The organism is Roseobacter sp. HKCCA0882, assembly GCF_037805225.1.
In the GTDB taxonomy this organism is placed as follows: domain Bacteria; phylum Pseudomonadota; class Alphaproteobacteria; order Rhodobacterales; family Rhodobacteraceae; genus M30B80.
Genome location: NZ_JBBLYI010000002.1, coordinates 322,501 through 377,674, shown reverse-complemented (window position 1 = coordinate 377,674; position 55,174 = coordinate 322,501). Strand labels below are relative to the sequence as shown.

General features: G+C 56.2%; 59 protein-coding genes and 1 tRNA gene (2 of these 60 running past the window's edge). 31 read left to right on the top strand and 29 right to left on the bottom strand.

What is annotated here, in order from left to right:
- A protein-coding gene (ribA, locus tag AAC622_RS10115) for a GTP cyclohydrolase II (RefSeq protein ID WP_340262184.1) crosses the window boundary here: on the bottom strand, positions 1-542 show its start. It extends 556 nt beyond the left edge of the window; only the first 542 of its 1,098 coding nucleotides appear in the window; the start codon lies at positions 540-542; its stop codon lies off the left edge, out of view.
- A 173-nt stretch (positions 543-715) separates the two neighbouring features.
- On the opposite strand from ribA, the gene AAC622_RS10110 reads away from it, so the two are divergent.
- From AAC622_RS10110 to AAC622_RS10090, 5 genes are all read left to right on the top strand, one after another.
- Positions 716-1,402 carry a response regulator transcription factor gene (locus tag AAC622_RS10110; protein ID WP_340262182.1) on the top strand — a complete coding sequence of 229 codons (687 nt, stop codon included), beginning with the start codon at positions 716-718 and terminating at the stop codon, positions 1,400-1,402.
- A 196-nt stretch (positions 1,403-1,598) separates the two neighbouring features.
- Positions 1,599-2,387: an exodeoxyribonuclease III gene (locus AAC622_RS10105; protein WP_340262180.1), complete on the top strand. Its 789-nt coding sequence runs from the start codon at positions 1,599-1,601 to the stop codon at positions 2,385-2,387.
- Between the two features lie 71 nt (positions 2,388-2,458).
- Positions 2,459-3,361 carry a co-chaperone YbbN gene (locus AAC622_RS10100; protein WP_340262178.1) on the top strand — a complete coding sequence of 301 codons (903 nt, stop codon included), beginning with the start codon at positions 2,459-2,461 and terminating at the stop codon, positions 3,359-3,361.
- Between the two features lie 27 nt (positions 3,362-3,388).
- A complete protein-coding gene (locus tag AAC622_RS10095; protein WP_317656766.1) occupies positions 3,389-4,033 on the top strand; it encodes an LON peptidase substrate-binding domain-containing protein in 645 nt (214 codons plus the stop codon).
- Positions 4,030-4,218, top strand: coding sequence for a Trm112 family protein (locus AAC622_RS10090; RefSeq protein WP_317656765.1), 189 nt, complete (start codon positions 4,030-4,032; stop codon positions 4,216-4,218). The genes AAC622_RS10095 and AAC622_RS10090 overlap by 4 nt, the downstream gene beginning before the upstream one ends.
- Here AAC622_RS10090 and AAC622_RS10085 read toward each other — a convergent pair.
- Positions 4,215-5,441, bottom strand: coding sequence for a UbiH/UbiF/VisC/COQ6 family ubiquinone biosynthesis hydroxylase (locus tag AAC622_RS10085; protein ID WP_340262175.1), 1,227 nt, complete (start codon positions 5,439-5,441; stop codon positions 4,215-4,217). The two genes, AAC622_RS10090 and AAC622_RS10085, sit on opposite strands and share 4 nt — an antisense overlap.
- Positions 5,442-5,532: 91 nt before the next feature.
- Between AAC622_RS10085 and AAC622_RS10080 the strand changes: the two genes are divergently transcribed.
- From AAC622_RS10080 to AAC622_RS10065, 4 genes are all read left to right on the top strand, one after another.
- Positions 5,533-6,885, top strand: coding sequence for an amidase (locus tag AAC622_RS10080; RefSeq protein ID WP_340262173.1), 1,353 nt, complete (start codon positions 5,533-5,535; stop codon positions 6,883-6,885).
- Positions 6,886-6,967: 82 nt separating this feature from the next.
- Positions 6,968-8,149, top strand: a complete 1,182-nt coding sequence (locus AAC622_RS10075) for an aminotransferase class I/II-fold pyridoxal phosphate-dependent enzyme (protein ID WP_340262170.1) — start codon at positions 6,968-6,970, stop codon at positions 8,147-8,149.
- 8 nt (positions 8,150-8,157) lie between these two features.
- On the top strand, positions 8,158-11,043 hold the full coding sequence (locus AAC622_RS10070; RefSeq protein ID WP_340262167.1) for a DNA translocase FtsK: 2,886 nt from the start codon (positions 8,158-8,160) through the stop codon (positions 11,041-11,043).
- Positions 11,044-11,098: 55 nt separating this feature from the next.
- Positions 11,099-11,698 (top strand): LolA family protein, encoded by a 600-nt coding sequence (locus AAC622_RS10065; protein ID WP_340262165.1) that lies wholly within the window; start codon positions 11,099-11,101, stop codon positions 11,696-11,698.
- Here the strand turns inward: AAC622_RS10065 and AAC622_RS10060 are convergent.
- Entirely contained in the window at positions 11,695-12,279 is a 585-nt protein-coding gene (locus AAC622_RS10060) for a transglycosylase SLT domain-containing protein (protein WP_340262163.1), read from the bottom strand. The genes AAC622_RS10065 and AAC622_RS10060 overlap by 4 nt on opposite strands.
- A gap of 191 nt (positions 12,280-12,470) precedes the next feature.
- On the opposite strand from AAC622_RS10060, the gene hspQ reads away from it, so the two are divergent.
- Positions 12,471-12,797 (top strand): heat shock protein HspQ, encoded by a 327-nt coding sequence (gene hspQ, locus AAC622_RS10055; RefSeq protein WP_317656758.1) that lies wholly within the window; start codon positions 12,471-12,473, stop codon positions 12,795-12,797.
- A 2-nt stretch (positions 12,798-12,799) separates the two neighbouring features.
- Here hspQ and AAC622_RS10050 read toward each other — a convergent pair whose 3' ends face one another.
- From AAC622_RS10050 to AAC622_RS10040, 3 genes are all read right to left on the bottom strand, one after another.
- Entirely contained in the window at positions 12,800-14,380 is a 1,581-nt protein-coding gene (locus AAC622_RS10050; RefSeq protein ID WP_340263033.1) for a gamma-glutamyltransferase family protein, read from the bottom strand.
- A gap of 210 nt (positions 14,381-14,590) precedes the next feature.
- Positions 14,591-15,061, bottom strand: a complete 471-nt coding sequence (locus tag AAC622_RS10045) for an ATP-binding protein (RefSeq protein WP_340262161.1) — start codon at positions 15,059-15,061, stop codon at positions 14,591-14,593.
- Positions 15,062-15,083: 22 nt separating this feature from the next.
- Positions 15,084-15,428: an STAS domain-containing protein gene (locus tag AAC622_RS10040; protein ID WP_340262159.1), complete on the bottom strand. Its 345-nt coding sequence runs from the start codon at positions 15,426-15,428 to the stop codon at positions 15,084-15,086.
- A gap of 129 nt (positions 15,429-15,557) precedes the next feature.
- Here AAC622_RS10040 and AAC622_RS10035 point away from each other — a divergent pair, with 129 nt between their 5' ends.
- Positions 15,558-16,007, top strand: a complete 450-nt coding sequence (locus AAC622_RS10035) for a GAF domain-containing protein (protein ID WP_340262157.1) — start codon at positions 15,558-15,560, stop codon at positions 16,005-16,007.
- Position 16,008: 1 nt separating this feature from the next.
- On the opposite strand, the gene AAC622_RS10030 is transcribed toward AAC622_RS10035, so the two are convergent.
- The 8 genes from AAC622_RS10030 to AAC622_RS09995 form a co-directional block, all read right to left on the bottom strand.
- A complete protein-coding gene (locus AAC622_RS10030) occupies positions 16,009-17,148 on the bottom strand; it encodes a DNA recombination protein RmuC (RefSeq protein ID WP_340262155.1) in 1,140 nt (379 codons plus the stop codon).
- Positions 17,149-17,151: 3 nt separating this feature from the next.
- Positions 17,152-19,023 carry a DNA mismatch repair endonuclease MutL gene (mutL, locus tag AAC622_RS10025; protein WP_340262153.1) on the bottom strand — a complete coding sequence of 624 codons (1,872 nt, stop codon included), beginning with the start codon at positions 19,021-19,023 and terminating at the stop codon, positions 17,152-17,154.
- Between the two features lie 46 nt (positions 19,024-19,069).
- Positions 19,070-20,389: a M16 family metallopeptidase gene (locus AAC622_RS10020; protein WP_340262152.1), complete on the bottom strand. Its 1,320-nt coding sequence runs from the start codon at positions 20,387-20,389 to the stop codon at positions 19,070-19,072.
- 2 nt (positions 20,390-20,391) lie between these two features.
- Entirely contained in the window at positions 20,392-21,735 is a 1,344-nt protein-coding gene (locus AAC622_RS10015; RefSeq protein ID WP_340262150.1) for a M16 family metallopeptidase, read from the bottom strand.
- A gap of 107 nt (positions 21,736-21,842) precedes the next feature.
- A complete protein-coding gene (locus tag AAC622_RS10010) occupies positions 21,843-22,358 on the bottom strand; it encodes a DUF3035 domain-containing protein (protein WP_340252911.1) in 516 nt (171 codons plus the stop codon).
- 45 nt (positions 22,359-22,403) lie between these two features.
- Entirely contained in the window at positions 22,404-22,877 is a 474-nt protein-coding gene (gene lspA, locus AAC622_RS10005) for a signal peptidase II (protein ID WP_340262148.1), read from the bottom strand.
- A 10-nt stretch (positions 22,878-22,887) separates the two neighbouring features.
- Complete coding sequence (gene purH, locus AAC622_RS10000; RefSeq protein ID WP_340262146.1) at positions 22,888-24,477, bottom strand: bifunctional phosphoribosylaminoimidazolecarboxamide formyltransferase/IMP cyclohydrolase; 1,590 nt, start codon at positions 24,475-24,477, stop codon at positions 22,888-22,890.
- Between the two features lie 352 nt (positions 24,478-24,829).
- Positions 24,830-26,113: an RsmB/NOP family class I SAM-dependent RNA methyltransferase gene (locus AAC622_RS09995; RefSeq protein WP_340262143.1), complete on the bottom strand. Its 1,284-nt coding sequence runs from the start codon at positions 26,111-26,113 to the stop codon at positions 24,830-24,832.
- A 91-nt stretch (positions 26,114-26,204) separates the two neighbouring features.
- Between AAC622_RS09995 and AAC622_RS09990 the strand changes: the two genes are divergently transcribed.
- Positions 26,205-26,390, top strand: coding sequence for a DUF1674 domain-containing protein (locus tag AAC622_RS09990; RefSeq protein WP_340262140.1), 186 nt, complete (start codon positions 26,205-26,207; stop codon positions 26,388-26,390).
- A gap of 15 nt (positions 26,391-26,405) precedes the next feature.
- On the opposite strand, the gene AAC622_RS09985 is transcribed toward AAC622_RS09990, so the two are convergent.
- Complete coding sequence (locus AAC622_RS09985; protein WP_317656744.1) at positions 26,406-26,768, bottom strand: dihydrodipicolinate reductase; 363 nt, start codon at positions 26,766-26,768, stop codon at positions 26,406-26,408.
- A gap of 56 nt (positions 26,769-26,824) precedes the next feature.
- Positions 26,825-27,634: a 4-hydroxy-tetrahydrodipicolinate reductase gene (gene dapB / locus AAC622_RS09980; RefSeq protein WP_340262137.1), complete on the bottom strand. Its 810-nt coding sequence runs from the start codon at positions 27,632-27,634 to the stop codon at positions 26,825-26,827.
- A 112-nt stretch (positions 27,635-27,746) separates the two neighbouring features.
- Here dapB and rbfA point away from each other — a divergent pair, with 112 nt between their 5' ends.
- From rbfA to AAC622_RS09940, 8 genes are all read left to right on the top strand, one after another.
- A complete protein-coding gene (gene rbfA / locus AAC622_RS09975; RefSeq protein ID WP_340262134.1) occupies positions 27,747-28,166 on the top strand; it encodes a 30S ribosome-binding factor RbfA in 420 nt (139 codons plus the stop codon).
- Positions 28,150-28,929 (top strand): phosphodiester glycosidase family protein, encoded by a 780-nt coding sequence (locus tag AAC622_RS09970; RefSeq protein ID WP_340262132.1) that lies wholly within the window; start codon positions 28,150-28,152, stop codon positions 28,927-28,929. The genes rbfA and AAC622_RS09970 overlap by 17 nt, the downstream gene beginning before the upstream one ends.
- 33 nt (positions 28,930-28,962) lie before the next feature.
- On the top strand, positions 28,963-29,868 hold the full coding sequence (gene truB / locus AAC622_RS09965) for a tRNA pseudouridine(55) synthase TruB (RefSeq protein ID WP_340262130.1): 906 nt from the start codon (positions 28,963-28,965) through the stop codon (positions 29,866-29,868).
- Entirely contained in the window at positions 29,865-30,371 is a 507-nt protein-coding gene (locus AAC622_RS09960; protein WP_340262128.1) for a DUF1643 domain-containing protein, read from the top strand. Before truB ends, AAC622_RS09960 begins: the two co-directional genes overlap by 4 nt.
- Before the next feature lie 14 nt (positions 30,372-30,385).
- On the top strand, positions 30,386-31,279 hold the full coding sequence (locus AAC622_RS09955; protein ID WP_340262126.1) for an alpha/beta fold hydrolase: 894 nt from the start codon (positions 30,386-30,388) through the stop codon (positions 31,277-31,279).
- Positions 31,280-31,770: 491 nt separating this feature from the next.
- Positions 31,771-32,040, top strand: a complete 270-nt coding sequence (gene rpsO, locus AAC622_RS09950) for a 30S ribosomal protein S15 (RefSeq protein WP_317656736.1) — start codon at positions 31,771-31,773, stop codon at positions 32,038-32,040.
- Between the two features lie 252 nt (positions 32,041-32,292).
- Complete coding sequence (gene pnp / locus AAC622_RS09945) at positions 32,293-34,428, top strand: polyribonucleotide nucleotidyltransferase (RefSeq protein WP_340262124.1); 2,136 nt, start codon at positions 32,293-32,295, stop codon at positions 34,426-34,428.
- 168 nt (positions 34,429-34,596) lie between these two features.
- The gene (locus AAC622_RS09940; protein WP_340262121.1) at positions 34,597-35,232 is read left to right on the top strand and encodes a L,D-transpeptidase; all 636 of its coding nucleotides are present in this window, start codon (positions 34,597-34,599) and stop codon (positions 35,230-35,232) included.
- A gap of 35 nt (positions 35,233-35,267) precedes the next feature.
- Here the strand turns inward: AAC622_RS09940 and AAC622_RS09935 are convergent, their stop codons facing one another.
- The 6 genes from AAC622_RS09935 to AAC622_RS09910 all read right to left on the bottom strand — a co-directional run bounded on the left by AAC622_RS09935 (position 35,268) and on the right by AAC622_RS09910 (position 39,013).
- Complete coding sequence (locus tag AAC622_RS09935) at positions 35,268-35,921, bottom strand: peroxiredoxin (RefSeq protein ID WP_340262118.1); 654 nt, start codon at positions 35,919-35,921, stop codon at positions 35,268-35,270.
- Between the two features lie 113 nt (positions 35,922-36,034).
- Positions 36,035-36,685 carry an RluA family pseudouridine synthase gene (locus AAC622_RS09930; RefSeq protein WP_340262115.1) on the bottom strand — a complete coding sequence of 217 codons (651 nt, stop codon included), beginning with the start codon at positions 36,683-36,685 and terminating at the stop codon, positions 36,035-36,037.
- A gap of 7 nt (positions 36,686-36,692) precedes the next feature.
- Positions 36,693-36,908 (bottom strand): hypothetical protein, encoded by a 216-nt coding sequence (locus tag AAC622_RS09925; RefSeq protein ID WP_340262113.1) that lies wholly within the window; start codon positions 36,906-36,908, stop codon positions 36,693-36,695.
- Positions 36,905-37,771 (bottom strand): MBL fold metallo-hydrolase, encoded by an 867-nt coding sequence (locus AAC622_RS09920; protein ID WP_340262110.1) that lies wholly within the window; start codon positions 37,769-37,771, stop codon positions 36,905-36,907. The genes AAC622_RS09925 and AAC622_RS09920 overlap by 4 nt, the downstream gene beginning before the upstream one ends.
- Before the next feature lie 70 nt (positions 37,772-37,841).
- A complete protein-coding gene (locus tag AAC622_RS09915; RefSeq protein ID WP_340262107.1) occupies positions 37,842-38,501 on the bottom strand; it encodes a ChrR family anti-sigma-E factor in 660 nt (219 codons plus the stop codon).
- Positions 38,498-39,013, bottom strand: coding sequence for a sigma-70 family RNA polymerase sigma factor (locus AAC622_RS09910; RefSeq protein ID WP_445322632.1), 516 nt, complete (start codon positions 39,011-39,013; stop codon positions 38,498-38,500). Before AAC622_RS09910 ends, AAC622_RS09915 begins: the two co-directional genes overlap by 4 nt.
- A 337-nt stretch (positions 39,014-39,350) precedes the next feature.
- Here AAC622_RS09910 and AAC622_RS09905 point away from each other — a divergent pair, with 337 nt between their 5' ends.
- Genes AAC622_RS09905 through AAC622_RS09890 form a run of 4 tightly spaced genes read left to right on the top strand, consistent with a single transcriptional unit; the run spans position 39,351 to position 43,417 of the window.
- Positions 39,351-40,643, top strand: coding sequence for an NAD(P)/FAD-dependent oxidoreductase (locus AAC622_RS09905; RefSeq protein ID WP_340262101.1), 1,293 nt, complete (start codon positions 39,351-39,353; stop codon positions 40,641-40,643).
- Positions 40,644-40,655: 12 nt separating this feature from the next.
- The gene (locus tag AAC622_RS09900) at positions 40,656-41,420 is read left to right on the top strand and encodes a DUF1365 domain-containing protein (protein ID WP_340262099.1); all 765 of its coding nucleotides are present in this window, start codon (positions 40,656-40,658) and stop codon (positions 41,418-41,420) included.
- Positions 41,420-42,658 (top strand): MFS transporter, encoded by a 1,239-nt coding sequence (locus AAC622_RS09895; protein WP_340262096.1) that lies wholly within the window; start codon positions 41,420-41,422, stop codon positions 42,656-42,658. Before AAC622_RS09900 ends, AAC622_RS09895 begins: the two co-directional genes overlap by 1 nt.
- Positions 42,659-42,688: 30 nt before the next feature.
- Positions 42,689-43,417: an SDR family NAD(P)-dependent oxidoreductase gene (locus AAC622_RS09890; protein ID WP_340262094.1), complete on the top strand. Its 729-nt coding sequence runs from the start codon at positions 42,689-42,691 to the stop codon at positions 43,415-43,417.
- Here the strand turns inward: AAC622_RS09890 and AAC622_RS09885 are convergent.
- Positions 43,414-44,556 carry a saccharopine dehydrogenase family protein gene (locus tag AAC622_RS09885; RefSeq protein ID WP_340262092.1) on the bottom strand — a complete coding sequence of 381 codons (1,143 nt, stop codon included), beginning with the start codon at positions 44,554-44,556 and terminating at the stop codon, positions 43,414-43,416. The genes AAC622_RS09890 and AAC622_RS09885 overlap by 4 nt on opposite strands.
- Positions 44,557-44,569: 13 nt before the next feature.
- Entirely contained in the window at positions 44,570-45,613 is a 1,044-nt protein-coding gene (locus AAC622_RS09880; protein WP_340262089.1) for a saccharopine dehydrogenase, read from the bottom strand.
- A 267-nt stretch (positions 45,614-45,880) separates the two neighbouring features.
- Between AAC622_RS09880 and AAC622_RS09875 the strand changes: the two genes are divergently transcribed.
- Positions 45,881-46,294 carry a DUF4329 domain-containing protein gene (locus AAC622_RS09875; RefSeq protein WP_340262087.1) on the top strand — a complete coding sequence of 138 codons (414 nt, stop codon included), beginning with the start codon at positions 45,881-45,883 and terminating at the stop codon, positions 46,292-46,294.
- 182 nt (positions 46,295-46,476) lie between these two features.
- On the opposite strand, the gene ykgO is transcribed toward AAC622_RS09875, so the two are convergent.
- On the bottom strand, positions 46,477-46,602 hold the full coding sequence (gene ykgO, locus AAC622_RS09870; protein ID WP_012177066.1) for a type B 50S ribosomal protein L36: 126 nt from the start codon (positions 46,600-46,602) through the stop codon (positions 46,477-46,479).
- Between the two features lie 63 nt (positions 46,603-46,665).
- A tRNA-Val gene (locus tag AAC622_RS09865) sits at positions 46,666-46,740 on the bottom strand.
- A gap of 174 nt (positions 46,741-46,914) precedes the next feature.
- Between AAC622_RS09865 and AAC622_RS09860 the strand changes: the two genes are divergently transcribed.
- Positions 46,915-47,799, top strand: a complete 885-nt coding sequence (locus tag AAC622_RS09860) for an N-formylglutamate amidohydrolase (protein WP_340262085.1) — start codon at positions 46,915-46,917, stop codon at positions 47,797-47,799.
- Here AAC622_RS09860 and AAC622_RS09855 read toward each other — a convergent pair whose 3' ends face one another.
- Both AAC622_RS09855 and pyrF read right to left on the bottom strand, forming a co-directional pair.
- A complete protein-coding gene (locus AAC622_RS09855; protein WP_340262083.1) occupies positions 47,800-49,053 on the bottom strand; it encodes a DNA polymerase IV in 1,254 nt (417 codons plus the stop codon).
- An 11-nt stretch (positions 49,054-49,064) separates the two neighbouring features.
- Complete coding sequence (pyrF, locus tag AAC622_RS09850) at positions 49,065-49,760, bottom strand: orotidine-5'-phosphate decarboxylase (protein WP_340262080.1); 696 nt, start codon at positions 49,758-49,760, stop codon at positions 49,065-49,067.
- On the opposite strand from pyrF, the gene AAC622_RS09845 reads away from it, so the two are divergent.
- The 3 genes from AAC622_RS09845 (at position 49,748) to clpB (ending at position 53,411) form a co-directional block, all read left to right on the top strand.
- The gene (locus AAC622_RS09845; protein WP_340262078.1) at positions 49,748-49,921 is read left to right on the top strand and encodes a hypothetical protein; all 174 of its coding nucleotides are present in this window, start codon (positions 49,748-49,750) and stop codon (positions 49,919-49,921) included. The two genes, pyrF and AAC622_RS09845, sit on opposite strands and share 13 nt — an antisense overlap.
- The gene (locus AAC622_RS09840; RefSeq protein WP_340262075.1) at positions 49,905-50,678 is read left to right on the top strand and encodes a hypothetical protein; all 774 of its coding nucleotides are present in this window, start codon (positions 49,905-49,907) and stop codon (positions 50,676-50,678) included. Before AAC622_RS09845 ends, AAC622_RS09840 begins: the two co-directional genes overlap by 17 nt.
- 117 nt (positions 50,679-50,795) lie before the next feature.
- Positions 50,796-53,411 (top strand): ATP-dependent chaperone ClpB, encoded by a 2,616-nt coding sequence (clpB, locus tag AAC622_RS09835; protein WP_340262072.1) that lies wholly within the window; start codon positions 50,796-50,798, stop codon positions 53,409-53,411.
- Between the two features lie 58 nt (positions 53,412-53,469).
- Here the strand turns inward: clpB and AAC622_RS09830 are convergent, their stop codons facing one another.
- Positions 53,470-53,952, bottom strand: coding sequence for a fasciclin domain-containing protein (locus AAC622_RS09830; RefSeq protein ID WP_340262069.1), 483 nt, complete (start codon positions 53,950-53,952; stop codon positions 53,470-53,472).
- 304 nt (positions 53,953-54,256) lie between these two features.
- Between AAC622_RS09830 and msrP the strand changes: the two genes are divergently transcribed.
- Positions 54,257-55,162 (top strand): protein-methionine-sulfoxide reductase catalytic subunit MsrP, encoded by a 906-nt coding sequence (gene msrP, locus AAC622_RS09825; RefSeq protein WP_340263030.1) that lies wholly within the window; start codon positions 54,257-54,259, stop codon positions 55,160-55,162.
- A 1-nt stretch (position 55,163) separates the two neighbouring features.
- Positions 55,164-55,174 carry the 5' end (the start) of a protein-methionine-sulfoxide reductase heme-binding subunit MsrQ gene (msrQ, locus tag AAC622_RS09820; protein WP_340262067.1) on the top strand. Its footprint extends 601 nt past the window's final position, so the window shows 11 of its 612 coding nt (coding positions 1-11); it begins with the start codon at positions 55,164-55,166; its stop codon lies beyond the right edge, outside the window.

Sequence of the window (55,174 nt, the reverse complement as noted above, 5' to 3'; positions counted from 1 at the left end):
AGACGCGCGGCGGCTACGGCGTGAAAGGGTTGGCTTTCTGCCAATTGTGACCGCGCCACCGAGAATGGCAGAACGGTCAGCCCATGTTCCCGTGCAATCGCCACGGCGTCATCCCGAAACACGCAAAGCATTGCGGGCAAAAGCTGTGCCGACTTGGCGAAATGAATTGCGGTGCGCGCGTCATCCGCCGAGCCGTGTTCCGGCCCTTGAAGGCTTTGGAATGGGCCTTTCATCGGGCGATCCAAATCATCCTTCGGGTCGGCCAGTGCCTTTAGGATCCGGCTGCCTGCATCTTTGGGCAATGCGATACGCGCGATATCGCCCTCATAAAGTGGTAGATTCAAGGTGCGCGCCCGCCAATCGGACAGCACGATAAAGGGCGCGCCAAGCGCGCGGAAATCTTCTACCCGATCCGTGCTTGCTGTCTCCGAGGCCAATGCGATCAACCCCTTTGCGCCATCGCTAAACACCACAGGCAAGCCTGCGCGCAAATCAGCGCGGGCGCGGGCGGCGATTTCATTGGCGGTTGGCGCAAGGCTCATCTTGTCCGTCCTGATCTTATGGTCTGGGCATTAGCTTTAGCCCCGATTGTCAGAATTTGAAACAATTGGCCACAGAACAACACAGAGCCGTGAGGATATTTTTCAAACCCTTTTCAAATAGGGTATATCACACCCATGTGAGACAGGCACAATTTTGCCTTTGGAGGGCTGACATGGCGAACCTGAAAAAAATCCTACTTGTCGATGATGACGAAGATATCCGCGAGGCGTTGTCAGAACAGCTCGTGATGACTGAGGATTTCGATGTGTTCGAGGCGGGCACGGGCGCGCAAGCGATGGAAAAGGCCAAGCAGGAAATTTACGATCTGGTGATCTTGGATGTGGGCCTGCCCGATACGGATGGCCGCGATTTGTGCCGCTTGATGCGCAAGCAAGGGATCAAATGCCCGATCATCATGCTTACAGGCCATGACAGCGATGCTGATACGATCTTGGGCCTCGATGCGGGCGCAAATGATTATGTCACCAAGCCGTTCAAGTTTTCGGTGTTGCAAGCCCGCATTCGCGCGCAACTGCGCCAACATGAACAATCTGAAGATGCGATTTTCCAACTTGGGCCATATACCTTTAAGCCTGCGATGAAATTGCTCGAGACGGAAGATAAAAAGAAAATCCGCCTCACGGAAAAAGAAACGAATATCCTGAAATTCCTCTATCGCGCACAAGAGAGGGTCGTGGCCCGTGATGTGCTGCTACACGAGGTTTGGGGGTATAATGCGGGGGTCACCACGCATACGTTGGAAACCCATATCTACCGCTTGCGTCAAAAGATCGAACCCGATCCCAGCAATGTGCAGCTTTTGGTCACCGAAGGCGGCGGTTACCGATTGGTTGCCTGACTTGGCATCAGATTTGCAGCTGTGATGTCGCACGGGGAATCTTGCGGGATTGCCCAAGCCCCCGCGCCCCCCCGTGGTTTCTCCCTGTTGGACTGGCCCCTGCATAAGCGGGGGCCTTTTTCAGTTTCCTTCGCATTGCACCATGCCCCTCAAGCCCTTAGGAGAGGGGACAGGTTTCATCAAAGGGCATGGCAAAATGGCGTTCACACTTGCAACATGGAATATCAACTCGGTGCGATTGCGCGAAGAGTTGGTGCTGAAACTGCTGCGTGAAGAAGCGCCAGATGTTTTGTGCTTGCAAGAATGCAAAAGCCCTGTTGAAAAAATCCCCACCGAAGGCTTTGCGGTGCTGGGCTATACCCACATGGTCGCGCGTGGTCAGAAAGGGTATAATGGCGTGGCGATCCTGTCCAAGCTGCCGCTTGAAGAGGCGGGCGCGCGAGACTGGGCTGGGCTTGGTCATGCTCGCCATGTGGCGGCGCGCCTCCCCAATGGGGTGGTCATCCATAATTTCTACATTCCCGCAGGGGGCGATATTGCCGATCGGGAGGTCAACGAAAAATTTGGCCAAAAGCTCGATTTTCTGACGGAGATGCGCGATGCGTTTCGTGCGGATGCCCCGCAAAAATCTATCCTTGTGGGCGATTTGAATATTGCGCCGCGTGAAGACGATGTTTGGAGCCACAAACAGCTGTTAAAGGTTGTCAGTCACACGCCGATTGAGGTGGATCATCTGGCCCAAGTGCAAGAGGCGGGGAATTGGGTGGATGTCACCCGCAAGGATATACCCGAAGGGTTGCTCTATAGTTGGTGGTCGTATCGCGCTCGTGATTGGGACGAGGCGGATAAAGGCCGCCGTTTGGATCACATCTGGGCCACCGCAGATATCGCCAATGCTGCGCATTCAAGCCGAATCCTGCGCGCCGCTCGCGGGTGGGAGCAGCCATCGGATCACGCCCCGGTTTTTGCGACAATTGATCTCTGACCCCTTGGAGAATGGGCCCGAAGCGCGCATATAGAGGGCGCGCGCAGATCTCATCAGTGACGGAGAAATAAATGTTGGAATTTGGTCAAGCACAGCCCGCAGGCGCGGATGTCATCAAGGATGTCACCGATCAGACCTTTATGGCCGATGTCGTTGAGGCCAGCCGCGAGGTTCCTGTCATCGTAGATTTCTGGGCGCCATGGTGCGGCCCTTGCAAGACGCTTGGGCCACAGCTTGAGGCGGCGGTGCAGGCCAAAAAGGGCGCGGTGCGCATGGCCAAGGTCAATGTTGATGAGAATCAGATGATCGCGGGCCAATTGCAGGTGCAGTCTATTCCTACCGTTTACGCGTTTTGGCAGGGCCAACCCGTGGACGGATTCCAAGGGGCGCTTTCGCAAGGGGATGTGCAGCGCTTCGTTGAAAAAATCGCCGCCCTTGCAGGCGATGGTGGCTTGGGCGAGGCGCTTGAGGCCGCGGAAGAAATGCTTGTTCAAGGGGCCGTTGCCGATGCGGCGCAGACCTTTGCGGCGATTTTGGGCGAAGAACCTGAAAATGCAGCCGCCATGGGTGGCTTGGCGCGCGCTCATATCGCGATGGGCGATTTGGACACGGCGGAGGCCTTGCTGAATAACGCCGCCCCCGCAATCGCCGCCGCGCCCGAGATTGAGGCCGCACGCGCGCAGATCGCCTTGGCGCGCCAAGCCGATGAGGCAGGGCCCTTGGCCGAGTTGCAATCCGCCGTGGCGGCCAACCCTGATGATCTGCAAGCGCGGTTCGATTACGCAAAGGCGCTCTATGCGGCAGGGCAGGCGGAGGCGGCGATTGAAGAATTGCTTGATCTCTTCCGCCGTGATCGCGAATGGAATGACGGGGCTGCCAAGGCGCAGCTCTTTACAATCTTCGATGCGCTTAAGCCCACGGATCCTTTGGTGCAAAAGGGCCGCAGAAGATTGTCATCGATGATATTTGCCTGATCGCATTCGGCCGCTATTTCATAATTCATGATTCATCACAGCGACCTGCCTGATACGATACCGCTCTTTCCACTTCCCGGCGCGTTGCTGTTGCCGCGGGCGCGATTGCCATTGCACATTTTTGAGCCACGCTATTTGGCCATGCTGCAAGATTGCATGCGCACGCCCGACCGATTGATTGGTATGATCCAACCGCTTGAGGTGCCTAAAGGCAGTGCTAAGCGGTTGCACAGCATTGGCTGCGCAGGTCGTCTGACACAATTCTCGGAAACCGAGGATGGGCGGTATATGATTACGCTGACGGGAATTTCGCGCTTTCGCCTGCAACGCGAACAGTCAGGCTTTACCCCTTATCTCAAAGGTGATGTCGATTGGGCAGGCTTTGAGAATGATTTGGGCAAGGTCGAGCAGGATCAGGGCTTTGATCGTCCTGTCTTTATGGATCTGTTGGAGCGCTATTTCGCGGCCATGTCGCTGTCGACCGATTGGGACAGTATGAAAGATGCCGAAGACGAATTGCTGATCAATTCGCTGTCAATGCTATGCCCCTTTGATCCAGAAGAAAAGCAAGCCTTGCTTGAGGCGCCCTCCCTGTCTACGCGGCGCGAGACGCTTGTAACCTTGATCGAATTTGCCTTGCGGGGTGGATCATCCGATGAGGCCATGCAATGAGCGCAGACAGCCCCGTGTTTGACAGACATATGCTTGAGGCATTGGTGTGCCCTTTGACCAAGGGGAGCCTGCGCTATGATGCAGAGCGTCAAGAATTGATCTCTGAAAAAGCAAAATTGGCCTTTCCGATTAAGGAAGGCATTCCAATCATGCTAGAGAATGAAGCCCGCGAGATTGAGGGTTAAAGCGCCTCGCCCTGCAAGAGGCGTGGCAAATCCCCCGTTAGACCTGCCGCCTGCCGCATGAACCCACGCCGTAATGCGGGCGTTGCACTGACAAGGCCCATGCCGATATCGCGGATCAGCCGAAGGGCAGGGTTGTCATTTGAGAACAGGCGATTGACTGTGTCCATCCCAAGCGCAAGCGCGGTGGTGTCGAAGCGCCGCCATTGCTGATATCGCTCCAACACCAGTTCCGAGGCGATATCTTCGCCATGCAGTCTTGCCTCATGGAGCACTTCGGTCAATGCACCAATGTCCCGAAAGCCAAGGTTCAGCCCTTGACCTGCGATAGGATGGACGCCATGCGCCGCATCGCCAACAAGGGCAAGGCGCGGGGCAATGAACTGCTCGGCCAAGGTGAGCTTCAGCGGATAGCTAAACCGCACGCCCGCCAATTCGATCTCACCCAGAAAGTCACCGAATGCGGGGCGCAATGCCTTGAGAAACTCAGCGTCATTTGCGCGCGCAATTTGGGCGGCGCGGGCGGTTTTTTCGCTCCAGACAATAGAGCAACGATTGTCAGGCAAAGGTAGGATCGCCAAAGGCCCCGATGGCATGAAGAACTGATGTGCAATGCCGTTATGGGGCAATTCATGTTTGACGGCACAAACAAGGGCGGTTTGCCTATAATCCCAACCTTGGCGGCGAATGCCTGCGCGTGCCGCCACACCTGACGCGCGACCATCCGCACCAATCAAAATTCGCCCCTGTAAACGCTGACCATCGGCCAATGTAACCTCGGCCAGAGCCCCATCGGTGCTTTGATCTACGACCATGCTGTCGCTGAGATGCGTGATCTTATCATTGGCCTCCATCGCCGCGATCAGCGCGCGGCGGAGGTAGCGGTCTTCAAGCATGTAGCCCATAGGGCCTTCTTCCATCTCTGCCGCTTGGAAATGTAAGAAGTGCGGCGCTGCCCCGCGCCCTGCATGACCGTCTGAGGCTTTGATTTCGGAAATGGCCTGCGCCTGTTTTGCGACAGCGTCCCACAACCCCAAAGCCGCCAACATTTTTTGCGAGGCACGGGCCAAAGCATAGGCGCGGCCATCGAACGTATCCGCTTCGCGCTTAGGGCGGGAATTTGCATCAATCACGATGCTTCGAAACCCTGACTGCGCGAGCGCAAGCGCAAGGGTCGGCCCGTTCAGCCCGCCACCTACAATCAAAATATCTGTGTCACATGTCATGCAGTTTATGATGGGCTAATTTATGGAATTGTCCACGCGGCATAGCGTCATTACTCTGCCCATGCGAGACAAAAGCGGCAAAGGGATGAAGATGCGCGAATGGTTGACACGCACGGCAAGTGAACAAGGGCGCGCGATTGGCGAAGGCTCGATTGATCCAGTGGGTCTGACCGAAACCTATTTGAGCGCGATAAAAACGCATCCCGCAGGCGCGCGTATTTATGCCCGCCTGACCGAGGCCCGCGCCCTAGCCGAGGCCGAAGCAGCCCGATCTCGGGCGCGCAACGGGGTGCGCCGGAGCATTCTGGACGGGGTGCCTGTCTCGTGGAAAGATCTATTTGATAGCGCCAATGTCGCGACTGAGGCCAGTTCGCGCTTGCTTGCGGAGCGCGTTCCAACACGAGATGCCGATGTTTTGGCCCGCGCCACGCACGCGGGGGGCGTATGTTTGGGCAAAACCCATATGTCAGAATTGGCGTTTTCTGGCCTTGGGTTGAACCCCATGTTTGGCGAAGGGCTTGATCCTTTGCCTGCAACGCCGCCCAACATCAATGACCCAGACGCCGTGCCGGGTGGCTCTAGTTCTGGTGCCGCCGCTTCGGTGGCCTTTCGGTTGGCTGCGGTTGCCATTGGGTCTGACACGGGCGGTTCTGTGCGGGTGCCTGCTGCGTTCAACGATTTGGTTGGCTTGAAAACGAGCCATGGACGCCTGTCCAATCGTGGGGTTGTTCCGCTTTGCGCGAAATTTGACACAGTTGGCCCGCTTGCGCGCTCGGTCGAAGATTGCGCCGAGGTGTTCGCCGTTCTGGCGGGCCTGCGCGCCGTTGACCTCAAGAACGCAAGCCTTGCAGGGCGGCGGCTTTTGGTGATGGAACCATATGCGGAGGATGTGCGCGATGCGCCCGCCGCAGGCTTTGCTCGTGCGCTTGAAGCCTTTGCTGCGGCAGGGGCGTATATTGTGCGGCATAAATCAGCGGCACTTGACGCGGCGATGGCGCTTTCGCCCATTCTTTTTGCCGCTGAGGCCTATGCGACTTGGCGCGAAATGATTGAGGCCAATCCTGAAAAGATGTTTGGCCCCATATTGCAGCGCTTCCGTGGCGGGGCGGATGTTTTGGCGAGTGATTATATCGCAGCTTGGCAAAAGCTTGAGGCTTTGCGCGAAGATTTCCATCGTGAGACGGCAGGGTATGACGCGGTGATTGTGCCCACTGTCGCGATTTTGCCGCCCAATATCGCGCGGTTGATGGTGGACGAGGAGTATTATGTCACCGAAAATCTACTGGCTTTGCGCAACACGCGAATTGGAAATTTGATGGGGTCTTGCGGCCTTACATTGCCCACTGGGGTGCCCTCTACGGGGGTAATGCTGCTTTGCCCCGCAGGTCAGGAGGAACGGCTTCTGCGTCTTGGGGCGGCGGCAGAGGCCGCATTGCAAGCCTGATCCTTTTTCTGGACGTTTGCGTCATAAGAGGTTAATTTGATTGTCAAAGGGGCGAAAACAGACCCCGATATTTGAGGCAGTCATGGTGTTTCCCGAGCGGTTTTCGAACCTGCCAGAATACGCCTTTCCGCGTTTGCGGAAATTGCTTGACGTCCATCAGGCGGGCGGCGATCCGATTAACATGTCTATCGGTGAGCCGCGTCATCCGTTCCCTGAGTTCATCGGACGCGCGATTTCTGAGGCGCTTGAGGGTTTTGGCCGTTACCCCCCCAATGAGGGGGGCGAAGATTTGCGCGCGGCGATTGTGGCTTGGATCGCGCGCCGCTACGGTGTTCACCTTGACGCAGACCAGCATATCCTGGCCCTGAACGGCACGCGTGAGGGGTTGTTCAATGCGGCTCTTGCGCTTGGGGTTGAGGAAAAGGCGGGGCAAAAACCCGCTGTTTTGATGCCAAACCCGTTTTATCAGGTTTATGCGGTGGCAAGCCTCGCGATTAATGCAGAGCCAATCTATGTGCCTGCAACCGCTGAAACGGGCGATTTGCCTGATTATGCCGCGCTGCCTGCGGCCCTTCTTGATCGCGTGACCATTGCCTATCTTTGTTCGCCTGCAAACCCGCAAGGTGCGGTTGCCACTGAGGCCTATTGGCGTGATCTGATCGCCTTGGCCGAGAAACATGATTTCCGAATTTTCGCGGATGAATGTTACAGCGAGATTTATCGCAACACCCCCCCTGTGGGCGCTTTGCAGGTGGCCCATGACATGGGCGCAGACCCTGATCGGGTTGTGGTGTTTCATTCGCTGTCGAAACGCTCAAACCTTCCAGGGTTACGGTCGGGCTTTGCCGCATCGGGTTCTGGCAATATCGCAGCGATGAAGCAGTTGAAGAATTACACAGGCGCCCCTTTGCCTTTGCCCCTGCAAGCGGCCGCTGCCCTTGCATGGCGCGATGAGGCCCATGTGGAAGAAAACCGCGCCATCTATCGCCGCAAATACCAAATGGCTGATGAGATTTTTGGCAATGTCGTAGGGTATCAGCCGCTTGAGGCGGGGTTTTTCCTTTGGCTGCCTGTTGAGAATGATGAGGCCGCAGCCTTGAAACTGTGGCGCGAGGCGGGGGTGCGCTGCTTGCCGGGATCGTATTTGTCGCGCGCTGTCGCGGGTCAGGCCATAGGCCAAGACCGCCTGCGCGTGGCTTTGGTGGCAGAAGAACAAGAATTACAGCGCGGGCTTTTGCGCCTGCATGGCTGTTTGTATCAGTGAGGTGAAGAATGGCGTATCAAACCAGACAACGTGACCCCCTTCTGGACGCCCCGATGCAAGAGGCATTGGAACGGCGTGGCAAGGAACTGCTTGGCCTTATGTTGGTGCTTGCAGGGATTGCGGTCGGGGCCATGTTGGTCAGCTATACGCCAAATGACCCAAATTGGATGGTCGCCACCGACACGCCGCCACAAAACCTGCTTGGCCGCTTTGGGGCATCCATGTCTGCAATTTTGATCATGATTGTTGGCTATGCATCCTATTTGATGGCAGCGGGTTTGGTTGTTTGGGGTCTGCGCTTGACCCTGCACAAAGGCGAAGAGCGCGCGCTGTCACGCTTGATTATGCTGCCATTTGCGATTGCTGCCTGTTCTGTGTTCATGGTCAGCTTCCCACCTAGTTCGGGATGGCAGCACAGCTTTAGTTTGGGCGGGCTGTTTGGCGACACTGTGATGGGGGTTTTGGTCAATATCCTGCCCTTTTCGATGACTATGTCTATCGCCGTTTTGGGTATCGCTATGGGTGCGGCAAGCCTTGGTTTGTCAGGCTATGCGCTTGGGGTGACGCGCTCTGAATTGCGCCTCTTTACCCGTGGTGGATTGATTGCGCTTTTCCACGCCAGCAATGGCGCTTCGGGAATGGCGGCAGGTATCGGTCGCGGCGTCAGCCAAATGAGTGGCCAGATCGGCGGGCGCATGCGCGCGCCAAGTCCGCGCAGCGCGGCGCAGTATTCCTCCAATGATCTGTTGGTGGATGACGATGATGCGCTGCAGGTGCCATTTTCGACTCCTCAAATCGTAGCGCCCGAAGCCCCTGCGCAACAAGGATTATTTGACCGCGTGCCCATTTTGCGCGCCATTCGCGGTGGCGAAGATCGCACCGCAGATGTGGCGCAGCAACCGCCCCTTGTGGCCGATGAGAATGCGCGCCTGCGCGAAAAAATCTCGAACGCGGTGCGCAATCGTGCGACCTCTGCGCGGCCTGAGGCGTTGCGGGTCACCGATGGCATTCCCAATCCTGCCAAGCGCGTGGCGCCACCATTGACCGCACAAAGCCCCTCGCAAATTGCAGGCGAGATTTATCGTGAGGTTCCTCCGCTTTCTACCTCTGCGCGTGTGGCGGATCCACAGATTGCGCAAGACTTTGACCCTTATGCCGATGAGGATGACAGCGACAATATTTTCGCCGATGGTTTTGACGATGATGAAAGCTTCAGCGTGTCGCCGCAAGATGAGGACTATACGCCTGTTGCTTCGCATCCTGCCCGCACTGGGGCAGGAGCGCGGCGCGTGGTGCAGCACAGCCCCAAAAAGGCCGCCGCGCCCTCTCGTCAGGCTATGGCTGATGCGCAGCCCTCCTTGCCCTTAGAGGCGCGCGAGATGGAATATGAATTCCCGCCACTCTCTTTGTTGTCTAGCCCGACCACCATTGAACGCTTTCACTTGTCCGATGAGGCCCTCGAAGAAAACGCACGGATGTTGGAAAACGTGTTGGATGATTACGGCGTCAAAGGTGAGATTGTCAGCGTCCGCCCCGGCCCAGTTGTCACGATGTATGAGTTGGAGCCCGCACCAGGCCTGAAGGCCAGCCGCGTGATCGGTCTGGCTGATGATATTGCCCGCTCAATGTCGGCGCTCTCTGCGCGCGTCTCAACCGTTCCAGGTCGCTCTGTGATCGGGATCGAATTGCCCAATTCGCACCGCGAAAAAGTGGTGTTGCGCGAAATCTTGTCGAGCCGTGATTTTGGCGATGGCAATCACAAGCTGCCTTTGGCTTTGGGTAAGGAAATCGGCGGCGAGCCTGTTGTGGCCAATCTGGCCAAGATGCCGCATTTGCTGATTGCAGGCACCACAGGCTCGGGGAAATCGGTGGCGATTAACACCATGATCCTCTCGCTGCTGTATAAATTGCGCCCTGAAGAATGTCGCATGATCATGATTGACCCCAAGATGTTGGAATTGTCGGTTTATGACGGCATCCCGCATCTTCTCAGCCCCGTTGTGACTGACCCCAAGAAGGCGGTTGTCGCTTTGAAATGGGTCGTGGGAGAGATGGAAGAGCGCTATCGCAAAATGTCGAAAATGGGGGTGCGCAATATCGAAGGCTATAATGGCCGCGTGCGCGATGCTCTGTCCAAAGGCGAAATGTTCAAGCGCACTGTCCAAACTGGCTTTGACGAGGATACCGGTGAGCCCATCTTCGAAACCGAAGAGTTCAAGCCCGAGGTTATGCCGTTCATTGTCGTAATCGTGGACGAAATGGCCGATTTGATGATGGTTGCAGGCAAAGAGATCGAAGCTTGCATTCAACGCCTTGCGCAAATGGCGCGGGCAAGCGGCATTCATTTGATCATGGCCACACAACGCCCTTCGGTGGATGTGATTACAGGCACGATCAAAGCCAATTTCCCTACGCGTATTTCCTTCCATGTGACCTCAAAAATCGACAGCCGCACCATTTTGGGCGAGATGGGCGCAGAGCAGCTTTTGGGTATGGGCGATATGCTTTACATGGCGGGGGGGTCCAAAATCACCCGCGTTCATGGCCCCTTTGTCAGTGACGAAGAGGTTGAGGAAATCGTGCGTCATCTGAAATCCTTTGGCCCTCCCGCCTATTCCGCCAGCGTTTTGGATGGCCCTGATGAGGACAAGGAAAGCGATATTGATCTAGTGCTTGGCCTTGGCGGCAATACGGATGGCGAAGATGCGCTGTATGATCAGGCTGTGGCCGTGGTGGTGCGCGATCGGAAATGCTCGACCTCCTACATCCAACGCAAGCTTGGAATTGGCTATAACAAGGCCGCACGCTTGGTCGAACAGATGGAGGAGGCTGGCCTTGTCTCAACCGCCAATCATGTCGGCAAGCGTGAGATTTTAGTGCCTGAACAGGGCTGAGCCCTCGCTGAAATGTGACGTGTCATTGGGGGTGCTTTCGCGCTATGGGTGGGGCATGAAAAAACCATTTGCAACCATGGCCGTTTTGGCCGCGTTCTTTGCCCTGCCCGCGGCGGCGGCCCCGATTTCCTTGGCAGATTTGTCGGCTTATTTTGCAGGCATTCGCACAGCGGAAGCACCATTCACGCAGTATAACGCCGATGGAACCGAGGTGACGGGACGTCTTTTCATGCACCGCCCGGGGCGGGCGCGATTTGAGTATGATAATAGCGATGTTCTGGTCGTTGTGGGCGGCGGGCAAGTTGCAATTTTTGAAGACCTGACCGATGCGCAGCCCTTGCAATATCCGTTAAGCGTCACCCCGCTTGATTTGATTTTGGGGCGCAATGTGTCTCTCGCGACTTCGGATTTGGTGGTTGATCATCGAGAAGCCGAAGATGGCACCACCCGTGTGGTGGCCCGTGATCAAGACCGCCCAGAGGCGGGGGAATTGACGCTGGTCTTTGCGGATGCGCCTGTGCGCCTTGTGCAATGGATGACCCGCAATGAATATGGCGAGACTGTTGTGGTCGCGCTGGGTGATTTCATCTTTGGGCAGGATTATTCGAATTTTCTGTTCAGCCCGACCTTTGAGGCGGAACAGCGCAGCCGTTAGCCTTGGGTCGCGGTGCAGCTTGCCAGTTGCCGATCATAGAGCGCGGCGCGCGCTTCGACACGATCTGCCACGTGCATAAGCCATGCTTTGTTGCGATAGGTGCCGCGTGAATAACCACGATGACCTTCATGATAGGCCAGATATTGGTTGCGCGCATCCGTCAGCGCGATGCCGTTTCTTTCGCGTGAGCGGTTCATATACCACCCCATGAAATCGGTCGCATCGGAGATATCGGTGCGTCTGGCAAACCGCCGACCTGTGTCATCGCGGTATTCATCCCATGTCCCATCAAGGGCTTGGCTGTAACCGAACGCTGAGCTTTGCCGCCCTGCGGGGATGACCCCAAGCGCATAGCGGCGCGGGGTTCGTGCGTTGCTGACGAAACTACTTTCATGGTAGATCGTGGCCATCTGAACCGCGATAGGGACGCCCCAATTGGCCTCGGTGGCCTGCATGGCGCTTAGATAATAGGGGCGTTCTTCGATGATTGCGCAGGCATTATCCACATTGCGTGGCGGGGTGGCTGATCCCACGCAGGCGCCGAGCGCCAACACCAGCGGAAGCAACGCAAAGCGGTTCATATGCCTGATCCTTTATTGGACTGCTCTCTTTTTATGACGAAATCATACGCCAGTTGCGCCGAAATGAAAATAAATTCCCGCATGATCCGCATCCTTTGTTTCAACAATCTGTTTCGCCTGATCTGCATTGCGGGTCATGGACAAATAAGGGCGACAGGATTACGGTGCGCTTTGGATCATAGGGGGTCTAGATGCTCAAACGGCATGCTAAATTCAATCTTGGGCAGGTCGTGCGCCACAAGAAGCACCCGTTTCGCGGGGTGATCTTTGATATCGACACCCAGTTTTCGAATACTGAGGAATGGTATAACTCCATCCCCGAAGATAAGCGGCCGATCAAGGAGCAGCCATTTTACCACCTTCTGGCGGAAAATGATCATAGCTACTATGTGGCCTATGTTTCCGAACAAAACCTTGAGATTGACGATACGGGCGAGCCCGTGGATCACCCCGATCTGCCCGAATTGTTCGGTGAGTTTCAGAACGGGGCCTATCCTTTGGATTACCAGCTGAATTGATCTCAATACCCCAAGGCAAGACCGTCTTTTCGGGGATCCGAACCTGCGATCAAAAGCCCTAAGCTTGCGTCAATTTTAATGGCTTGCGCGCCGCCAATGGCCCGATAGGGGTCGATCAGCTCATGGCCCAATTTGCGTAAATCATCGGCCACATGCGGGCTATATCCCCGCTCAAGCTGCAATTTGCCTTGATCCGCAAAGCTGCGCGCACCATCAATCGCAGTTTGAACATCCATCCCATAGTCGATGATATTGGTGATCAGACGCGCGTGGCCCGTGGCCTGATACGCGCCGCCCATGACCCCGAAGGGCATCAAACTTTGGTCAGGGTAGCGTAAGAAGGCGGGAATAATGGTATGCAAGGGACGCTTGCCGCCCACGGCCTCATTCGGGTGCCCCTCTTGTAGTGAGAAGCCCGCGCCGCGGTTTTGAAACAAAATACCAAACTTATCAGAAGCATAGCCCGAGCCAAAGGAATGGAAGATCGAATAGATCATTGAGACGGCCATGCGGTTTTTATCAACCACGCTGAGATATACCGTATCCTTATGCACTGCGCCCGAGGCCTGATGTGGGTCAGCCATCGCGCGCGTGGGATCAATCAAGTCTGCCAAGGCCTGCGCGGTTTGATCTGACAGCATATGATCCAAACGGGTCAGGTGATCAGGATCAGAGATAAAACGATTGCGTGCATCATAGGCCAGTTTGGTTGCTTCGGCCTCGATATGGGCGCGGGCCGCACCGAAAGGATCCATCGCGCCGAGGTCAAACTGGGAAAGGATATTGGCCAACAACAGCGCGGTTGCACCCTGACCATTGGGTGGCAATTCAATCAAGTCATGATCACGATAGCGGGTCGAGATTGGGGTGACGTAATCGCAGGCTGTGGCTGCGAAATCTTCTAGGCTGTGGCTGCCGCCAAGGGCACGCAGGGAGTTAACCAAATCCTCGGCCACTTCGCCTTCGTAGAACCCTGTACGACCTTCACGCGCGATGCGGCGCAGCACCTCAGCCTGCCCCTTGGCCGTGAACAGCGCGCCAATTTGGGGCGGTTGGTCGTTCCACATATACATGTCGCGGGCCCGACCGCGGAGCGTATCGCATGCCTCGTCCCAATCGAAAGCCACGCGCGGTGCAACGGGAATGCCATGTTCAGCGTAGAAGATCGAAGGGGCGAGGATGTCTTCAAGCGGCAATGTCCCGTGATCTTGGTGAAGGCGGCAAAACCCATCAACGGCCCCTGGCACGGTGACGGCATTGATATTGTCGAGCGGAATAGAGCGATGCCCTGCCGCACGCAGCGCTGCTGCGTCCAACGCCTTTGGCGCACGGCCCGATGCATTCAGGCCAATAATATCCTTCTGCCCCTCATAGGACACCATGGCGAATAAATCGCCGCCAAGCCCTGTTGATTGTGGCTCACAGAGCCCCAAGAGGATCGCTGTGGCAATGGCCGCATCCATCGCATTGCCGCCCTGTTCCAAGATTTGCACGCCCGTTTTGGCGGCGAGCGGGTGCGAGGTTGCAACCGCCCCTTGGGTGGTAATCAAGGCTGAGCGCCCTTGCTTCTGGAAATCACGCATCATTGTCCCTGCTCCTGCCGAAAGGATTTTAGCAAAACTAGCGGGAATGGGGGGCGCTGCAAGTGGTCAAGAACCCCGATGATGCGTAACAAGTGGGGGCGATAAAACGCACCATCGGGGGAAGCATAAGCGCTACCCTGCTTTAATGGCTGCGAATTTGGCCGCGGCTATGATCAGACCAAGGTGATTTTGTGGCAGTGTTGGCTAAATTTAGACAAGCCCACAGGCTAATTGCGGGCTTTGTTCCAATTCAGCCGCAATGGTTAGGGAAAGATGATTTTCTAAATCGCGCCGTTCATATTGGACGACTTGCGCAATCGCGCGGATCAGGCCCCAGCCAAATCCACCTTCGGCCAGGTCATCAAAGGCGAAGCTGTCAGGGTCGCGAAATCGACCAAGAGGGGGTGTCAGGTTCGGCATCGCGCGCCCTTTATCGGTGATATGAAACTGCACCTCTGCGCCCCGACAGGAAATCGCCGTTAAAATGCGTCCGTCATCGGCCCCTGCATAAGCGTGTTCGCAAATATTGTTCAGCGCTTCCGCCAAGCCCAACTCAACGTTTAAGCATTGGCCTTCATCAAGGTCGCATTCGCGCAGATAGGTGCAAATCTGCGCCAATGTTTGCCGCACCGACTGGGGATGGCTTGTCAAACTCCACATCATATCGTTGCGCCCCCGCATGCTTGAATATCTATCCCTGTTGTCATGCGCTTTGGTTCAGCGCTGCGGTCTTATTTGGGTGAATTGCAAAGACTTTATCCATCGCCGTCAGGCGCAGCACCTTATCGACCAATGGGGAGAGGCTTGTCAGTTCAAGTTGCCGATCCTGCCCAAGGGATTTGCGCATGGCAACAAGCGTGCCAAGACCGCTGGAATCTAGGAAGGTCACATCTTCCATATCTAAAATGACCCGCGCACCTTCGGTTTTTGCGGTGGCTTGTCGAAAGGCATCACGGAAGGCCAAGGCAGCGGCAGCATCCACCCGACTGGCGCAAACCTTTACGATCAACCCGTCAGGGATGGGTTCAATATCCAGACGCACATCCATTTCATCACCTATGGAGAGGGTAACACAACCAAAAGGCTAGTCCGAATTCCTTGCTGAAAGGTTACCAAGCGCAGCTTTCTTTGCCGCCCAGGATGGCCTATATCGAGGCGAAGCATTAAGAGGCCCCCGATGGATTATCCGACCCTAGCCGCAACGATTGACAGCCTGACCCATGGCGAAACTGATCAAATCGCCCTGATGGCCACCATCGCCTGTGAGGTGTATCACGCCGATGCGCGGTTTGATTGGGTTGGGTTCTACCGCGTCACCGCGCCCGAAACTCTTAAAATTGGCCCCTATCAGGGGGGGCATGGGTGCTTGGTGATCCCGTTCTCGCGCGGGGTCTGCGGGGCCTGCGCGCGCAGTCGCGCCCCGCAATTGGTTGCAGATGTGAACGCGTTTCCAGATCACATTGCGTGTTCAAGCAGCACCTTGTCCGAGCTGGTCTTGCCCGTTTTTGATGCCGAGGGCGCGTTAATCGCGGTTTTTGATATCGACAGCGATCAGGCGGATGCCTTTACCGAAACGGATGTGCAGGAATTAACCAAAATTCTCGCCCATGTTTTCGCGCGGAGTTGATCTATTTATCGGGAAGCGATGGCATTGGGTCAGGGGCGATTTCTTCGAAATCGAAATTATCAAGCTTGATCGCCCGTTTGCCCGCGCGTTCTGCGGCGATTGAAATATCATCAATATCTTTGCGCGCCTGCCCGAAATGGGTGTTCAACTTATTCACCCGCTCGAACACCAGTTCCACATCACGATGCAACAGGCCCAGTTGCTTGCGGATCGCGCCTGCTTGCTCGCGCATCCGTGCATCTTTGAGAACCGCCCGCATCGTGTTGAGCGTGGCCATGCAAGTGGTGGGGGATACAATCCAGACCCGCGCCGCGAACCCTTCGCGGACAATCTCAGGGAAATTGGCGTGCAATTCTGCATAAACCGCTTCGGATGGCAGGAACATCAGGGCGCCATCGGCAGTTTCACCCTCAAGAATGTAGCGCTCAGAAATTGCCTTGATATGGCTGCGCACAGATGTGCGAAAGGCGCGGGCGGCGTCTTGGGTTTCTTGGGCGGTCTTTGCTGCGCGCAATGCCTCATAGGCCTCTAGCGGGAATTTGCTGTCGATCACAATCGGGCCGGGGGGTTTAGGCAGATGGATCAAGCAATCGGCGCGCTTGCCGTTTGAGAGGGTCGCTTGGAACGCGTAGCTGTCACTGGGCAGTGCCTTTGAGACAATATCATTGAGCTGAATTTCGCCAAATGCGCCGCGCGTTTGCTTGTTCGAAAGAATGTCCTGAAGGCCCAAAACATCGCCTGACAGTTTCTCAATCTTGGCCTGCGCCCGATCGATTTGTTCGAGCTTCTGCTGCAATTCCCCAAGGCTGCGGGCCGTGCGCGTTGATGTGCCGTGCAGCGTCTCACTCATGCCCTTTTGCACTTCCTCAAGGCGGCGCTCCATGGCTTGCAACATCTGTGCTTGGGTCTTGGATTGCAGATCAACCACCTGCGCAAGTCCGCCCGACAGTTGCTGTTGCCCATCGGAAAGAGATTGCACCCGTGCTTCAAGACCGCCAAGGTTGCGGGCCAAGGGTTCCATCATTGCAGCCGATCGATTGGCCGCTTTCACCCCTACAAGGATCACCCAAAAAAGGGCAATGAGGATCACCCCTCCAACGAGTGCGCCAAGGATTATTGGATTGGACAGATCAAGTTGCATCACTCACCTGCGACCAAAAAGTTTTTCAATATCGCTCAAGGCAAGTTCCACATATGTGGGGCGGCCATGATTGCATTGACCGGAATGCGGGGTGGCCTCCATTTCGCGCAACAGCGCGTTCATTTCTTCCACGCGCATTGCACGCCCCGAACGGATGGATCCGTGACAGGCCACGCGTGACAAGATCGCCTCAATCCGAGCCTGCACCATTTGGCTTTCGCCCATATCGGCAATCTCGTCCAAAATATCGCGCAGCAGTGCCTCGCTGTTGACCGCACCCAGAATGGCAGGGGTTTCGCGCACGGCAAGTGCGCCTTCGCCAAAGGGCTCAATGATCAGACCAAATTGTGCAAGACTGTCAGCGTGATCCAAAAGAATCGCGGCATCAGGCCCAAGGGTCACGATATCAGGGATCAGCAACGCCTGCCGCGCCACACCGTTGGTGGCCATCTGTTTTTTCAGCCGCTCATAAACCAAGCGTTCATGGGCGGCGTGTTGATCCACGATCACAAGGCCCGTGGCGGTTTGGGCAATGATGTAATTCTCATGCAGTTGCGCCGCGGCCGCCCCCAAAGGATGGCTCCTTTCGGCAAAAAAGGGCGCGATTTCAGAAGCTGCCACGCGGTGGGATGGGGCGTCAAACTGAGGGGCTGTTTCAGAGAGGCCAACCTGTTCAGGCGCTTGAAACGCATAGGCGCTGCGATAGGTGCTGGGCCGCGTTTGTGGTGCCGAGTAGCCACCTTGATAGAGCTGCTGCGGCGCGCCACCCTCGGGACGCATGGCGCCCAAGGTATCTGCGGCCACTGTGCTTGATGCGCGATGGCCCGCCTCGGCCAAGGCATGGCGCAAACTCGAGACAATCAACCCCCGCACGACACCCGCTTCACGGAACCGCACCTCCGCCTTTGCAGGATGCACATTCACATCCACCCGTTCAGGCGGGCATTCGATGAAGAGAGCCGCAGCAGGGTGGCGATCGCGGCTGAGGAAATCGGCATAAGCCCCACGCAGCGCCCCGATCAAAAGCTTGTCGCGCACTGGGCGACCATTGACGAAAAGATATTGGGCCACGGCAGAGCCGCGAGAATAGGTTGACAGGGCTGCTAGACCGATGAGGCGGATTTCCTCGCGCGATGCGTCAATCTGAAGGGCGTTATCCACAAAATCGCGGCCCATTACTTGGCCCAATCGACTGGAAAGCGCATCAAAGAGATCCCCTGTTTCGGGATCAACGGAAAACAGAGTGCGGCGGCCATCGCTGCAATCAATCAATTGGAACCCAATGCTGGGCTCGGCCATGGCGAGGCGTTTGATCACATCGGTGATTGCTTGGGTTTCGGCACGTTCGGTTTTGAGGAATTTCAGTCGCGCGGGGGTTGCGAAAAACAGATCGCGCAACTCTACCACCGTGCCCAGTGACGTGGAGGCGGGTTTGATCCGCTCTTGTCGTCCACCCGAGACAGAGATCTCATGACCATCCTCACCAGCTGCGCGGCTGGTGATGGTCAGGCGGCCAACCGCGCCTAAACTGGGCAGCGCCTCGCCACGAAAGCCGAAACTTTGAATATTCAACAGGTCTGAGCCGTCAATCTTAGATGTCGCATGGCGCGAGAGGGCCATGGGCAAATCTTCAGGCCCCATGCCGCAGCCATCATCACTGACGCGGATCAAGGTTTTGCCGCCATGTGCGATTTCTACTGTGATCCGCCGTGCCCCTGCATCTATCGCGTTTTCTACCAATTCTTTGACCGCGGAGGCGGGCCGCTCCACGACTTCGCCTGCCGCGATTCGGTTGATTGCCGCTTCATCAAGCTGGCGGATCACCGGGCGCGCTACGGCTTCATTGGCATTTATGTTGTGGTCAGGCTTTCCCATGCCACTATCAGTAGCACGCGCCTGCACGATTCGGAAATGGAACGCGTCAGGGGGCGGTGTTCAGCCCTTCGGGTTGCCCCACAACCACGGTCAGCATTTTATCAACATCCAAAAGCCGTTTTGCGACACGGGCGATGTCCTCAGATGTGACCGCCTCAACGAAGGCATTGCGGTTCGCGATATAGTCAATCGGCATCCCGCTTTGCTGCATCCCTGCCATGATCCCTGCAATGGATCCATTTCCGTCAAAGCGAAGGGGATAGGCCCCCGTCATATAGCGTTTGGCGCGCAGTAATTCCTCGTCAGTTACGCCATTTTCCGCGACATCGCGCAGGATTTGATCGACCAGCTCTAATGCTTGACCAACGGTGGCGTTTGATGAGGAGAATTGTCCAAGCCACATGGGCTGCCAATCGGCTGTCGAGAGGCTTGTGCCAACCCCATAGGTCAACCCACGCTTCACGCGCAGTTCTTCCATCAGCCGCGCGCGGAACCCGCCCCCAATGATTTCATTCAACACGAAGGCAGGGAAAAAATCGGGGTCATCCATCGCAATCCCCTCCATCCCAAAAAGGATCACGGATTGTGGGCTTGGATAGTCAATCACGGCTTGGCGCGTGTTTGGTGAAAACCCTGCCATGCTCGGCAAGGCAGGCCCTGTTTGTGGCAACCCCTCAAGAAGGCGGTCAATGAGATCGCCCAATTCCTCGGCAGTGATGTCGCCCGATGCGCCAATAGACACCCGTGATGTGACCAAAGCATTGCGATGGGCCGTGATCAGATCATCGCGGGTCAAGGACGCAATGCTGTCTGGGGTGCCTTCTTCGGCGGATGCATAAGGGTGGTCGCCAAAGGCCAAGGCATTTAATGTCTGGCCTGCAATTGCATTTGGGTCTTGCGCTTGGCTTGCCAGTATTGACTGAATTTGACCCCGCACGCGTTCAATGGCATCGGCATCAAAGCGAGGATTGCTTAACGCCTCGTGCAAAAGTGCAGCCGCCGCATCGCGATTTTCCGTCAGCATGCGCGCGCTGATGGCCACAGTATCGCGATAGGATGAGAATGAAAATTCGGCGGCCAAGCCCTGCACAGCCTCGGCAAAACCCTGTGCCGTGAGATCGCCTGCGCCTTCCTCAAGCAGGCCTGTCATCATATAGGTCGCCCCGCGTTTGCCGGGTTCATCCAAATTCGTGCCGCCCTCAAAACGAATATCAAGCGCCACAAAGGGGATCGAATGATCTTCAACCAACCATGCGCTATGACCATTGGGGCTGAGGACAGGCTGAATTTGAATTTCCGCACGCAGCGGTGTGATGAGGGACATAACAGCAAAAAGTGCGGCAGAGATATGTTTGACGAAAGGCATGATCAATTCTCCGCCGCCTGTGCTTGGGTCAAATAGCCTGTCACGCGTGGCGCATCTGCAAACAGCGCCCGCGCCGCATCCATAACATCGTCCATCGTGGTGGCCGCAATCACATCTGGCCAGTTTTGGACATCTTCCACCTCAAGCCCTGAGGTCAGGGCCATCCCGTACAGCCGCGCAAGCCCCGAAGCATTGTCGCGCGCATAGATATCCGAGGCCTCATATAGAAATTTGATCCGTTCAAATTGGTTTGGATCAATCCCGCGCTCTAGAAACTCTGCAATGACGTTATCTAGATCGGCTTCCGCTTCTGCAAGGGTGACGCCTGCGCTTGGCATATTGATCAAGGTGAATTGCGTGTCGTCAAGGCTGAGGCCCGAGTAATAGGCAGTCGCAAAGACCGAGCGCTGTGTGTCGAATTGCAAGGCGCGCCCCAAGACGGAGGTAGAAGGGGCACCCCCCAAGATCTCAGCCAACAGGCTGAGGGCTGCGGCGTCTTCCTGCGCGCCATGGTCGCGCTCTGGCGCGCGATAGCTGCGCATCACATAAGGCTGCGCGACCCGTTCATCGGCAAATTCAAATCGTTGATCTTGTGGAAGGGCAGCATCTTCGACCCTTGCGCGGGCGGGCAATTCTGCAGAAGCGAGCGGGCCGTAATGGGTTTGCGCCAGTCTGCGCACCTCCTCAGGGGTCACATCACCCGCCACAACAAGGATCGCGTTATTTGGAGCGTAATAGGTTTCGTAAAAGGCCAACGCATCTTCGCGGCTGAGCGTCTCCATTTCCGTGCGCCACCCGATGACCGGAATGCCGTAAGGGTGGCTTGGATAGGCCAATTGGCGGAATTCTTCGTTAAACAGCGCGCCCGGATTGCTATCTGTGCGCTGTGCGCGTTCTTCTAATATCACGCTGCGCTCGGTCTCCACCTCATTAGGGTTGAGGCGCAGATTGGCCATGCGATCGGCCTCAAGCTCCATCATCAAGGGTAAGCGGTCAGCGGCCACGCGTTGGAAATAGGCCGTATAATCCCACGAGGTGAACGCGTTATCATCGCCGCCATTTTCTTCGACAATGCGCGAAAACTCTCCGCTTTCGCGGGTTTCTGTTTCTTTGAACATCAAATGTTCAAGGAAATGCGCAATGCCTGATTTGCCTTCAGGTTCATCTGCCGCGCCGGTGCGATACCAGACCATATGCACAACGGCGGGGCTGCGGTGATCTTCGATCACAACCGCATCCATGCCATTGTCCAAGGTAAAGCTCGTCACATCGCCAGAGGTTTGCGCGTAGCCTGTGCCGATTGGCAACAATGCAAGCCCCACTAAAGCCGCAATGATCCTGCGCATAATCCCTCCTAGGTTTGCCTATGTGCAAAAACAGATAGGCCGCCGCTGCACAGGGTTCAATCAGCCGCGCGCAAGGGCGCGGTCACAAAGTGATGATCAATGCGGGCTTACTGCGGCTGCGGCTCGGGGGGTGCGGCGGGGGTGCGAATGCCCGCACGGCGCAGACGCTCAAGTTCGGCATAACGATCCAAGGAGATCGGGCGATAGGCGCGGTAATAGACATTCACGCCAAAGACCCGCTCCAAGAGCCGCCCATCATTGTCACGGCGGAAGGCCAAATCTTCCGCAGCCAATTGGTCACGGATGCCCTCTTCAATACCAAAGCGTGTCGCGTGGGCCAAAAGGCTGTTGGTTACACCACCGCCGCGCGCTGCATTTCCGCCAAGCGCGGCAATCGCATCTGACTCAGGGGTTGGGTCGGTGCGGTTTGTGCCACCGGGTGTTGGTTCAGGCAGCGCCGCCAAATCCGTTGGGATTTCAATGGGGCGTGTTGGCAAAATGGCAAATTCATCTGGGCCAGATTGGTTGGCGCGTAAATTCATCAAAGATGGGTCGCCTTGTGAACAGGCGGCAAGGCCCATCAGGGCGCAAAAGGTCAGGAGAATATGCGGTTTGCGGCTCATAAAATCCTCCATGGCACAAAGCACCACGTCATGCCAAGGTTTCTCTCATACCTTGGGCTTTTCGTCATTCGAAAACAAGAGCAACCCGAACACACCCGCAAATATACCGATATCTGCGATATTAAACGTATAGGGGTTATTGATCCCGCAGCAGGACATATTCAGGAAATCCACAACCGCCCCGTGATAGAGGCGGTCAAACGTATTTCCCAAAGCCCCACCTGCCACTGAGCCCGCCGCAATCGCACTAAGTTTGCTCTGGCTGTTGCGGCCCAGCAGGATCATCCACGCGGAAACCGCAAGCGCCAAAGCAATCAAACCATAACGCAGAAGGTCGGGGCTGTTGGCGAAGAGGCCAAAATTTATCCCGCGGTTCCAACCCATGATGAAATTCAGATAGGGCGGCATGACCAAGACATGACCAACACGATCCAGATCAAGCACCAAAAGCATGATCCACTTGCTGGCCTGATCAAGGATGATCCAAAACAGTGCGGCTATAAGTGTTAAACGGGTCATCATGGCCCCCTTAGTGACGGAAATGACGCATTCCTGTAAAGACCATCGCAAGGCCTGCCTCATCGGCGGCAGCGATCACCTCGTCATCGCGCATGGAGCCGCCCGGTTGGATGACCGCCTTGGCTCCTGCCTCTGCAGCCGACAGCAGACCGTCAGGGAAGGGGAAGAAAGCGTCAGAGGCCAAAACTGAACCAATCGCAGGGCTTTGCGCAAGACCAAGGATGTCGGCCATATCCTGAGCCTTGCGCGCGGCAATGCGCGAACTGTCGACACGGCTCATCTGGCCTGCGCCGATGCCAACAGTGGCGCCGTCTTTGACATAGACAATCGCGTTCGATTTGACATGCTTGGCCACCTTCCATGCAAACAGCAAATCGGTGAGCTGCGCATCGGATGGTTTGAGTTTGGTCACGACTTTCAAATCGCTCAGATCAATTTGGCCATTGTCTTTGTCTTGCACCAGATATCCGCCTGAAACTTGGCGGATGGTCATCGCGGCTGCTTTTGGGTCTGCAAGCGCATCTGTGGTCAAGAGGCGCAGATTTTTCTTTGCGGCGAAAATGGCGCGCGCTTCCTCATCTGCACCGGGCGCAATGACAACCTCGGTGAAGATCTTTGTGATTTCCTCTGCGGTCGCACCATCAAGCGGTTGGTTGAAGGCGATAATCCCCCCAAAGGCCGATGTGCGGTCGCAGTCAAAGGCCCGCAAATAGGCCTCGGTCAGGCTTGCGCCGCGGGCAACGCCACAGGGATTGGCATGTTTGATAATCGCACAGGCAGGGCCGCCATCGGGCAAGAACTCGCTGACCAATTCAAAGGCTGCGTCTGTGTCGTTGATGTTATTGTAGGACAGCTCTTTGCCTTGGTGCTGTTTCGCGGTGGCAACGCCCGCGCGGCCTGTGCCATCGGTATAAAAGGCCGCCGCTTGATGTGGGTTTTCGCCGTAACGCAACGACTGCACCAAGCGCCCTGCCACAGCACGGCGGCGCGGTGCGGGATCCCCCAAAGCATCTGCCATCCAAGTTGAGACAGCCGCATCATAGGCGGCGGTGCGAGCATAGGCGGTCTGGGCCAAAGTTTGGCGGAAGCGCAGCGTGGTTTGGCCGCCTTGCGCATCCAACTCGGCCAGAAGGGCAGTATAATCTTCGGGATCGGTCACAACGCTGACAAAACCGTGGTTCTTTGCGGCAGCGCGGATCATCGCGGGCCCGCCGATGTCGATATTCTCAACGCAGTCTTCGTAGCTTGCCCCTTTGGCGACAGTCGCCTCGAACGGGTAGAGATTGACCACCAATAGATCGATCGGCGCGATGTTATGCTCGGCCATGGCGGCTTGGTGATCAGGATTGTCACGCAAAGCTAGCAAGCCGCCATGCACCATCGGGTGCAGGGTTTTGACGCGGCCATCCATCATTTCAGGAAATTTTGTAACCTCGGAAACATCACGCACCGCAAGACCTGCCTCGCGCAGGGCTTTGGCTGTGCCACCTGTCGACAAAAGATCAACCCCCCGTGCGGCCAAGGCCGTGGCAAACTCAATCAGACCTGTCTTGTCAGAAACAGAGATCAGGGCGCGGGAGAGGGGGGCGAGATCGGTCATGGGGTTTCCTTGGCATTTGCATCAATCACGGGGTCGCATGATGCCCCCGTGCTATTGGGCGCGCAGAAAACACCATCCGATGGCGCCCCCATAATCTGCCAGCGTGGAAAAGAGAACCACCTGTTTTGTCGCGCGCGGATTTCGATGGTCGGGGTCAAAGTAAACCGAAGGGCGCAAATCCGCGATGCTGAGCCTCAAATGAACACGGCCCGCAGCCTGATGAGGTTGCGACACGGATAGGGCAGGCACCGATTGCGATCCCCTGATCGGGAGCGGGAGTGATGTCATTATGCTTATAATTCAAGCAGCTGGCCAAGCGGTCTGTCTTGTGTAGCGGCTTGAACCTGCGCTGTCACCGCTTTTGCAAAAGCGCCATGTAAAATCCGTCAATTCCGCCACGATCTTGCCAGTAATGCGGTAAGATACGCAGACCGCCTTCGGCACTGATCCATGCGGGATCAACCCCAAGCGCCTTGGGAGCAAGTGGCAAGACGGCGAGATTAGCGTGTCGTTTCAGCGCGGCTTTGATTTGGTTTTCACCCTCATTGGGCAAGAGGGAGCAGGTGCAAAACACCATGCGCCCGCCTGTGTCCAAAAGCGATATAGCATGATCAAGCATTTGCATTTGCAGCTTTGTCAGCGCTTCCACTTCACGGGCGGATTTGACGAAGGGCAGATCAGGATGCCGTCTTATGGTGCCAGTGGCCGAGCAGGGCGCATCAAGCACGATGATAGGCCAAGGGCCACTGTTGAATTCTAACGCGTCAGCCGTGACCATATCCGCCGAAAGGCCCGTGCGGCGTAGATTGTCGCGCACGCGGCCCATACGGTGTTTCGACAAATCAAGAGCGGTGACCTTCGCCCCTGCTGCTGCAAGCTGCATGGTCTTGCCGCCAGGTGCTGCGCACAGATCAAGCACAGGTTGCCCTGACACATCGCCTAAGAGTTTCACAGGAAGGGCGGCGGCGGCATCTTGCACCCAAAACGCACCCGCCTCATAGCCGCCTAGCGTGGATATTTGGGTTTGGCGCGGCAATCGGATGCTGCCTGTGGGCAAGGGTTCACCTGCCTCGAAGGGGGCGCTTTGGTCGCGTAAGGTGATGTCAATTGGCGCACCTGCCTCATGCGCGGCTTCAATCGCGTGGGTTGCGGTTTCGCCCCATGCCCCCCCAACCGCTTTGCGCAACCAAACGGGCAAGGTTTGTGGGGTCAGTTGCGCCCATCTTGCGCGCCCTTCTTGATCGACCTTACGCAGGACAGCGTTGATCAAACCGGCCGCGCCGCCTGTTGCGCGGCCTTGTTTGGCGATGGCAACAGCCGCGTTGACCACGCCATAGGCTTCGGCTTCATCAAGCAACAATTCTGCAACCCCAAGGCGCAAAATATTTTGGGCCAATGGGTGTGGACGGCGCTCGAGATAGTCAGACAGCAAGGTGTCAATGCGGCCTGTGTGGCGCAGCACCGTTTGGGCCAAACGCTCGGCGCGGGCGCGATCCTCGGGGGCAAGACCGCGCGGTTGGTCGAGATGAGCGACCATCTGGCGGTCAAGATAAACCGCGCGCAAAATGGCCAATGCGGCCTTGCGGGGGCCTAAACCTTGGGTGTCTTGGCGACCCTCTTCGCGTGTCCGCGCCATTTTCTATCCTTGTCTCTGGGTTTCGCTGCCGTATATCACGGGGGAGACAGAGATCAATCATGCAGCCCTTTTGCTGCGCTATGAGGCCGCTATGAGTGAGGCTAAGACGGAAAAGCGTGACCTGCCCCCCGCTGCACAGCGGGCCTTGGCTGAGGCGGAAGCCCGCCGCGCTGAGGCGGAAGCGGTAGAATTGCCCAAGGAGCTTGGGGGGCGCGATGGCCCCGAACCCGTGCGCTATGGCGATTGGGAGAAAAAAGGCATCGCCATTGATTTTTGATGCGGGCCCTGCCGCCTAGCGCAGTGTCAGGTCAGCATAGATACCCGCACCCTCATCAGCCGTAAATCGAAGGGTGCCCTCCCGCTCCTCCACCAATTGGCAATTATATTCTAATGGCTCTGCGCCAAAGCTGAGATTGCGGCAGAAATAGCCATTCTGCCACGCCCAATCCCCCGTAACTGGGCGTCCAAAGGCGCGTCCCGTGATGTCGCCATCAGGCTCAACCGTCAATCGAATGCCAAAACGGGTAAGTTCGCGCCCTTCGATCAAAGAAACGAACCTTGCGCGATCCGTCACGGGCGTAAAGCCTTCCGCCGCTGCGGCATCCGCCACAATCAAGACACCAAGCATTGTGCCGAGCGCCAATCTGTTCAGCATAGTCTGCTCCGTAACCAACATCTATTGCTGTGTTACGAAAGATAGAGCGGCTTAGATCACAGTCCAAGTACATCCAGCATAGAAAATTCACCTGGGCCTTGGTCTTGTGCCCAAATAGCGGCCTTGAGGGCGCCGCGCGCAAAAATGGCGCGATCCGTTGCAATATGGCGCAGGACAAGACGTTCCCCTGCCGCCGCAAAGATCACATCATGCTCGCCGACGATATCGCCGCCTCGAATGGCGGAAAAACCTATTGCGCCCGCCTCACGCGCGCCCGTGATCCCGTCACGGCCTGCATCGCGGACATCTGCAAGGGAAACCCCGCGCCCCTCTGCGGCGGCTTCGCCGAGCATGATGGCCGTGCCAGAAGGGGCATCAACCTTGCGGTTGTGATGCGCCTCCACGATTTCAATGTCGAAATCCTCATCCAATGCAGCGGCCACCTGTTTGGTGATCTGCACGAGCAGGTTGACCCCAAGGCTCATATTGCCTGCGCGTACGATGGTGGCATGGCGGGCAGCGGCTTTGAGTTTTGCAAGCGCTGCATCATCCATGCCCGTTGTGCCAATGACATGGGCCACACGGGCTTGGGCCGCCAAAACCGAATGCGCCACCGTGGCTTCAGGCGATGTGAAGTCGATGATGGCTTTGGCTTTGGGCAAAATTTCAAGAAGGTCGTCCACGACTGGCACACCCATCACACCGCGCCCCATGGCCGCGCCCAAATCCTGACCGATCCATGTATGGCCTGGGCGTTCGGTGACGCCGACCAAATGGGTGGCGGGGTTGGCCTCTACGGTTTCGATCAACATCCGCCCCATGCGGCCTGATGCGCCTGTAATGATGATCCCGATTGACTCGCTCATGCCATCCTCCTGTGTTCCCTTCCCTCTACCCCAAGCGATGCAAATCGGAAAGCCCGCGCTTGCGAGGCGGGCCATGATCGCCTAGATGCGAGAGAGACTGAGGAGAGTGCGGATGGCAAAAAACAAGTTCCATGAGGGGCCAGGCCCGTCACAGCGCCAGTTGCGCGTGGGCGAATTGATCCGCCGCACCCTGTCCGATGTGCTGAACCGCGGCGAAGTGCATGATGCAGAGCTTAATCGCCTGTCAATCACAGTGGGCGAAGTGCGTGCGACCCCAGACCTCAAAGTGGCGCATGTTTATGTGATGCCGTTGGGCGGTGGTCACCGCGAGGAAGCCTTGACAGCGCTGCGGCGCAACACGGGCGAATTACGCCGCGCCATCAGTCGTGAGATGACGCTGAAATATGCGCCTGACTTGCGGTTTTTGATTGATGAAACCTTTGATCGCATGGACGAGACGCGCCGTATGTTTGCCGATGAAAAAGTGCGCCGCGATGTCGAGGCCCCAGATCGCGATGACGGGGAAGATTAAATCACTGCTTTTGGGCGCGTTATGTGCGCTGGGCGGAGGCGGGCCTGCAGTCCTATGGGCGGATCAGGCGCCTGTATCTTGCGCGGATTTTCGCTTTGAGGAAACGCCCTTCACCGCTTGTGAAATTGATTTGACCCGCGCTCAGATGCGGCTCTTTCTACGCGATGGTGCGGGCGAGATTTTTGGTTCCTTCCTCAATGTGGCAGACAGCTTACCTGAAAATCAGGTTTTGGCCTTTGCGATGAATGGCGGGATGTATCACACTGATCGCCGACCTGTCGGTCTTTATGTTGAGCAAGGCCAAGAGGAGATGCGGATCATCACATCTGATGGGCCAGGTAATTTTGGCCTTTTGCCAAATGGCGTGTTCTGCCTGAATGCGGGGAAGGCCGCGGTGATTGAGGCGCGCAACTTTGAAGCCGCGCCACCCGTTTGCGAATATGCGACACAATCTGGCCCGATGTTGGTGATTGATGGTGCGTTGCATCCTGCCTTTTTGCCCGACAGCACATCGCGATATATTCGTAACGGCGTTGGCGTTCGGATGGAGGGGACATCTGTTGTGGCGGTGATTTCTGATGCGCCTGTCACATTCCACCAATTTGCCCGCGTGTTTCGGGATCATTTCGCCATCAACAACGCGCTGTTTTTGGACGGAAACGTATCCCGCTTCTATGCGCCGCAATTGGGGCGCGCGGATTTCGGTTTGCCCCTTGGGCCGATCTTAGGGGCTGTGGTTGACGCGCAAACAGGCCTAGAGTAACGCGACCCCTCTTGGATTTTGGAAGGATCACGCATGGCACGGCGCAAACGGGGACGCGACATCTCAGGCTGGTTGATTGTCGATAAACCTGCGGGGGTGAGTTCCAACTTTGTGGTGAACAAAGTGAAATGGGCGTTGGATGCGAATAAAGCGGGCCATGCAGGCACGCTTGATCCTGAGGCGACAGGTCTTTTGGCGGTGGCGCTTGGCGAAGCAACCAAGACGGTGCCTTACATCACCGATGCCCTCAAAGCCTATGAGTTTGAAGTCACCTTTGGCACTGCGACCAATACTGATGATGCTGAGGGCGAGGTGATCGCGCGCTCTGACCTGAGGCCCAGTGATGACGATATTCGTGCGGGCCTAGCCGCGTTTCGGGGGCATATCACGCAAATTCCGCCGCAATATTCAGCTGTGAAAATAGATGGCCAGCGCGCCTATGCCTTGGCGCGGGCGGGCGAAGACTTGGAACTATCCGCGCGACCGCTTTACGTTGAGACGCTTGATCTGGTTTCGCGCAAAAACCCTGAGTCTGCGGTCTTAGAGATGGTCTGCGGCAAGGGTGGTTATGTGCGCGCGATTGCGCGCGATTTGGGTGCCGCATTGGGCTGTTACGGCCATGTTGCGTGGTTGCGCCGTCTGTGGTCGGGGCCTTTTGACTTGGACGATGCTGTGAGCTTGGAACAGGTTGAATTGGCCGCAAAAACCACGGCGCTTGATGCGGCTCTCTTGCCACTCGAACATGCGTTGGACGGTTTGCCACATTTGCGCGCAACCTCAGAAGGCGCGCAGCGCCTGCGGGTTGGAAACCCTGGGCAGGTGATGGATGCTGCACCCAATTATGGTGATCAAGCATGGGCCAGTTTTGAGGGGCGGCCTGTTGCCATTGGGCGGTATATGGGGGGCGAGCTGCATCCAAGCCGCGTGTTCAACCTTTGATCCGCCGCGCGTTCCAAAAGGGTGATGCCGCGTCAGAGGCGGTCTATTCCGATTGCGAGGCCTATCGCTATAGCCTCACGCGGATTTGGGAAGGCGCAGGCCAGCGCGTGGGGTTTGTGATGCTGAACCCCTCCACCGCGACCGAGACGCAAAACGACCCCACAGTCGAGCGCTGCGAACGGCGTGCCCGCGCGCTTGGGTTTGGCAGCTTCACAGTGGTGAATATTTTCGCATGGCGCGACACAGACCCCCGCGCGATGCGTGCCGCTGCTGATCCGATTGGGCCTGCCAATGATGATGCCATTTTAGGATGTGCAACTGCGGCGCATCAGATCATCTGTGCATGGGGGGCGCATGGGGCGTTTTTGGGGCGGGGGGCGCAGGTGGCGGCATTGCTGCGCCAAGTTGACAAACCGCTTTACCATTTGGGATTGTCGAAGGAAGGTCATCCCAAACACCCGCTCTATATTCCCTATTCGACCACGCCAATTTTGTGGAATTGATCTTGGAGGCAACGATGCACAGCGCGATTTCAGGTTTTGTGAAGGAACAAATCAAAACCAACGGGATCACGCTTTCAGTGCATCATGGCGGTCATGGTGCGCCCTTGATTTTGCTCCATGGCTATCCTCAAAACCATATGTGCTGGTCAAAAGTCGCGCCCGATTTGGCCCGCGATTTTCATGTGATCATCCCTGATTTGCGCGGCTATGGTGAGAGTGAAGTTGTCGCCGCCGATGAAGAACACCGCATGTACTCCAAGCGTGAGATGGCCTTGGATGTGGCGGGAGTGATGGATCATTTCGGCATCGAACAGGCCCATATTGCGGGGCATGATCGCGGCGCACGCGTGGCCTATCGCTTTGCTTTGGATCATCCTGATAGGCTTGAGCGTTTGGCGATTTTGGAAATCGTTCCGACCGTTGATTTTTGGGCGGCATGGGATGCGGAATTGGCGATGAAGGCCTATCACTGGACGTTCCTTGCGCAGCCCGCCCCTTTGCCCGAGCGGATGATCGCGACAGATGGGCCGGCCTATATGGATTGGACATTGGCCTCATGGACATATGCCAAAGATCTAAGCGCCTTTTCTGACGCGGCCTTGGCCGCCTATCGCGCCCAAGCGGCTGATCCTGCGCGCATTGCAGCAATGTGCAACGATTACCGCGCGGGCGCATTTTTTGATCGCGGATTGGATGCAGAAGATCGGGCGGCGGGTCGTATGATCACGGCGCCCCTCTGCTTTCTCTGGGCTGAGGCAGGCTTTCCCGCGCGCACGGGTGATCCTTTGGGGATCTGGCGGGCATGGACGGAAAACGTGACGGGGCAGGCCGTGGCCAATACAGGCCATTTCATGCCCGAAGAACAGCCCGAGGCGGTTTTGGCCGCCTTACGGGCGCATTTTCTTTAGGACGTGCCTCCAATTGCGCGCAGATGGATATTGTCGGGATTTAGGCCCGTCTTCTGACTCATCCAATTGAAGATCAAACATACCTGCAGCGGCATAGCCCGCTGCGATCAAACTGATCAAACCCGTAAGCGCAAGCATCACCCACTCCCGCACATTATGCGATACCCTCAAACGATCACCGGATTTGCGTGAAGTGACGCGAACCTTGCCCTAATGGCAAAATCTGATGCTATGGCAGCAGCAGATGCGTGATGCCAAGCGCCGATGAACGGCGCATGGCGAGGCTGAAAGATGCCATAAATCGCCGAGGTTTGGATAAAAATTTGCGCTCAAGGTTAACAGACCTGTGCGGCACAGATCAAAAAAGCCTTTTCATTTTCGCGATTCCCCCCTATGTGGCCGCAATCCACGGTGCTAGCGCCGTGGGGAAATGGCCTTGCTGGACGACATCCCGGCCTGTGCTGCAACCCTCTAACGTAAAGGAGAGCCCGATGTCGATTACTGCTGAAGAAAAGAACCGTTTGGTCAAAGAATTTGCCACCAAAGAGGGCGACACTGGTTCCCCCGAGGTGCAGATCGCGATCCTGACATCGCGCATTACTACGCTGACTGAGCATTTTAAAACTCACGCCAAAGACAACCATTCGCGCCGTGGCTTGCTTAAGCTTGTTGCTCAGCGCCGTAAGTTGCTGGATTATGTGCGTGGGAAAGACGAAGCGCGTTACCAGTCGCTCCTCGAGCGTTTGGGCATCCGCCGCTAATCTTTGCCTTTATCAGTTTGAAGCGCCCGCTGATCCCGTCAGCGGGCGTTTTTCATTTGGTCATTGGATATTTCAGGCGCGATTTCTGTCTATGCTTTTCATATCGCACAATCTGCGCTATGTGGCGCGCATCTGAGACGTGACGCAACGACCCCGGCGCATGGGATGATGAAGGGGGTCGGCGGCAATGGGGCCGCCAATGAAACGGAAGACCCGAGAAGGCTTGGGAGTGCTTCCACACAGGAAATGATGATGTTCAACGAAGTGAAAAAATCGATTCAATGGGGCGAGGAAACCCTCACCCTAGAAACGGGCAAGGTTGCCCGTCAGGCAGATGGTACAGTGATCGCAACGCTTGGGGAAACCAGCGTTATGGCAAATGTGACCTTCGCCAAAGAAGCTAAGCCAGGTCAGGATTTCTTTCCGCTGACTGTGCATTACCAAGAGAAATACTATGCCGCAGGCAAGGTGCCTGGTGGCTTTTTCAAGCGCGAAGCGCGTCCTACCGAAAAAGAGACGCTGACCGCGCGCTTGATCGACCGACCCATTCGCCCTTTGTTCGTTTCGGGCTTCAAGCACGAAGTTCTCGTGATGTGTACGGTTCTCAGCCATGATTTGGTGAATGATCCCGACATCGTTGCGATGATCGCCGCTTCTGCAGCGCTGACCATTTCGGGCGTGCCTTTCATGGGGCCGATTGCAGGCTGCCGCGTTGGCTTTGAGGATGGGGAATACATCCTGAACCCGACCGTTGACGATATGCAGGGTCTGCGCAACAACCCCGACCAGCGTTTGGATCTGGTTGTGGCGGGCACCAAAGACGCCGTGATGATGGTTGAATCCGAGGCCTATGAGCTGACCGAGGATGAAATGCTCGGCGCGGTCACATTTGCCCATGAGCAAATGCAGCCCGTGCTTGATCTGATCATTGATCTGGCAGAAGTTGCGGCGAATGAGCCGTTTGATTTCACCCCACCTGATTACAGCGCGCTGTATGAAAAGGTGAAATCCTTGGGTGAAGCGCAGATGCGTGACGCCTATGCGATCCTTGATAAGCAAGACCGTGTTGCCGCTGTATCCGCCGCAAAAGAAGCGATCAAAGCGCAGCTTTCCGAAGAAGAATTGGCAGATGAAAACCTTGGTGCGGCACTGAAGAAGCTGGAATCTTCGGTTCTGCGTGGTTCGGTTGTGAAAGACGGTAAGCGGATTGATGGCCGTGCCTTGGATGCGGTTCGTTCGATTGTCAGCGAAACGGGTCTTCTGCCCCGCACGCATGGCTCGGCGCTGTTCACCCGTGGTGAAACTCAGGCCTTGGTTGTGACCACGCTTGGCACAGGCGATGATGAGCAATTCATCGATGCGCTGCATGGCAATTTCAAAGAAAACTTCCTGCTGCATTACAACTTCCCCCCCTATTCTGTGGGCGAGGTTGGGCGTGTTGGCTCACCAGGTCGCCGTGAAATCGGCCATGGTAAGTTGGCTTGGCGTGCGTTGCAGGCGGTTCTGCCTGCGCCAACGGATTTCCCTTACACGATCCGCGTGGTTTCTGAGATCACAGAGTCGAACGGGTCTTCCTCAATGGCTTCGGTCTGTGGTGGTTCCTTGTCTATGATGGATGCAGGCGTGCCGTTGAAAGCCCCTGTTGCGGGTGTGGCCATGGGTCTGGTCTTGGAAGAAGATGGCTCCAACGCTGTTTTGACCGATATCCTTGGTGATGAAGATCACCTTGGCGACATGGATTTCAAAGTGGCAGGCACTGAAGCGGGGATCACCTCGCTGCAGATGGACATCAAGGTTGCAGGGATCACCCCTGAAATCATGAAAAAGGCGCTTGCGCAGGCAAAAGCAGGGCGGATGCATATCCTTGGCGAAATGGCCAAGGCATTGTCTTCGGCCAATGCGTTCTCGGCGCATGCCCCACGCATTGAGACCATGCAAATCCCAACCGACAAGATTCGCGAAGTGATCGGGTCTGGCGGTAAAGTGATCCGCGAGATCGTGGAAACCTCGGGCGCCAAGGTTGATATCAATGATGATGGCATCATCAAGATCGCAAGTGCGAACCAAGACGCCATCAAAGCGGCCTATGATATGATCTATTCCATCGTGGCTGAGCCTGAAGAAGGCAAGGTTTACAAAGGCAAAGTTGTCAAAATCGTTGATTTCGGTGCTTTCGTGAATTTCTTTGGCAAGCGCGATGGCCTCGTTCATGTCAGCCAGATCGAAAACCGCCGTCTGAACCATCCAAGTGATGTTCTTCAGGAGGGCCAAGAGGTCTGGGTGAAGCTTTTGGGCTTTGACGACCGCGGCAAAGTGCGTTTGGCCATGAAAATGGTTGACCAAGAGACTGGGGAAGAACGCAGCGAAGAAGAAGCATCAGTGGAGTAAGCCCCGTCTGAGACTAAGAAAACCCCCGCAGCCTTGGTTGCGGGGGTTTTTACCAAGGCGTCACTGACGCAAATGTTAACCGCCCCAATGCGTGATGTTCTTGTGTCATTAGGGGCAGTTGCGGCATATTTCGGCTAATAAATTGGCCCCATAACGATGGATTTTGCTATGGATCGCAGACAGTTTCTTGCAGGCAGCGCCGCTTTTCTTGCGACCCCAGCCGTGGCACAAGATGCCGTAGGCTTTGACGAGACGATTGAGCGCCCCGAACCACAAGGCCCAAACCCGTGGGGGTTACATCCCCGGCTGATGCCGACACGGATTGTGCATAAGGCTGGCATGGTGCCAGGTCATGTGCATGTCGACCCGATTGCAAAATATCTATACCACATTCTCGATGATGGCACGGCTATGCGCTACGGCGTGGCTGTTGGCCGTTCGGGTCTGCAAGCGCCTGGGCAATATACGATCCGCCGCAAGGTTGAATGGCCCAGTTGGCAACCGACAGCCGCGATGATTGCGCGCGAACCAGACCTTTACGCAGAATTTGCAAGCGGTGTCCCCGGTGGGCCAGAAAACCCATTGGGTGCGCGCGCGCTTTATCTTTATGACGGGGGTCGCGACACCTATTTGCGCATTCATGGCACGCCACAGCCTTGGTCAATCGGCACCAGCGCGTCATCGGGCTGCGTGCGTATGGTCAACGCGCATGTCATCGAGCTTTATGAAAAATTGCCGATTGGAACGGTCGTGCATTTGCACAGACCGAATTACGCCATCACAGGCAACGGCACTGCCGCGTAAAATAAAAAGCCCCCGAGTGTCGGGGGCTTTTTTGATTAGCTTGGCTGTTTCGTGGTGCGCAGGTAAGGCAATTTCACATCAATCTCACCAAACTTTTCACGCGCTTGATCGTCATTGAGCGATAGGGCCACGATCACATCTTGGCCATGTTGCCAATTTGCAGGTGTTGCAATTGGCTGTCCGAAGGTGGCTTGCAACGCATCCAGAGCGCGCAAAACTTCGGCAAAATTGCGCCCAACCGACATGGGGTAGGTCATGATCAATTGCACCTTCTTGTCAGGCGAAATGATGAAGACCGAGCGCACGCTTGCACTATCTGCGGCGGTGCGACCATCGGGCAGGTAGGCCTCGGCTGGCAGCATATCAAAGGCTTTGGACACGGTCAGATCAAGGTCTGCAATGATTGGAAATTCGGCCTTGGCGGAAGCAAAGCTTTCAATGTCTGATTTCCATTTGCCATGCTCTTCCACGCTGTCCACGGAAAGGCCAATAACTTTGGTGCCGCGCTTGGCCCATTCTGCACCAAGCTGCGAGACTGCGCCGAATTCCGTGGTGCAGACGGGTGTAAAATCTTTGGGGTGAGAGAATAAAATGGCCCATTGATCGCCAATCCAGTCATGGAATTTAAAGGTGCCATGATCGGTGATCAGTTCAAGATTGGGGACAATGTCATTGATACGTAAGCCCATGAGGGAGGTTCCTTTTTTGCCGTTACCCCCTCGATATAGGAAAGCTAACTCGCGCCTTACAGGTCCAATCTTTAGAATTATTCTAATTATGGCATGACAAAGCGCCGCAGTTCCTAGAACGGGTTTTTCGCACGAAAGGTCATGCCACGCCCGCCATCAGGGTGGCGCAGACGCAGGGTTTCTGCGTGTAACATGAGACGCGGAAAGTCGCGTGCAGGCCCTGTAGCATAGAACGGATCGCCCAAAATTGGATGTCCCAATTCCCGCATATGGACGCGCAATTGGTGCGAGCGGCCCGTTTGGGGGAACAGCCGCATCCGTGTGCTTGTCTCGTCATGCCGCAAGACCTTCCATTCCGTCACCGCCGCGCGGCCCGTCTCGTGGCAGACTTTTTGCAAGGGGCGGTTTGGCCAATCCACAATCAGGGGCAGATCAATCACGCCCTCTTTGCGGTCAACTTGGCCCCAGACCAAGGCGAGGTAGGATTTCTTCATCATCCGCTTTTCAAATTGCAGCCCCAAATGGCGCTGTGCGGCAGGGGTGCGCGCGAAGACAATCACGCCTGAGGTATCCATATCCAGCCGGTGCACCAACAGGGCCTCAGGAAAGGCGGCTTGCAGGCGGGTGATCAGGCAATCCTTCAGATGCTCCCCCTTGCCTGGAACAGATAAAAGACCTGCGGGCTTATTGACGACCAGCAGTTCATGATCCTCATGGATCAATTCAAGGGGCGTGTTTGGGGGGCTGTAGACGAATTCGGTCATCGGAGGCTTAGGGATGATCGCGCGTAATCAAACGCCATGCTGACCAAATCGCGCTGCCAATGAAAAACCCACCCGCAATGATGCCAATCTCTGCCATTGCGGGGCCAGATGGCAGGCCGCGATACGCGACAGCACCGCCAAGCGCGGCCACACCCACCAAGGAAAAGCAGAAGCGAAACCAAAGCTCGGCACGATCGGGCCCGAATTTTCGCTTTTTATTCATGGGTTTGGCCCTTCTATCACACATCCATCGTAACCGATGATGATTTCGCCTGAGAACGCATCTGCACAGGCCGCGCGCCAGTGATCGGCTGTGATCTCGGGGTCATCTGCGGGCACAAGGTGGTGCAGGGCCAGACGCGGCACGCCAGCAGCTTGTGCAATTTCAGCAGCATCACGCGCCTCTGTATGGGCGCGCACAATATGCGCTTTGAGTTTTGCCCCATCGCCCGTGGTGCGGGCGACCAGGCGATCCACCCCTGCCTCAAGCATGGCTTCGTGGATCAAGAGATCACATCCACGGGCGAAATCGGCCAAAGGTGGGAAATATGCGGTATCGGCTGAAAAACAGACTGACCAGTCAGGGCTGTCAAAGCGTAGCGCAAAGCAATCAATAATGGGGGGGTGATCAACCCGCAACGCGCGCACCACTAGGCCATTTGACAGATTTGCCACGATGCCCTCATCATATTCGGTGATCGTCACCAACCCGCGCAAATCGGGACGGCCTTCATCATCGATGCGTAGGTCAATATCGAAGGCGAGGGATGCAAGGAACCCTTCCCATACTGCGCCAATGCCTTTGGGGCCGTAAACATGGACAGGGGTGGCAAGGCCAGATGTCCAAGCGGTGTGGATCAATCCACCCAATTCCAAAATATGGTCTGAATGAAGATGGGTGATGAAAATCAGATCAAGCGATTTGAGCGAAAGCCCTGTCTGCACAAGCCCCTTGGATACACCAAGTCCGCAATCCACAACACAGCTGCGCCCTGCAATCTCAAGCAAGCTAGAGGTGGGCATTGGGCCATTGGGGCGAATTGCAGGCCCGCCTTTTACACCCATAAGCACGACTTTGTTGGACATGAGAGCGCCCTTTCGCCTGTTCACGCCCCTGCCTAGCCAAGCAGGGCGTGAATGGAAAGCGGCCAGTTGATCAGATGCGCAGGAATGTTTGCGCGATACGCGGCAAGAGGCCTTCAAATCTCAGGCGCGCATCAGTGGCAATCAGACAAACGCAATCTTCGCCCGCCTCAGCCACAGGGGTGTGGTTCATGGTTTCATCGCCAATTTCGATGTCACCACGCCCGAAACGGTCGGTTTCATCACGATAGGCCCCTTGAAGCACCAAGGTCATTTCGGTTCCGCGGTGTGTGTGGCGGGGCATCGCTTGGCCCGCTGGAATGAACAAAAGCCGCGCGGTGGCGTCCTTGCCTTCGCTGATAATCGCTTGCTTGCAGCCCATCCCAATCAGGCGCCATTTCACATCCGCCAAATCGCACCCAATCGTATCGCGCAGCGGGGCAGGGAAAATGTCATCTTCTGGCCAAGTTTGATTTTGCGAGCTGGCCGCTTCTGATGCGGCGCTTTCATTAATAAGGCTCAGGGTTTTGGAAAGGCTGTCCTGTGCAAGGGGGGCCTCGTCCATTTCGTCTAGGATGCAGCCGCCAATCGCATCAAAGGCATGCAGCCTTGCGCGGGCGTCATCACTGAGCGAGACATGAGTGGCGACAACAAGATCGAAAGCCGCAGGCAAACTGCCTGCTGCGTAGCCGATCAAAAAGTCGTCACTGATATGGTGTTTTACTTCGGTCATTTGGTCGCTTTGCTCATGTTATGACGCAATCTCTCTAGCGCCAACCTAATTCTCGATTTGATCGTGCCAAGGGGCAGGCCTGTTTCTGTTGCAATCTCGCCATGGCTGAGATCCCCAAAATAGGCCTTTTCGATCAAAACTCTTTGTTTCTGAGGTAGTCTTTTAAGGGCTTCGGCCAGTTTGCGGCTCTCTTGTTGGAGGGCAAGAACATCTTCTTGGTCGGGTTCTACCTCTGGCCCCCATGGTAAATCTTCTGGCTCTGGTCGTGCATATTTGCGCAACAGGTCAATCTTGCGGTTCCGTGCAATGGTGAAAATCCATGTCGCAACCGAGGCCCGTGCGGGATCAAACAGATGTGCTTTGCGCCACAAAGTGGCCATTACATCCTGCATACATTCTTCCGCCAGCGCCTCATCCGCGCCTGACTTGATCAAAAAGGCCTTAACGCGTGGGGCGAAATGCCGAAACAAAGCAGCGAAGGCCGCTTGATCACGATCTTGCGCAATCGCCATCACTTCGGCGATCCATTCGCAGGACTGCGCTTTGAGGGGGGGAGGGGTCAGCGGTTTTGACATCAGCGGTTCCGCATCAGCGGGGGCTGACTCATGCCGACCTTGCGCGCAATGTGCATCGCGAGGGTTACCTGCCGTCAAGTTATGAACATCAAGATCGAGCATAACACGGTTACGCGCAGGTTACAGGGTTGGATCAAAAAATTATCGTGAGGGCCGTCCGCCCTTCGAACTTTGACGCACGCTTAGAAAAAATTGAGGCAATTTTTAATCCAAGGCGCGACAGGGGGCGTAAACTTGGCTAGACAGAGAAAGAACACTAACAAGGAAAACATCCGTGCCATTTGAAACACCTCCCGCCCCCCCTCGCACTGTGGCCGTCATCGGGGGAGGGATCTCAGGGATGGGGGCCGCTTATTACCTTGCGCCAAATGCCAACGTAACCTTGTTTGAAGCGGAGCATCGCCTCGGTGGGCATGCCCGCACTGTGGTTGCAGGCCGCCACCGCGATCAGCCTGTTGATACGGGGTTTATCGTATTCAACTACGTCAACTATCCCAATTTGGTGCGTTTGTTCGAAGAGTTGCAGGTTCCTGTTGTCGAGAGTGACATGAGTTTTGCGGCCTCAATCGGGGGCGGGGCGATTGAATATGGCCTGCATTCGCTTAAGGCGCTCTTCGCGCAACGCAAAAACCTTATGCGGCCGCAATATCTGCGCATGTTGGCCGACATCATGCGCTTTAACGCGCAGGCGGTCAGTTTGGCCAATGACAGCTCACAAACGTTGGGTGAGTTCATGGATGAGTTGGGTATGGGCGCGTGGTTTCGTGATTACTATCTGACCCCAATTTCTGGCGCGATTTGGTCGACCCCGAAAGAGGAGATCATGGATTTCCCCGCCCAGGCCCTTGTGCGGTTTTTCCAGAACCACAACTTGCTGCAGGCGTCAGGCCAACACCAATGGTGGACTGTGCATGGCGGCTCTATCGAATATGTCACGCGGCTTGAGCGCGCGTTGAGCGCGCGCGGGGTGACCATCGTCACCAATGCAGGCGTGGACAAGGTCAAGCGCGTCGCGGGCAGTGTTGAGATCCGCCGCGATGGCCAATGGCAGCGCTTTGACGAGGCGGTCTTTGCAACGCATTCTGATGACAGTTTGGCGCTCTTGGCGGATCCGACCGCGCAAGAACAAGCCGCCCTTGGCGCAGTCCGCTATCAGCCCAATGAAATGGTGTTGCACGCAGACCGCCGCGCGATGCCATTGCGCGAAGTAACATGGGCAAGTTGGAATTACACCGAGCGCGCAGGCCATAGCGGTGGCCCAATTGATCTGACCTATTGGATGAACCGCCTGCAACCCATCCCAAAATCTGACCCGCTGTTTGTGACATTGAACAGCCGCGGTGAAATTGCAGATGATTTGATCTATGACACAGCAACCTTCCATCATCCCGTTTATGATTTGGCCGCATTAGCTGCGCAAGGCACAGTGCGGGCCATGAATGGCACCGGAAACACTTGGTTCTGCGGGGCGTGGATGAAAAATGGGTTCCACGAGGACGGGTTGGCCAGTGCGATTGATGTGGTCAATGCCATGGCCGAACGGGATCGCATGGTTGCGGCGGCCTGAAGGGAGAAAGCAGTGTCATCATCGGTGGATTATATCGCAGGCGAAACGTTTCATGGCCGCAGGGGCGCTGTGGAAAATGCGTTTCGATATTCCATTGATTACGTGATGCTTGATGCAGAGGCGGATGATCTGATCGCCCCCGCATTGTTTGGCCGGAACAAGGGAAATCTTGCGGCCCTACGGGATCTTGACCATGGCGGTGCGCCCAAAAACGGAGCGGGGGCCAGTTGGGCGCGCGCTGTTTTGGACGCGCATGGATTGGCCGAGCAGACCCAAGGCAAGCTGATGCTTTTGGCGCAACCGCGTCTCTTGGGGCATGTGTTCAACCCTGTCAGTTTTTGGCTGGCCTATGATACCCAAGCGCGCTTGCGTGTTGTTATTGCCGAAGTATCTAATACTTTCGGTGATCGGCATTCCTATCTTTGCCATCGCGAAGATCTCGAGGAAATCACCCGTCACGATATTCTGCGCGCGAAAAAGATCTTCCACGTCTCGCCCTTCCAAGAAAGTGAGGGCGGTTATGAATTCCGCTTTGATATTCGTGCGGATCGGGTGGGGATTTTCATTGATTATGCCACGGGGAATGAGGGGCTTTATGCCACGCTGACCGGCGCGCGACGTCCGTTGCGCAATGGCGATATCTTGCGCGCCTTATGGCGGCGGCCTTTTGGGTCGCGCAGGGTTTTGGGCCTGATCCATTGGCAGGCGCTGAAATTATGGATCAAGGGCGCGCCCTATCGTCCGCGCCCTGAGCCGCCCGAACGCGAGGTGTCTTGATGGTTAAGCGCAGCGCGCCCTTGGCGGGCTACGCAGTTTTTGCCGCCATGCTGTCGAGCGCGGGCCTGCCCATTTATATCCATGCCCCTAAATTCTATGTCGATGAATATGGCTTGGGCCTTGCGGCGCTGGGGGGCATCCTTTTCGGCTTGCGGTTATTTGATCTGGTGCAAGACCCTGCTTTGGGATGGTTGGCACGCACCACCCGCGCCTATCGGGGGGGCATGGTGGCCGGCGCTGTGACGATCCTTGCCGCCTCCATGTATGGTCTCTTTGCAATTGCGCCCCCTATTGCCCCGATGTGGTGGTTTGCGCTGACCTTAATCGGATTATTCTCGTCTTTCTCCTTCCTCACCATCTGCTTTTACGCCGAGGGTGTGCAAACGGCCGAGCGGCTTGGAACGGATGGTCATTGGCGCCTTGCCACATGGCGCGAAACGGGGGGGTTGTTGGGGGTATGCTTGGCGTCAGTTGCCCCGATTGCATTGGCAAGCTTCTTGCCCAATCCGTTTACGGGTTTTGCGATTGGCTTTGTGGGTCTTTGCGCCCTTGCCTATGTGTTGATGCGCCCTGACTGGGGGCAGGGGGCGGCGACACCGCCAACCCCCTTTGGCACAATCTTGCGCGATCAGACGGCGCGGCGTTTGTTGGGCATTGCTTTGATCAATGCCGCCCCAGTCGCGGTGACCTCCAACCTTTTCCTGTTCTACGTTGAAGGGGTGTTGCAGGCCCTTGGATGGGAGGGGCCGCTTTTGTTGTTGTTCTTCCTTGCTGCCGCGCTTTCCGCCCCATTTTGGACACGGGCCGCCACGCGCTTTGGGGCCAAGCCTATATTGTTGTTTGGCATGGCTTTGTCGATTTTAGCCTTCGCCTTCACCCTCGCTTTGGGGGCGGGGGATGTGGTCGCTTTTGCTTTGATCTGTTTGGCTTCGGGCATGGCGCTTGGGGCAGATTTGACGATCCTGCCTGCCATTTTCTCACGTCATTTGTCCAAAATCGCACCTGAGGCGGGCGCAGCCTTCGGATTGTGGTCTTTCGCGACCAAATTCACCTTGGCCTTCGCCGCCGTTACCCTATTGCCCCTGTTGGAGGCCGCAGGGTTTGAGGCGGCTGCGACCAATCCCGAAGCGGCATTGTCGCGCTTGGTGCTGCTCTATGCGGCGGTTCCTTGCGCGCTCAAGCTGCTTTCGATCACGATGCTGAGCATCACACCTTTGCCACAAGAACGCGCGCGCTAGGTTTACCTTCGCGAGAGAGATGGGGTTTTTATGCGAGATTTTGCAGGAAAGACATATTGGCTTGTCGGCGCATCCGAAGGATTGGGTGCAGCCTTGGCTGAAAAATTATCTGGCGCGGGCGCGGAGGTGATCTTATCCGCCCGATCTGAGGCGCGGCTTAACGAGGTTGCGACACGCCTAAACGGCCCATCTCGGGTTGTGCCCATGGATGTCAGTGATGCGAAAAGCGTGGCCAAAGCCGCTAGGGATGTCGGCGATATAGATGGGATAGTCTATCTTGCAGGCCTTTATTGGCCGATGCATGCCAGCGCTTGGGATAGTGACCAAGTCTTGGCGATGATGGATATCAATGTCATGGGTGCGGCGCGCGTCTTGGGCCATGTCGTGCCGCAATTCGTGGCAAAGGATGCAGGTCATATCGTCATCACGGGCAGTCTGTCGGGCTTTCGTGGCCTTCCTTCGGCCACGGGCTATGGCGCATCGAAGGCAGCGGTGATGCATATGGCGGAATCCCTGCGTGTGGATATGCGGCGCAGCAATGTTGCGGTGCAACTGGTTAACCCTGGTTTCATCCGCACAAGGCTGACCGATAAGAACAATTTTGCCATGCCGTTCATCATGGACGCCGCCCCTGCGGCAGATATTTTCTTGCGCCATATGCGGCGAAAGAAATTCAGTTGCAGTTTTCCATGGGGATTTGGGGCGTTTTTCAGGGTCAGTCAGTTCTTTCCCGATTGGCTTTATTACCGCATTTTCTAGGCGAGATGGTCGACCACAGACAGGCTTTGAGCAAGGGTTCCCACAACGTCCATCCAGTCGCGGACAAGCCCGATATCATGCGGTGCAGCGGACACGCCCGCAGGCACGGCCCCTGTGATTGCCGCTTTGACAGCCAGTGCGACAGGGGTTGAGACAAGCCGCGCCATTGCTGTGCCGCGCGCATCGCCCCCTGCATCCATCACATAGGTTTTGTGCCACCGCGCAGTTCCCGCGACCTCAGCCTTGAGAGAGACGCATAAAACAACGCGGTCTGGCTCATCTGCCTCATAGGAATTTTCGCGCCAGAATTGGTCAGACATCTCGCGCAGTCGCGCATCGCCCGCCGCCCCCTCGAGGGTTTCGATTTCGCGGAACACGGGTGCCCATGCCTCAGACCACCCATCAAGCCGCAAAGTGCCGCGCACAAAGCGCTGCACATTCCAATCGGCTTCAAACCCGTATTCGGCCATGAAAGGCAGGCTATCGCGGTTTGGATAGACCTCAAATTCCTCTGGCGTTTCAAGGGGTGCGGTGTAGTGCGAAATCGCATCCCAAGGCCGCGAGACGTTCAATTCTTTGCCATCGGCAATGGAACGCGAAGGCGACCGCAGTGCCTTGAGAACGCCAAGCGGCGACCAGCTGAATTTGTAGCGAAACGGGTTCGGGATTTTGGGAATCCCGCCGCAGTAAGAGATGAAATCATGCGCATTTTGCGGGTCAAAAGCAGCACTGTTGCGATAGTCATGCATAAGGGCATGGGCCATCAAATGGTCGATGCCCGGGTCAAGGCCTACTTCATTGATCACGCAAACCCCAGCTTTGCGTGCCGCCTCATCCAATGCGCGCATCTCAGGTGCGATATAGGAGGAGGAGACAAAATGTGCCCCTGCCGCAATCGCCATTGTGGCCAGCGGCACATGCATATCGGCAGGCAGCATTGAGATTACCACATCGCCCTTTTTCGTGGCTTCGGTGAGGGCTGCCATATCAAACGCGCGGATGTCTTTTGCGATATCCCCTACAGCGGCCTTAGCTTTGTCGACACTGCGGTTCCACACGACCACATCGCCCTCGGTTTCAATCAGATGGCGCAGGCCTGGAATGGAGGACAGACCTGTTCCACACCAATGAATTGTCATGATCTAAACTCCCTTAAACTTGTGCGATATGGTGGTCAAAGCGGGCCTTGGCGCGGCCCCACACGCCTTGGGTCAAATCCCCTAACCCATGCAAAGATGGCAAAAGCTGCGCGGCGTAATCTTCCGAACTTTCTAGCGGCAAGAGAGAGGGTAGATTGTCAATCGCCATGACATCCAATGGTGGCGCATCATGCACCCGCAACGCAGGTTCTCCCCATGTGGTGACATGATCATAGACCTTGATTGGCGAGAAATCGGAACTTGGATCGCAAGCAATATCCCCAATGACGCGCAATGCGCGCGGGGCCTCTTTGGCGCTTTGCGGCACAAATACGGGCACAGAAGGATCCGCGAGAATGCAATTGAGAAACATTTCATGATCCAGAATTTCTGGGAATGGCCCGCCTGAGGCCGTTTCTGCCATGTCCCAAGCAGTCACTGGAATACCAAGTGCCGTGCAAAGATCGCGCGCGCCTGTCCCGACCCGCCCCAAGGCACCGATAATGATGGCGCGGGGCAGATCAATTGCTGTCATCTCACGCTGCAATTCGGCAATCAAAGTGTCTTTGTTGGGATAGCCTTGGATCGGCCCCATGACGTTGGGTTGTGCAATAAGCGCCTTCAGCGACAATGCCGCGCCCGCGAACCCCGCCCAATATCCAAAGGCGGCTACACGGCGGCCATTTTCATCGACCAGATATTCCAAATCGTAAAGCGTGCCGCCGCCCGCCTTGAATCGTTTCAACAACCTTTTTCCTGCAGGTTGGCCCTTATAGGCATGTCCGAACATGATGTGACGATGGTGCAGGGGTTGATCGGTTTCTGGCAATTCTTTGAGGCCGAAGATGATCGCATATTGGGGGGCATCAGCCCATGAGGCAAAGGGTGCGGTTGCACAGCCTGCCTTGATATATCCCTCCAAAGGGATCACGCGCGCAGGGCTTTCTTCAACCGTAATTTTCATGCCTTTGGCGATCAGTGCGGCAGCGCCTTCTGGGGTTAGTCCCACCCGCTCCTCGCTTTCGCGTTCTTCGGCGCGCAGCCAGATATGTGTCATGCCCTCTTCCTTCCAAATGCGGGTCTGTCTTTTGGCGAGCCAGCTTTTTGCGGCAACCGCGCTTTTGGCACAAAAGCGCATATGCGCGGGCGAGTTGCAAGACGGCGCAGCATCGTATCTGCGGCGATCTTATTGTGTTTTTTATGCCTCTTTTTAGGGAATTGTGAGGCCGTTTGGTGTGCCGTGTCGCAGAAAACTTGCCCCATTTTGGTGCGGGCCGCAAATTTGCGACAAGAGGGGTTTCTTCGGGTTTTATGAAAAATGAAGATGCGGCACATATTGATGCCTGGGGCTTTTGGCCTTTGTCCGATCATGGCCACGGCCCAACCTGCGGGCGAGATGGAGGCGGCGCGCGAGATATTGTTAGAACTGCAAAGCCGATCTTTCGCGGAGAATCGTGAATATTGCGGCTATATTGGCCTGATGCCCGATGGCACCTATATGGCGACCGAGGTGACACGGGGGACATCGGATTCCTGTCTGTCGCGTGGGGATGAAAGCCGCTTTGTCGAGGTTACGGCATCCTTCCACACCCATGCAGGCTATGACCCTGATGCCGATAGTGAGGTGCCGTCCGTTGAGGATCTCGTGGGCGACATAGACGAAGGCGCCAATGGATATGTCGCCACACCGGGGGGCGGCTTTGGTTCAATGACGGAGGGGATGGGGTCGCCTATATGATCTGTGGGCCGAATTGCATGGGCCGAGATCCGCGCTATCGTGAGGATGTCTCGGATCCAATCCAAGACAGCTATAGTTTGGACGAATTAGAAGATCGCCAATCTGGTTGGTAGGCTCAAAGAAAAAAGCCGCCCCAAAAGAGGGCGGCGTTTTTCATTAGATCATAAGCTCTTGCGCTTGGCTTAGCCCTGACGGGCTTTGAAGCGGCGCTGCGTCTTGTTGATCACATAGACGCGGCCCTTGCGGCGCACGACGCGGCAATCGCGGTGACGCTGCTTGAGCGAACGGAGCGAATTCTTGACCTTCATGGGTCTTCTCCTTCTCGCGGCGCGGCGGTGCGCCTTTGTTCGTTTGGCACGGGATTGTGCCGATGGTGGGCGGTACTGGGATCGAACCAGTGACCCCTACGATGTCAACGTAGTGCTCTACCGCTGAGCTAACCGCCCGATGTCGTTACGGATCGCACCGCTTTTTCCACGCGGCCTTAAGGTACAGCCAAATGAAACAGAAAAACGGACGTCACGAGCCAAGCCCGTTCCGCAGTAGCGCGGTCTTTAAAAGGAATCGCGGGGCGGTTCAAGGGCTTTTGGTATTTTCCAGAACTGGGCTATATCCAACACATGAGAAACGCACAAAATAGCAGTCCCGCCTATGATTTGACGTTGCCAGACGTGCATCTGGCCCCTGTTGTTGTGGCTTCGCCGCATTCTGGTGATGTCTATCCCGCAGTGTTTCTGGGCGCAATTGATATTGACCCCCACCAAATCCGCAGTTCCGAAGATGCGTTTGTGCATCTTTTGGCGGAACGCACTGCTGAATTTGGAGTTCCGTTTTTAAAGGCTCGATTCCCGCGTGCCTATGTTGATCTCAATCGCAATGCGGATGAATTGGATCCCGCTGTCATCTTTGGGGTGGCGCGGGGGGCGGCATCGCCACGCATTGCGGCAGGGCTTGGGGTGATTCCGCGCGTGGTGGCCAATGGGCGCAGCATTTATCGCGGCAAGATCACCCGCGCTGAGGCCGAGGCGCGTCTGGCCCGTGTTTGGCATCCCTATCACGCCTGTCTGAGCGATTTGATGGCTGCTGCGCGCGCGCAATTTGGCCGCGCCATTTTGCTGGATATGCATTCTATGCCCCATGACGCCTTGGGCGCCGCCTTGGTGGGCAGCAAAAGTAAGCGCCCCGATCTCATTCTAGGGGATCGGTTTGGTGGTGCCGCAGATCGTGAGATTGTTGATCTTGTCCATACCGCCTTTGAAGAGCAAGGGTTCACTGTGGCGCGCAACACGCCCTTTGCAGGGGCGTATATTGCCCAAGCCTATGGCAAGCCGAACCGTGGGCTTCATGCTGTGCAAATCGAAATTGACCGCGCTCTTTATATGGATGAGGCGGCGATTGCCCAAAATGATGGGTTCGAAGATACCCGTATGCGGGTTACAGCGGCTTTGGCTCAGGTCATTGAGGCCTTTAAGGAAACTGACGCGCAGCCTCTTGCCGCTGAGTGATCACCGCAGCGCGCGGCCCTTTACGATTGCTTGATCGCCAAATTTTTTACGAATTTCATCCGAGGCGCGTTCAGCTTGGAGGCGTTTGGCCTCTTGTGGGTCAAGCAGATTGCCTGCGCGATCCCCCTGAGCTTCGGGGATCAAATCCCCCAGCCCCAAACCGATCAGTCGAAAGGGCGCAAATTTCAGATTAGCCGCAAGCAATTGCGCGGCTTGCGCATAAATGCGGTCTGCCATTTGCGTGCCATCGGGCAGAGCGGTCTGGCGGGTCAGGGTTTTGAAATCGTGGGTTTTCAATTTCAATACCACAACACGCCCTGCAAGCCCCTGCGCCTTTGCGCGTGCCGATAGCTTTTCTGCCAAACGCCAGATATGTCCATCGAGTAAATCAGGATCACGGAGATCATTGGGAAAGGTGGTTTCGTTTGAGATTGATTTCACCTCGCGCGTGGCCGAGATTTTGCGGTTGTCCCGTCCGAAAGACAAATCATGCAGTCGGGCGCCCAATGCGCCGAAACGCGCGACCAATTCATCTTTGGGCCAACGGCGCAGATCACCGATTTTGTGAATGCCCGCCGCTTGCAAATTTGCCTGTGCGGCTGCGCCAATTCCCCACAGCATCGACACGGGCTTTTGGGTCAAGAAATCTTGTGTTTCCGTTTGGCCAATCACTGCAAAGCCCTGTGGCTTGTCGAGGTCAGAGGCGATTTTGGCCAGAAATTTATTATGGCTTAGGCCAATCGACCCCGTCAGCCCCAATTCGGTTTTCATTCGTTTGACCAAGCGCGCTAACATTACAGCGGGCGGGTGACCATGCAATTTGCCTGTGCCCGAGAGATCTAAAAAGGCCTCGTCAAGCGATAACGGCTCAATCGCGGGGGTCAGTTCGTTCATCAATGCGCGAATTTCGCGCGAGACTGCCGCGTAATGCGACATCCGCCCCCGCAGCACCACCGCGTCAGGGCAAAGTTTAAGAGCCTGAAACATCGGCATGGCAGAGCGCACGCCACGGATGCGGGCAATATAACAGGCAGTTGAGACGACACCACGCCGCCCGCCACCGATGATTAGGGGTTTATCCGCAAGATCGGGATTGTCCCGTTTTTCCACCGAAGCGTAAAATGCGTCACAATCCATATGCGCAATGGATAGATCGAACAGTTTAGGATGAGAGATCACATTTGGCCGCCCGCAGTCGGGGCAGCGGTTGCCTGCCTCAAACTCGCTCAGACAATCGCGGCAGAGGGCGGGCATGGGCGGCGCCCTTAGCCAATCTCTGCCAACACGGCGCGGGCGGCTGCAGCGGGGTCGGCGGCTTGCCAGATTGGGCGACCCACCACGATGTGATCGGCCCCGTCAGAGATGGCTTGGGCTGGTGTGGCAACGCGCTTTTGGTCGCCAAGCGCGCTGCCTGCGGGGCGCACGCCTGGGGTGACGATGAGGCGTCCTGCGGCCTCGGGCAGGGCGCGGATCATTGCGGCCTCCTGTGGTGAGGCGATAACCCCATCTGCGCCCGTTTCAAAGGCACGCGCAGCGCGGGTTGTGACCAGATCGGGAATGTCGCCTGCGGTGATCAGGCTTGCGTCTAAATCCGCACGATCCAGTGAGGTGAGGATGGTCACAGCCAGTATCTTGGTCTTGTGTCCAGAAGCGCCTTCTTTTGCCGCGCGCACCACATGGGGATCACCATGCACAGTCAGAAAATCGAGGTCGAATTGGGCAAGCCCGCGCACCGCCGCTTCGACTGTTGCGCCGATATCGAATAGCTTCATGTCGAGGAAGATGCGCTTGCCGTGTTCGTCTTTCAGCTCTTGTGCCAAGGCAAGCCCGCCGCCCGTCAGCATCCCCAAGCCGATTTTGTAAAAGCTGACTGCATTGCCAAGTTTGGCGGCCAATTCTAAACCCGCCACCGCATGTGGCACATCAAGGGCAACAATCAAGCGGTCAGATGCAGCGGTCATTGGACGTCCTTATTCATGGGTTGGGCTTCCGTCCCGTGGTAGCGATGCTTGGCCCGTGGGTCAATTGCCCGAACAAGGCAGCATTGACGGGCCCTTCTGCAACCTTCATTCTCAAGATAGCTAAACTGGACGGAACGTCAGATCATGAAATTGTCGATTGAAGTGTCGCGTGACGATGCAAAGCCCGAACAGGGCCCTGCGCGTGTGGGGTGGTTTTTGACCGAAGAAAAAGGCGCAGTGCTTTTTGATGCGCCCGAACGCGTGGCCTCTCGCGGGGCCAACCGTGCGCATGCGAAATCAGCAGCGCGCTGCCCTGCTGTGGTTCAGATGGAAAGCCGCTACTTTATGGTGCGCTGCCCCTATGATCTGCATTTAGGATTTGGGCGTGACAAAGATGGGAAGGCCGTCTTGATCAATCGCGCAGGCACGAGCAGCACAATCCGTGGCAATAAGATTGCCCAAGTGGTGACCTTGGTTTCCGAGGCTGAATGGCGCTATGCTGATCGCCCGACCATTCAGCTTGCGCTGCCCTATTGCTTCATTGCGGATGAGCCCATCTATCTGACCCAACTGGCCGCTTTTGCCCACTACCGCACAGACCCCCTTCCGGGCACGATTTTTGGGGGGCGGTTTCCGCTGCATATTTGGCCGCGTCCGCTGATGTGGGCGTTCGAATGGCACCAAACGGAGAAAGATTTGGTGCTGAGGCGGGGTGAGCCTTTATTTTATGTCCAGTTTGAAACCCATGACCCCGCCCGTGCAGTTCAATTGGTTGAGGCGGCCCGCACAGCGGAATTGATTGGGTATATGAATGAGCTGGCCGCAGTGACGAATTACGTCAACCAAACATTCTCGCTCTTTGAGGTGGCGGAGCGATTGAGGCCCATAAAACTTTTGTCAGAACGCATTCGCGATTGAGCCTTAACCCTTGAACAAGGCGCGCTGACCTCCCAAGTTTAAAGAGAAGGCCCGAAAGATGCATCATGCCGCAAAGCGGGTGGTGCGAGACGGGTGCTTAGATGAAGGAGACAGATGATGAACTTTGAAAAGTTCACAGACCGTGCGCGCGGGTTCATTCAAGCCGCTCAAACAGTAGCGCAGCGCGAAGATCACCAAAAATTGGCACCAGAGCATATGCTGAAAGCCCTGCTTGACGATGAGCAAGGTATGGCAGGCAATCTGATCACCAAGGCAGGAGGCGATGCGCGCGAAGTGCGCGCCGCTAATGATGCCGCCATGGCCAAATTACCCAAAGTCACAGGGGATGCGGGGCAGGTCTATATAGACAGCCAAACCGTAAAGGTTTTGGACGAAGCCGAAAAGCTTGCCACCAAAGCGGGCGATAGCTTCGTGCCCGTTGAGCAGATTTTGACCGCGTTGGCCCTTGTGAAATCGCCAGCGAAATCTGCGCTTGAGGCGGGCGGGGTCAATGCTCAATCCCTGAACGCTGCGATCAATGACATCCGTCAGGGTCGCACGGCTGATACGGCCTCGGCTGAAGATGGCTATGAGGCTCTCAAGAAATATGCGCGAGATCTGACGCAAGCTGCGCGGGACGGGAAGATTGACCCGATCATTGGGCGCGATGAGGAAATCCGCCGCGCGATGCAGGTTCTCAGCCGCCGCACCAAGAATAACCCCGTCCTGATTGGGGAGCCGGGTGTCGGGAAAACCGCGATTGCCGAAGGCCTTGCCTTGCGCATCATCAATGGTGACGTTCCCGAAAGCCTGCGCGACAAGCGTTTGATGGCTTTGGATATGGGCGCGCTGATTGCAGGTGCGAAATATCGCGGTGAATTCGAGGAACGGCTGAAAGCGATTTTGAAAGAAATCGAGGCTGCATCTGGTGAAATCATCCTCTTTATTGACGAGATGCATGTTCTGGTGGGGGCGGGCAAATCTGATGGTGCCATGGATGCGGCCAATCTGATCAAGCCTGCGCTTGCCCGTGGCGAGCTTCATTGCGTGGGTGCAACCACGCTCGATGAATATCGCAAATATGTTGAGAAAGATGCCGCTCTTGCGCGGCGGTTCCAACCTTTGATGGTCGAAGAACCTGGGGTGGAGGATACAATCTCTATCCTGCGCGGGATAAAAGAGAAGTATGAGCTTCACCACGGGGTGCGGATCTCGGATGCGGCGCTTGTGTCCGCGGCCACCTTGTCGAACCGCTATATCACGGATCGATTCTTGCCTGATAAGGCGATTGACCTTGTTGATGAGGCAGCAAGCCGTCTGCGGATGGAGGTCGACAGTAAGCCCGAAGAATTAGACGCGCTTGATCGTCAAATCCTGCAAATGCAGATCGAAGCTGAGGCGCTCAAGAAAGAAGAAGACAGCGCCAGCAGTGAACGGTTGGAAAAGCTTGAGAAAGAATTGGCCAATTTGCAGGAGCAATCTGCGCAAATGACGGCACAGTGGCAGGGCGAGCGCGACAAGCTTGATGCAGCGCGCAAGCTGAAAGAGGCGCTTGATCAAGCGCGGGCTGAATTGGATCAGGCCAAACGGCGGGGCGATTTGGGTCGTGCGGGTGAATTGTCCTACGGGGTGATCCCTGATCTCGAGCGGCAATTGGCCGAGGCTGAGAATGCCGAAGAAGATGTCATGGTCGAAGAGGCTGTGCGCCCCGAGCAAATTGCCGCTGTGGTCGAGCGTTGGACGGGGATCCCCATGTCCAAAATGTTGGAAGGGGAGCGGGAAAAGCTTTTGCGGATGGAGGAGGAGCTTGGCCGCCGCGTCATCGGCCAGCGCGAGGCGGTTTCTGCCGTCAGTCGTGCGGTGCGCCGCGCGCGGGCAGGGCTTCAGGATGAAAATCGCCCGCTTGGGTCATTCCTATTCCTTGGGCCAACGGGTGTAGGGAAAACCGAATTGACCAAAGCCTTGGCTGAATATCTCTTTGACGATGATCAGGCCATGGCGCGGATTGATATGTCCGAATTCATGGAGAAACACGCGGTTGCCCGTTTGATCGGCGCGCCTCCGGGCTATGTCGGATATGACGAAGGCGGTGTTCTGACCGAAGCCGTGCGGCGCAGACCTTATCAGGTGATCCTCTTTGATGAGGTCGAAAAAGCACATCCCGAGGTGTTCAATGTCCTGTTGCAGGTCTTGGATGATGGTATCCTGACTGATGGCCAAGGGCGGCGCGTTGATTTCAAACAAACCTTGATTGTGTTGACGTCAAATTTGGGGGCGCAAGCGCTCAGTCAGTTGCCAGATGGTGGGGACATTGCAGGCGCCAAGCGCGACGTGATGGATGCGGTGCGGGCACATTTCCGCCCCGAGTTCTTAAACCGCCTAGACGATATGATTGTGTTTGATCGTTTGGGCCGCGCCGATATGGGTGGGATTGTTGAAATCCAGCTTGGGCTTCTGGCGAAACGCCTCGCTGCGCGTAAAATCACCCTTGATCTGGATGATGCGGCCAAGGATTGGTTGGCCTCCGAAGGATATGATCCTGTCTTCGGGGCGCGGCCCTTGAAGCGGGTCATCCAACGCAGCCTGCAAGACCCGTTGGCAGAGATGATCTTGGCCGGTGAGGTCAAGGATGGCGCGCGGGTTGTGGTCAGTGCAGGCGCTGATGGGCTGATCATTGGTGACAGGGTGGCGGCCACAAATCGCCCCAAACCTGATGATGCCGTGGTGCATTAAGATCGAAAAAGGCTCCGCATTTTGCGGGGCCTTCTTTATGCGCAATCCGTGCTGCGGATTACATTGGAGGCATGATCACCTTGTCGATGACATGGATCACGCCGTTTGACGCTTCGATATCGGTGGTGACGACATTGGCGTCATTGACCATCACACCATTATCGAGGTCGATGGTGATATCTGCGCCCTGAACGGTTGCGGCAGTCATGTCATCAGAAAGATTCCCAGACATCACCGCGCCTGCGATGACGTGATAGGTCAGGATCGCGACAAGCTGATCACGGTTTTCTGGCAAGAGCAGGGTTTTAACTGTGCCTTCGGGCAGGGCGGCAAACGCCTCGTCTGTTTGTGCGAACACGGTGAGAGGGCCTTCGCCTTTCAGCGTCTCAACCAGACCCGCGGCTTCGGCAGCAGCCAGAAGCGTGGTAAAGCTGCCCGCGGCTGCGGCCGTGTCAACGATATCCTTCGAGTGACCCATTGCAAAAGCCGAAGTGGAAAAAGCTGCGGTTGTGGCAAGTGCAAGTGCAGTGCGTTTGAACATTGTTAGCCTCGTAATCAATATGGGGTTAAAGTTCAGGTTGCCGTCTCGCTGCAAAATGAATGCAAAAATAGAGATAAAAATATTGCAGATGTGAATGCGCGTGACTTGACGCGCCGCGTATCGCGCCTAAGCGCGGCGCATTTTGATCTTCCAATAAATTTGATGTGATTGCGTGTGAGCCTATGTGAATGAAACTGCGATCACGCGTTGCAAACAGTTTCGTGAGATCGTGCAACAAGGCTTGGGAAATGGCGCATCTGCGTCCATGTTCTTCGCAAACCGTGACGACAGAAAGGGTAAGCTGATGGCAAGACGTTGGACAAATGATCTGAGCATTGCAGATGCCACGCCTTATGCGGCCTATATCAACCGCCGCCAAATCATGGCGGGTGCGGCAGGTTTGATTGGTGCAACCGCCCTTGGTCTTGGTCGGGCAAACGCCCAGGAGCTTGTCCCAAATTCTTGGGAAGAGATTACCTCTTATAACAACTACTACGAATTCGGCACGGGCAAAGAGGATCCTGCCAATAATGCAGGCAGCCTGACAACTTCGCCTTGGACGATTGAGGTGGATGGGTTGGTGGACAACCCTGGAACCTATGATCTGGCCGAGTTGATTGATGGTCTTGAGGTTGAAGAACGCATCTATCGCTTTCGCTGTGTCGAAGCGTGGTCGATGGTCATTCCATGGAATGGGATCGAACTTGCGGATATTCTGACACGGGTCGGTGTTCAGGAGGGCGCAAATTATGTGGCGTTTGAAACTGTCATGCGACCAGACGAGATGCCTGGCCTGCGCTACCCTGTTTTGGATTGGCCGTATCGAGAGGGTTTGCGTCTAGACGAGGCGATGCATCCGCTGACGATGATGGCCACGGGGATTTATGGCCGCCCTATCCCCAATCAGAACGGCGCGCCGATCCGTTTGGTGGTGCCATGGAAATATGGCTTCAAGTCGATCAAATCGATTAGTCGGATCACCTTGACCCGCGATGAGCCATTCGCCAGCTGGAATCGCGCCAATCCGCGTGAATATGGCTTCTATTCCAATGTGAACCCTGAGGTGGATCACCCGCGCTGGAGCCAAGCCACCGAACGGCGCGTGGGCGCAGGGTTGTTTGCGGGGCGGCAGCCAACACTGATGTTCAACGGATATGAGGCCGAGGTGGCATCCCTTTACGAGGGAATGGATTTGGCAGCCTATTATTAAGATGCGCTTGCT

Bases quoted from the DNA above. Each gene is read 5' to 3' on its own strand.
- clpB (WP_340262072.1), top strand. From the start codon at position 50,796: ATGAACTTTGAAAAGTTCACAGACCGTGCGCGCGGGTTCATTCAAGCC.
- hspQ (WP_317656758.1), top strand. From the start codon at position 12,471: ATGCTCAAACGGCATGCTAAATTCAATCTTGGGCAGGTCGTGCGCCAC.
- AAC622_RS09890 (WP_340262094.1), top strand. From the start codon at position 42,689: ATGCGAGATTTTGCAGGAAAGACATATTGGCTTGTCGGCGCATCCGAA.
- AAC622_RS10105 (WP_340262180.1), top strand. From the start codon at position 1,599: ATGGCGTTCACACTTGCAACATGGAATATCAACTCGGTGCGATTGCGC.
- AAC622_RS09970 (WP_340262132.1), top strand. From the start codon at position 28,150: ATGACGGGGAAGATTAAATCACTGCTTTTGGGCGCGTTATGTGCGCTG.
- purH (WP_340262146.1), bottom strand. From the start codon at position 24,477: ATGACCGATCTCGCCCCCCTCTCCCGCGCCCTGATCTCTGTTTCTGAC.
- AAC622_RS09940 (WP_340262121.1), top strand. From the start codon at position 34,597: ATGGATCGCAGACAGTTTCTTGCAGGCAGCGCCGCTTTTCTTGCGACC.
- AAC622_RS09925 (WP_340262113.1), bottom strand. From the start codon at position 36,908: ATGAATAAAAAGCGAAAATTCGGGCCCGATCGTGCCGAGCTTTGGTTT.
- AAC622_RS10085 (WP_340262175.1), bottom strand. From the start codon at position 5,441: ATGACATGTGACACAGATATTTTGATTGTAGGTGGCGGGCTGAACGGG.
- AAC622_RS09855 (WP_340262083.1), bottom strand. From the start codon at position 49,053: ATGCCCGCCCTCTGCCGCGATTGTCTGAGCGAGTTTGAGGCAGGCAAC.
- AAC622_RS10035 (WP_340262157.1), top strand. From the start codon at position 15,558: ATGGATTATCCGACCCTAGCCGCAACGATTGACAGCCTGACCCATGGC.
- rbfA (WP_340262134.1), top strand. From the start codon at position 27,747: ATGGCAAAAAACAAGTTCCATGAGGGGCCAGGCCCGTCACAGCGCCAG.
- AAC622_RS09880 (WP_340262089.1), bottom strand. From the start codon at position 45,613: ATGACACATATCTGGCTGCGCGCCGAAGAACGCGAAAGCGAGGAGCGG.
- AAC622_RS09935 (WP_340262118.1), bottom strand. From the start codon at position 35,921: ATGGGCTTACGTATCAATGACATTGTCCCCAATCTTGAACTGATCACC.
- AAC622_RS09995 (WP_340262143.1), bottom strand. From the start codon at position 26,113: ATGGCGCGGACACGCGAAGAGGGTCGCCAAGACACCCAAGGTTTAGGC.
- pnp (WP_340262124.1), top strand. From the start codon at position 32,293: ATGTTCAACGAAGTGAAAAAATCGATTCAATGGGGCGAGGAAACCCTC.
- AAC622_RS10065 (WP_340262165.1), top strand. From the start codon at position 11,099: ATGAAAAAACCATTTGCAACCATGGCCGTTTTGGCCGCGTTCTTTGCC.
- AAC622_RS10070 (WP_340262167.1), top strand. From the start codon at position 8,158: ATGGCGTATCAAACCAGACAACGTGACCCCCTTCTGGACGCCCCGATG.
- lspA (WP_340262148.1), bottom strand. From the start codon at position 22,877: ATGACCCGTTTAACACTTATAGCCGCACTGTTTTGGATCATCCTTGAT.
- AAC622_RS09875 (WP_340262087.1), top strand. From the start codon at position 45,881: ATGCGGCACATATTGATGCCTGGGGCTTTTGGCCTTTGTCCGATCATG.
- AAC622_RS09860 (WP_340262085.1), top strand. From the start codon at position 46,915: ATGAGAAACGCACAAAATAGCAGTCCCGCCTATGATTTGACGTTGCCA.
- rpsO (WP_317656736.1), top strand. From the start codon at position 31,771: ATGTCGATTACTGCTGAAGAAAAGAACCGTTTGGTCAAAGAATTTGCC.
- AAC622_RS09915 (WP_340262107.1), bottom strand. From the start codon at position 38,501: ATGACCGAAGTAAAACACCATATCAGTGACGACTTTTTGATCGGCTAC.
- AAC622_RS09985 (WP_317656744.1), bottom strand. From the start codon at position 26,768: ATGCTGAACAGATTGGCGCTCGGCACAATGCTTGGTGTCTTGATTGTG.
- AAC622_RS10015 (WP_340262150.1), bottom strand. From the start codon at position 21,735: ATGCGCAGGATCATTGCGGCTTTAGTGGGGCTTGCATTGTTGCCAATC.
- AAC622_RS10010 (WP_340252911.1), bottom strand. From the start codon at position 22,358: ATGAGCCGCAAACCGCATATTCTCCTGACCTTTTGCGCCCTGATGGGC.
- AAC622_RS09920 (WP_340262110.1), bottom strand. From the start codon at position 37,771: ATGTCCAACAAAGTCGTGCTTATGGGTGTAAAAGGCGGGCCTGCAATT.
- AAC622_RS10080 (WP_340262173.1), top strand. From the start codon at position 5,533: ATGCGCGAATGGTTGACACGCACGGCAAGTGAACAAGGGCGCGCGATT.
- AAC622_RS10095 (WP_317656766.1), top strand. From the start codon at position 3,389: ATGATTCATCACAGCGACCTGCCTGATACGATACCGCTCTTTCCACTT.
- AAC622_RS10050 (WP_340263033.1), bottom strand. From the start codon at position 14,380: ATGCGTGATTTCCAGAAGCAAGGGCGCTCAGCCTTGATTACCACCCAA.
- AAC622_RS09990 (WP_340262140.1), top strand. From the start codon at position 26,205: ATGAGTGAGGCTAAGACGGAAAAGCGTGACCTGCCCCCCGCTGCACAG.
- dapB (WP_340262137.1), bottom strand. From the start codon at position 27,634: ATGAGCGAGTCAATCGGGATCATCATTACAGGCGCATCAGGCCGCATG.
- mutL (WP_340262153.1), bottom strand. From the start codon at position 19,023: ATGGGAAAGCCTGACCACAACATAAATGCCAATGAAGCCGTAGCGCGC.
- AAC622_RS10110 (WP_340262182.1), top strand. From the start codon at position 716: ATGGCGAACCTGAAAAAAATCCTACTTGTCGATGATGACGAAGATATC.
- truB (WP_340262130.1), top strand. From the start codon at position 28,963: ATGGCACGGCGCAAACGGGGACGCGACATCTCAGGCTGGTTGATTGTC.
- msrP (WP_340263030.1), top strand. From the start codon at position 54,257: ATGGCAAGACGTTGGACAAATGATCTGAGCATTGCAGATGCCACGCCT.
- AAC622_RS10030 (WP_340262155.1), bottom strand. From the start codon at position 17,148: ATGCAACTTGATCTGTCCAATCCAATAATCCTTGGCGCACTCGTTGGA.
- AAC622_RS09840 (WP_340262075.1), top strand. From the start codon at position 49,905: ATGAAATTGTCGATTGAAGTGTCGCGTGACGATGCAAAGCCCGAACAG.
- AAC622_RS09830 (WP_340262069.1), bottom strand. From the start codon at position 53,952: ATGTTCAAACGCACTGCACTTGCACTTGCCACAACCGCAGCTTTTTCC.
- AAC622_RS09930 (WP_340262115.1), bottom strand. From the start codon at position 36,685: ATGACCGAATTCGTCTACAGCCCCCCAAACACGCCCCTTGAATTGATC.
- AAC622_RS10075 (WP_340262170.1), top strand. From the start codon at position 6,968: ATGGTGTTTCCCGAGCGGTTTTCGAACCTGCCAGAATACGCCTTTCCG.
- AAC622_RS10045 (WP_340262161.1), bottom strand. From the start codon at position 15,061: ATGCGGGGGCGCAACGATATGATGTGGAGTTTGACAAGCCATCCCCAG.
- ykgO (WP_012177066.1), bottom strand. From the start codon at position 46,602: ATGAAGGTCAAGAATTCGCTCCGTTCGCTCAAGCAGCGTCACCGCGAT.
- AAC622_RS10020 (WP_340262152.1), bottom strand. From the start codon at position 20,389: ATGCCTTTCGTCAAACATATCTCTGCCGCACTTTTTGCTGTTATGTCC.
- AAC622_RS09910 (WP_445322632.1), bottom strand. From the start codon at position 39,013: ATGGCGATTGCGCAAGATCGTGATCAAGCGGCCTTCGCTGCTTTGTTT.
- AAC622_RS09845 (WP_340262078.1), top strand. From the start codon at position 49,748: ATGCAGCGGTCATTGGACGTCCTTATTCATGGGTTGGGCTTCCGTCCC.
- pyrF (WP_340262080.1), bottom strand. From the start codon at position 49,760: ATGACCGCTGCATCTGACCGCTTGATTGTTGCCCTTGATGTGCCACAT.
- AAC622_RS10060 (WP_340262163.1), bottom strand. From the start codon at position 12,279: ATGAACCGCTTTGCGTTGCTTCCGCTGGTGTTGGCGCTCGGCGCCTGC.
- AAC622_RS10040 (WP_340262159.1), bottom strand. From the start codon at position 15,428: ATGGATGTGCGTCTGGATATTGAACCCATCCCTGACGGGTTGATCGTA.
- AAC622_RS09885 (WP_340262092.1), bottom strand. From the start codon at position 44,556: ATGACAATTCATTGGTGTGGAACAGGTCTGTCCTCCATTCCAGGCCTG.
- AAC622_RS09895 (WP_340262096.1), top strand. From the start codon at position 41,420: ATGGTTAAGCGCAGCGCGCCCTTGGCGGGCTACGCAGTTTTTGCCGCC.
- AAC622_RS10090 (WP_317656765.1), top strand. From the start codon at position 4,030: ATGAGCGCAGACAGCCCCGTGTTTGACAGACATATGCTTGAGGCATTG.
- AAC622_RS09955 (WP_340262126.1), top strand. From the start codon at position 30,386: ATGCACAGCGCGATTTCAGGTTTTGTGAAGGAACAAATCAAAACCAAC.
- AAC622_RS10100 (WP_340262178.1), top strand. From the start codon at position 2,459: ATGTTGGAATTTGGTCAAGCACAGCCCGCAGGCGCGGATGTCATCAAG.